This is a genomic window from Pseudomonas sp. H11T01 (genome assembly GCF_048515765.1).
In the GTDB taxonomy this organism is placed as follows: domain Bacteria; phylum Pseudomonadota; class Gammaproteobacteria; order Pseudomonadales; family Pseudomonadaceae; genus Aquipseudomonas.
Genome location: NZ_JBLYED010000009.1, coordinates 57,672 through 113,302, shown reverse-complemented (window position 1 = coordinate 113,302; position 55,631 = coordinate 57,672). Strand labels below are relative to the sequence as shown.

Annotated in this window: 57 protein-coding genes and 3 pseudogenes (2 of these 60 cut by a window edge); 34 read left to right on the top strand and 26 right to left on the bottom strand. The window is 54.9% G+C overall.

Translation table 11 applies throughout. The features are described 5' to 3' along the window. Positions 1–745, top strand: the 3' portion of a protein-coding gene (locus ACN1C3_RS14130) for an alpha/beta fold hydrolase (protein WP_419116429.1). The gene continues 497 nt to the left of window position 1, outside the view; only the last 745 of its 1,242 coding nucleotides appear in the window; its start codon lies beyond the left edge, outside the window; the stop codon is at positions 743–745. A 119-nt stretch (positions 746–864) separates the two neighbouring features. Here the strand turns inward: ACN1C3_RS14130 and ACN1C3_RS14125 are convergent, their stop codons facing one another. Further along, positions 865–1,626 carry an SDR family oxidoreductase gene (locus ACN1C3_RS14125; protein WP_419116428.1) on the bottom strand — a complete coding sequence of 254 codons (762 nt, stop codon included), beginning with the start codon at positions 1,624–1,626 and terminating at the stop codon, positions 865–867. 16 nt (positions 1,627–1,642) lie between these two features. Continuing rightward, complete coding sequence (locus ACN1C3_RS14120; RefSeq protein ID WP_419116427.1) at positions 1,643–2,269, bottom strand: glutathione S-transferase family protein; 627 nt, start codon at positions 2,267–2,269, stop codon at positions 1,643–1,645. 148 nt (positions 2,270–2,417) lie between these two features. Here ACN1C3_RS14120 and ACN1C3_RS14115 point away from each other — a divergent pair, with 148 nt between their 5' ends. From ACN1C3_RS14115 to ACN1C3_RS14080, 8 genes are all read left to right on the top strand, one after another. After that, complete coding sequence (locus tag ACN1C3_RS14115) at positions 2,418–2,927, top strand: flavin reductase family protein (RefSeq protein WP_419116426.1); 510 nt, start codon at positions 2,418–2,420, stop codon at positions 2,925–2,927. 67 nt (positions 2,928–2,994) lie between these two features. Further along, entirely contained in the window at positions 2,995–3,642 is a 648-nt protein-coding gene (ribB, locus tag ACN1C3_RS14110) for a 3,4-dihydroxy-2-butanone-4-phosphate synthase (protein ID WP_419116425.1), read from the top strand. A 97-nt stretch (positions 3,643–3,739) separates the two neighbouring features. Further along, the gene (locus ACN1C3_RS14105) at positions 3,740–4,156 is read left to right on the top strand and encodes a carboxymuconolactone decarboxylase family protein (RefSeq protein ID WP_154863223.1); all 417 of its coding nucleotides are present in this window, start codon (positions 3,740–3,742) and stop codon (positions 4,154–4,156) included. A gap of 46 nt (positions 4,157–4,202) precedes the next feature. Then, positions 4,203–5,324 carry an LLM class flavin-dependent oxidoreductase gene (locus tag ACN1C3_RS14100; RefSeq protein ID WP_007988518.1) on the top strand — a complete coding sequence of 374 codons (1,122 nt, stop codon included), beginning with the start codon at positions 4,203–4,205 and terminating at the stop codon, positions 5,322–5,324. 207 nt (positions 5,325–5,531) lie between these two features. Next, the gene (locus ACN1C3_RS14095) at positions 5,532–6,692 is read left to right on the top strand and encodes an ABC transporter substrate-binding protein (protein ID WP_419116424.1); all 1,161 of its coding nucleotides are present in this window, start codon (positions 5,532–5,534) and stop codon (positions 6,690–6,692) included. A gap of 57 nt (positions 6,693–6,749) precedes the next feature. After that, the gene (locus ACN1C3_RS14090) at positions 6,750–8,321 is read left to right on the top strand and encodes a sugar ABC transporter ATP-binding protein (protein ID WP_419116423.1); all 1,572 of its coding nucleotides are present in this window, start codon (positions 6,750–6,752) and stop codon (positions 8,319–8,321) included. Beyond that, complete coding sequence (locus tag ACN1C3_RS14085; RefSeq protein ID WP_419116422.1) at positions 8,318–9,286, top strand: ABC transporter permease; 969 nt, start codon at positions 8,318–8,320, stop codon at positions 9,284–9,286. Before ACN1C3_RS14090 ends, ACN1C3_RS14085 begins: the two co-directional genes overlap by 4 nt. 9 nt (positions 9,287–9,295) lie before the next feature. Beyond that, entirely contained in the window at positions 9,296–10,324 is a 1,029-nt protein-coding gene (locus tag ACN1C3_RS14080; protein WP_419116421.1) for an ABC transporter permease, read from the top strand. Positions 10,325–10,511: 187 nt separating this feature from the next. Here ACN1C3_RS14080 and ACN1C3_RS14075 read toward each other — a convergent pair whose 3' ends face one another. Next, positions 10,512–11,297 (bottom strand): hypothetical protein, encoded by a 786-nt coding sequence (locus tag ACN1C3_RS14075; RefSeq protein ID WP_419116420.1) that lies wholly within the window; start codon positions 11,295–11,297, stop codon positions 10,512–10,514. A gap of 556 nt (positions 11,298–11,853) precedes the next feature. Here ACN1C3_RS14075 and ACN1C3_RS14070 point away from each other — a divergent pair. After that, positions 11,854–12,723 (top strand): isocitrate lyase/PEP mutase family protein, encoded by an 870-nt coding sequence (locus ACN1C3_RS14070; protein ID WP_419116419.1) that lies wholly within the window; start codon positions 11,854–11,856, stop codon positions 12,721–12,723. A 63-nt stretch (positions 12,724–12,786) separates the two neighbouring features. Here the strand turns inward: ACN1C3_RS14070 and ACN1C3_RS14065 are convergent, their stop codons facing one another. After that, positions 12,787–13,662: a LysR family transcriptional regulator gene (locus ACN1C3_RS14065; protein ID WP_419116418.1), complete on the bottom strand. Its 876-nt coding sequence runs from the start codon at positions 13,660–13,662 to the stop codon at positions 12,787–12,789. A 62-nt stretch (positions 13,663–13,724) separates the two neighbouring features. Continuing rightward, a complete protein-coding gene (locus ACN1C3_RS14060; RefSeq protein ID WP_419116417.1) occupies positions 13,725–14,738 on the bottom strand; it encodes a helix-turn-helix domain-containing protein in 1,014 nt (337 codons plus the stop codon). Between the two features lie 435 nt (positions 14,739–15,173). Between ACN1C3_RS14060 and ACN1C3_RS14055 the strand changes: the two genes are divergently transcribed. From ACN1C3_RS14055 to ACN1C3_RS14045, 3 genes are all read left to right on the top strand, one after another. After that, positions 15,174–16,619 carry an APC family permease gene (locus tag ACN1C3_RS14055; protein ID WP_419116416.1) on the top strand — a complete coding sequence of 482 codons (1,446 nt, stop codon included), beginning with the start codon at positions 15,174–15,176 and terminating at the stop codon, positions 16,617–16,619. Between the two features lie 44 nt (positions 16,620–16,663). Then, entirely contained in the window at positions 16,664–17,050 is a 387-nt protein-coding gene (locus ACN1C3_RS14050) for a nuclear transport factor 2 family protein (protein WP_154863244.1), read from the top strand. A gap of 147 nt (positions 17,051–17,197) precedes the next feature. Continuing rightward, on the top strand, positions 17,198–17,779 hold the full coding sequence (locus ACN1C3_RS14045) for a TetR/AcrR family transcriptional regulator (RefSeq protein WP_419116415.1): 582 nt from the start codon (positions 17,198–17,200) through the stop codon (positions 17,777–17,779). Positions 17,780–17,828: 49 nt separating this feature from the next. Here ACN1C3_RS14045 and ACN1C3_RS14040 read toward each other — a convergent pair whose 3' ends face one another. From ACN1C3_RS14040 to ACN1C3_RS14015, 6 genes are all read right to left on the bottom strand, one after another. Beyond that, positions 17,829–18,272, bottom strand: a complete 444-nt coding sequence (locus ACN1C3_RS14040) for an SRPBCC family protein (protein ID WP_419116414.1) — start codon at positions 18,270–18,272, stop codon at positions 17,829–17,831. Between the two features lie 44 nt (positions 18,273–18,316). Next, positions 18,317–18,961 carry an NAD(P)H-binding protein gene (locus tag ACN1C3_RS14035; protein WP_419116413.1) on the bottom strand — a complete coding sequence of 215 codons (645 nt, stop codon included), beginning with the start codon at positions 18,959–18,961 and terminating at the stop codon, positions 18,317–18,319. Beyond that, positions 18,958–19,629 (bottom strand): NAD(P)-binding oxidoreductase, encoded by a 672-nt coding sequence (locus tag ACN1C3_RS14030; protein WP_419116412.1) that lies wholly within the window; start codon positions 19,627–19,629, stop codon positions 18,958–18,960. The genes ACN1C3_RS14035 and ACN1C3_RS14030 overlap by 4 nt, the downstream gene beginning before the upstream one ends. A 63-nt stretch (positions 19,630–19,692) precedes the next feature. After that, a complete protein-coding gene (locus ACN1C3_RS14025; RefSeq protein WP_419116411.1) occupies positions 19,693–20,079 on the bottom strand; it encodes a nuclear transport factor 2 family protein in 387 nt (128 codons plus the stop codon). A gap of 57 nt (positions 20,080–20,136) precedes the next feature. After that, the gene (locus tag ACN1C3_RS14020; RefSeq protein WP_419116410.1) at positions 20,137–20,520 is read right to left on the bottom strand and encodes a nuclear transport factor 2 family protein; all 384 of its coding nucleotides are present in this window, start codon (positions 20,518–20,520) and stop codon (positions 20,137–20,139) included. 81 nt (positions 20,521–20,601) lie between these two features. Beyond that, entirely contained in the window at positions 20,602–21,294 is a 693-nt protein-coding gene (locus ACN1C3_RS14015) for a TVP38/TMEM64 family protein (protein ID WP_419116409.1), read from the bottom strand. Between the two features lie 296 nt (positions 21,295–21,590). Between ACN1C3_RS14015 and ACN1C3_RS14010 the strand changes: the two genes are divergently transcribed. Further along, entirely contained in the window at positions 21,591–22,793 is a 1,203-nt protein-coding gene (locus tag ACN1C3_RS14010) for a pyridoxal phosphate-dependent aminotransferase (RefSeq protein ID WP_419116408.1), read from the top strand. 86 nt (positions 22,794–22,879) lie between these two features. Here ACN1C3_RS14010 and ACN1C3_RS14005 read toward each other — a convergent pair whose 3' ends face one another. Then, positions 22,880–23,515 carry a TetR/AcrR family transcriptional regulator gene (locus tag ACN1C3_RS14005; protein WP_419116407.1) on the bottom strand — a complete coding sequence of 212 codons (636 nt, stop codon included), beginning with the start codon at positions 23,513–23,515 and terminating at the stop codon, positions 22,880–22,882. Between the two features lie 168 nt (positions 23,516–23,683). Between ACN1C3_RS14005 and ACN1C3_RS14000 the strand changes: the two are divergent. Then, positions 23,684–23,794 (top strand): annotated as a pseudogene (locus ACN1C3_RS14000) (LysR family transcriptional regulator); the annotation flags it as partial. Between the two features lie 71 nt (positions 23,795–23,865). Here ACN1C3_RS14000 and ACN1C3_RS13995 read toward each other — a convergent pair. From ACN1C3_RS13995 to ACN1C3_RS13985, 3 genes are all read right to left on the bottom strand, one after another. Beyond that, the gene (locus ACN1C3_RS13995) at positions 23,866–24,243 is read right to left on the bottom strand and encodes a helix-turn-helix domain-containing protein (RefSeq protein ID WP_419116406.1); all 378 of its coding nucleotides are present in this window, start codon (positions 24,241–24,243) and stop codon (positions 23,866–23,868) included. Between the two features lie 68 nt (positions 24,244–24,311). Beyond that, complete coding sequence (locus tag ACN1C3_RS13990) at positions 24,312–25,364, bottom strand: NAD(P)-dependent alcohol dehydrogenase (protein ID WP_419116405.1); 1,053 nt, start codon at positions 25,362–25,364, stop codon at positions 24,312–24,314. A 97-nt stretch (positions 25,365–25,461) separates the two neighbouring features. Further along, positions 25,462–26,151, bottom strand: a complete 690-nt coding sequence (locus ACN1C3_RS13985) for an SDR family NAD(P)-dependent oxidoreductase (protein WP_419116404.1) — start codon at positions 26,149–26,151, stop codon at positions 25,462–25,464. Positions 26,152–26,345: 194 nt separating this feature from the next. On the opposite strand from ACN1C3_RS13985, the gene ACN1C3_RS13980 reads away from it, so the two are divergent. From ACN1C3_RS13980 to ACN1C3_RS13965, 4 genes and pseudogenes are all read left to right on the top strand, one after another. Further along, positions 26,346–26,927 carry a TetR/AcrR family transcriptional regulator gene (locus ACN1C3_RS13980; protein ID WP_419116403.1) on the top strand — a complete coding sequence of 194 codons (582 nt, stop codon included), beginning with the start codon at positions 26,346–26,348 and terminating at the stop codon, positions 26,925–26,927. Between the two features lie 53 nt (positions 26,928–26,980). Then, positions 26,981–28,084 (top strand): alkene reductase, encoded by a 1,104-nt coding sequence (locus ACN1C3_RS13975; protein WP_419116402.1) that lies wholly within the window; start codon positions 26,981–26,983, stop codon positions 28,082–28,084. A gap of 74 nt (positions 28,085–28,158) precedes the next feature. Next, positions 28,159–28,902, top strand: a complete 744-nt coding sequence (locus ACN1C3_RS13970) for an SDR family oxidoreductase (RefSeq protein WP_419116401.1) — start codon at positions 28,159–28,161, stop codon at positions 28,900–28,902. Between the two features lie 118 nt (positions 28,903–29,020). Then, a pseudogene (locus ACN1C3_RS13965) lies at positions 29,021–29,829 on the top strand (NAD(P)/FAD-dependent oxidoreductase); the annotation flags it as partial. A 96-nt stretch (positions 29,830–29,925) separates the two neighbouring features. Here the strand turns inward: ACN1C3_RS13965 and ACN1C3_RS13960 are convergent. Continuing rightward, positions 29,926–30,504, bottom strand: a complete 579-nt coding sequence (locus ACN1C3_RS13960) for a flavin reductase family protein (protein WP_419116400.1) — start codon at positions 30,502–30,504, stop codon at positions 29,926–29,928. 446 nt (positions 30,505–30,950) lie between these two features. Between ACN1C3_RS13960 and ACN1C3_RS13955 the strand changes: the two genes are divergently transcribed. The 3 genes and pseudogenes from ACN1C3_RS13955 (at position 30,951) to ACN1C3_RS13945 (ending at position 33,415) form a co-directional block, all read left to right on the top strand. Then, positions 30,951–31,241: a hypothetical protein gene (locus tag ACN1C3_RS13955; protein ID WP_419116399.1), complete on the top strand. Its 291-nt coding sequence runs from the start codon at positions 30,951–30,953 to the stop codon at positions 31,239–31,241. A gap of 227 nt (positions 31,242–31,468) precedes the next feature. Next, positions 31,469–32,557, top strand: a pseudogene (locus ACN1C3_RS13950) (cache domain-containing protein); the annotation flags it as partial. Between the two features lie 90 nt (positions 32,558–32,647). Next, on the top strand, positions 32,648–33,415 hold the full coding sequence (locus ACN1C3_RS13945; RefSeq protein ID WP_419116556.1) for a methyl-accepting chemotaxis protein: 768 nt from the start codon (positions 32,648–32,650) through the stop codon (positions 33,413–33,415). Positions 33,416–33,450: 35 nt separating this feature from the next. Here ACN1C3_RS13945 and ACN1C3_RS13940 read toward each other — a convergent pair whose 3' ends face one another. Next, complete coding sequence (locus tag ACN1C3_RS13940; protein ID WP_419116398.1) at positions 33,451–33,672, bottom strand: hypothetical protein; 222 nt, start codon at positions 33,670–33,672, stop codon at positions 33,451–33,453. Positions 33,673–34,073: 401 nt separating this feature from the next. Here ACN1C3_RS13940 and ACN1C3_RS13935 point away from each other — a divergent pair, with 401 nt between their 5' ends. Then, positions 34,074–34,409, top strand: coding sequence for a nitroreductase (locus ACN1C3_RS13935; protein WP_419116397.1), 336 nt, complete (start codon positions 34,074–34,076; stop codon positions 34,407–34,409). 233 nt (positions 34,410–34,642) lie between these two features. Here the strand turns inward: ACN1C3_RS13935 and ACN1C3_RS13930 are convergent, their stop codons facing one another. Next, positions 34,643–35,032, bottom strand: a complete 390-nt coding sequence (locus tag ACN1C3_RS13930; protein ID WP_419116396.1) for a winged helix-turn-helix transcriptional regulator — start codon at positions 35,030–35,032, stop codon at positions 34,643–34,645. A 112-nt stretch (positions 35,033–35,144) separates the two neighbouring features. Between ACN1C3_RS13930 and namA the strand changes: the two genes are divergently transcribed. The 4 genes from namA (at position 35,145) to ACN1C3_RS13910 (ending at position 38,531) form a co-directional block, all read left to right on the top strand. Then, complete coding sequence (gene namA, locus ACN1C3_RS13925) at positions 35,145–36,185, top strand: NADPH dehydrogenase NamA (protein ID WP_419116395.1); 1,041 nt, start codon at positions 35,145–35,147, stop codon at positions 36,183–36,185. Positions 36,186–36,246: 61 nt separating this feature from the next. Next, a complete protein-coding gene (locus ACN1C3_RS13920) occupies positions 36,247–36,630 on the top strand; it encodes a nuclear transport factor 2 family protein (protein WP_419116394.1) in 384 nt (127 codons plus the stop codon). Positions 36,631–36,838: 208 nt separating this feature from the next. Further along, the gene (locus tag ACN1C3_RS13915; protein ID WP_419116393.1) at positions 36,839–37,858 is read left to right on the top strand and encodes an alpha/beta hydrolase; all 1,020 of its coding nucleotides are present in this window, start codon (positions 36,839–36,841) and stop codon (positions 37,856–37,858) included. 289 nt (positions 37,859–38,147) lie between these two features. Continuing rightward, a complete protein-coding gene (locus ACN1C3_RS13910; RefSeq protein ID WP_140678742.1) occupies positions 38,148–38,531 on the top strand; it encodes a nuclear transport factor 2 family protein in 384 nt (127 codons plus the stop codon). Between the two features lie 131 nt (positions 38,532–38,662). Here ACN1C3_RS13910 and ACN1C3_RS13905 read toward each other — a convergent pair whose 3' ends face one another. Further along, positions 38,663–39,673 (bottom strand): zinc-dependent alcohol dehydrogenase family protein, encoded by a 1,011-nt coding sequence (locus ACN1C3_RS13905; RefSeq protein ID WP_419116392.1) that lies wholly within the window; start codon positions 39,671–39,673, stop codon positions 38,663–38,665. 184 nt (positions 39,674–39,857) lie between these two features. Between ACN1C3_RS13905 and ACN1C3_RS13900 the strand changes: the two genes are divergently transcribed. Continuing rightward, entirely contained in the window at positions 39,858–40,757 is a 900-nt protein-coding gene (locus ACN1C3_RS13900; protein WP_419116391.1) for a LysR substrate-binding domain-containing protein, read from the top strand. Positions 40,758–41,843: 1,086 nt separating this feature from the next. Beyond that, positions 41,844–42,767, top strand: a complete 924-nt coding sequence (locus ACN1C3_RS13895) for a LysR family transcriptional regulator (RefSeq protein ID WP_419116390.1) — start codon at positions 41,844–41,846, stop codon at positions 42,765–42,767. 147 nt (positions 42,768–42,914) lie between these two features. Here ACN1C3_RS13895 and ACN1C3_RS13890 read toward each other — a convergent pair whose 3' ends face one another. From ACN1C3_RS13890 to ACN1C3_RS13880, 3 genes are all read right to left on the bottom strand, one after another. Beyond that, a complete protein-coding gene (locus tag ACN1C3_RS13890) occupies positions 42,915–43,643 on the bottom strand; it encodes an aspartate/glutamate racemase family protein (RefSeq protein WP_419116389.1) in 729 nt (242 codons plus the stop codon). Positions 43,644–43,699: 56 nt separating this feature from the next. After that, the gene (locus ACN1C3_RS13885; protein ID WP_419116388.1) at positions 43,700–45,250 is read right to left on the bottom strand and encodes an NCS1 family nucleobase:cation symporter-1; all 1,551 of its coding nucleotides are present in this window, start codon (positions 45,248–45,250) and stop codon (positions 43,700–43,702) included. A gap of 476 nt (positions 45,251–45,726) precedes the next feature. Continuing rightward, positions 45,727–46,461 carry a phosphoadenylyl-sulfate reductase gene (locus tag ACN1C3_RS13880; RefSeq protein ID WP_419116387.1) on the bottom strand — a complete coding sequence of 245 codons (735 nt, stop codon included), beginning with the start codon at positions 46,459–46,461 and terminating at the stop codon, positions 45,727–45,729. A 175-nt stretch (positions 46,462–46,636) separates the two neighbouring features. Here ACN1C3_RS13880 and thrH point away from each other — a divergent pair, with 175 nt between their 5' ends. After that, positions 46,637–47,254 (top strand): bifunctional phosphoserine phosphatase/homoserine phosphotransferase ThrH, encoded by a 618-nt coding sequence (gene thrH / locus ACN1C3_RS13875; protein WP_419116386.1) that lies wholly within the window; start codon positions 46,637–46,639, stop codon positions 47,252–47,254. A 148-nt stretch (positions 47,255–47,402) separates the two neighbouring features. Here thrH and pabB read toward each other — a convergent pair whose 3' ends face one another. The 4 genes from pabB to ACN1C3_RS13855 all read right to left on the bottom strand — a co-directional run bounded on the left by pabB (position 47,403) and on the right by ACN1C3_RS13855 (position 51,951). Further along, positions 47,403–48,746 carry an aminodeoxychorismate synthase component I gene (gene pabB, locus ACN1C3_RS13870; RefSeq protein ID WP_419116555.1) on the bottom strand — a complete coding sequence of 448 codons (1,344 nt, stop codon included), beginning with the start codon at positions 48,744–48,746 and terminating at the stop codon, positions 47,403–47,405. A 102-nt stretch (positions 48,747–48,848) separates the two neighbouring features. Further along, on the bottom strand, positions 48,849–49,877 hold the full coding sequence (locus ACN1C3_RS13865) for an alpha-L-glutamate ligase-like protein (RefSeq protein ID WP_419116385.1): 1,029 nt from the start codon (positions 49,875–49,877) through the stop codon (positions 48,849–48,851). Continuing rightward, on the bottom strand, positions 49,877–51,409 hold the full coding sequence (locus tag ACN1C3_RS13860) for an inactive transglutaminase family protein (RefSeq protein WP_419116384.1): 1,533 nt from the start codon (positions 51,407–51,409) through the stop codon (positions 49,877–49,879). Before ACN1C3_RS13860 ends, ACN1C3_RS13865 begins: the two co-directional genes overlap by 1 nt. Positions 51,410–51,414: 5 nt before the next feature. Next, on the bottom strand, positions 51,415–51,951 hold the full coding sequence (locus tag ACN1C3_RS13855) for an ATP-dependent zinc protease (protein WP_419116383.1): 537 nt from the start codon (positions 51,949–51,951) through the stop codon (positions 51,415–51,417). 282 nt (positions 51,952–52,233) lie between these two features. Here ACN1C3_RS13855 and ACN1C3_RS13850 point away from each other — a divergent pair, with 282 nt between their 5' ends. The 4 genes from ACN1C3_RS13850 to acnD form a co-directional block, all read left to right on the top strand. After that, on the top strand, positions 52,234–52,956 hold the full coding sequence (locus ACN1C3_RS13850) for a GntR family transcriptional regulator (protein ID WP_419116382.1): 723 nt from the start codon (positions 52,234–52,236) through the stop codon (positions 52,954–52,956). Beyond that, on the top strand, positions 52,953–53,843 hold the full coding sequence (gene prpB / locus ACN1C3_RS13845; protein ID WP_419116381.1) for a methylisocitrate lyase: 891 nt from the start codon (positions 52,953–52,955) through the stop codon (positions 53,841–53,843). The genes ACN1C3_RS13850 and prpB overlap by 4 nt, the downstream gene beginning before the upstream one ends. 177 nt (positions 53,844–54,020) lie before the next feature. After that, a complete protein-coding gene (gene prpC, locus ACN1C3_RS13840; protein ID WP_419116380.1) occupies positions 54,021–55,148 on the top strand; it encodes a bifunctional 2-methylcitrate synthase/citrate synthase in 1,128 nt (375 codons plus the stop codon). Positions 55,149–55,333: 185 nt separating this feature from the next. Further along, on the top strand, positions 55,334–55,631 hold the start of the coding sequence (acnD, locus tag ACN1C3_RS13835; RefSeq protein WP_419116379.1) for a Fe/S-dependent 2-methylisocitrate dehydratase AcnD. Its footprint extends 2,297 nt past the window's final position; only the first 298 of its 2,595 coding nucleotides appear in the window; the start codon lies at positions 55,334–55,336; its stop codon lies beyond the right edge, outside the window.

The window sequence follows — 55,631 nt, the reverse complement described above, 5'->3', positions numbered from 1 at the left end:
TGCCGGTGCAGACGGCCGACAGTATTTCGGACAAATGGCCGATGTCGAAATGGCGCGGCAATTTCGCATGTATGCGATCGACCTTCCATTTCACGGTAAATCGATGCCACCCCGCGACTGGGACGGTGCCCCTTATTTGCTGACAAGCGAATGCTACCAGCAATGGTGTACGGCGTTTATTGAGCAGGTGATAGGCGCCCCCGCCATCGTCGTCGGGGGCTCAATGGGCGCCGCAATGTCCTTGGTGCTGGCGGCCGAGCACCCTGAACACCTGATCGGTGTTGTAGCGTTGGAGCCTCCTTTCCAGTCCCGCGGTCGCCGTAATCCTTATCAGAACCACGTGCAAGTACATGGGGGCCTGCACAACGGCGCCTATGTTCGAGGCCTGATGAGTCCGACCAGTCCCATTGAGGATCGCCGTCGCGCCAGTTGGATTTATTCGCAGGGAGGACCTGGTGTCTACCCAGGTGATCTGGCGTTTTACAGTGACGAGTTCGATGGTGCCGTGACCGCGCCGCGTATTGATGCCGCGCGCACACCGGTCGCGCTCCTCTCAGGCAATTATGACTATTCCGCAACACCGGCGGATGGCGCCAAACTGGCTCAGTTGATTCCGGGCGCATTGCACCTGGTCATGGATGGGTTGGGGCACTTCCCCATGACGGAGCATCCGGATAACTTCCGGCCCTACCTGATTCGGGGGCTCGAACATGTAGTAAGCGAGGCCGAGCTGAAGGGGGCCTGAATATCAGGAGGAAAGCTGACCTTAAGCCCTCGGGCGGGTCAGTTTTCTGTTGTGGCAGATAACTTAGTAGACGAAAAAAAGCCCGGTTACTCACCGGGCCAAAGGTCACAGGTAAAGGGTCAGTCGACCAAGTGGTTGCCAATTGAAGAACCGCCGTCCACGGTCAGGATGCTGCCGGTGGCAAAGCGAGAACGGTCAGAGGCGAGGAACAGGAAGGCTTCTGCAATTTCCTCTGGTTTGCCCATTCGATTCATTACCGCCCGTGCCTCCAAAGCGGCCCGCAACGCTTGCGGTGTTTCAGATTGGGCGAAGATCCTGTCGAAATAAGGGCTATCGATGGTGCCAGGCGCTACCGCGTTTACGCGGATGCCATCAGCCGCATGATCCAGTGCCATCGCTCGCGTCAGCGCCGAAACGCCGCCTTTGGAGGCAACATAGGCCGTGCGGTTAGCAATGGCACTCGTGGCCGTATACGACGTGGTATTGATGATCGAGCCGGATTTCTGTCGGGCCATGACCGGTATGACATGCTTGGCGCACAGGAACATGCCTTTGAGGTTGACCGACATCAGTCGGTCCCAATCCTGCTCTTCAATGGTGACAACGTTCCCGGTCAGACCGAAGCCGGCGTTGTTGACCAGCACATCGATGCGGCCGAAGCGGGCAACCGTCGTTTCGACTAACGCTTGCACCTCTGCATTGATCGCCACATTGCAGCCAATAGCGGTGGCCCCAATCTCATCCGCGGTCGCCTTTGCGGCCTCGACGTTCACATCGGCCACGATGACCGAAGCGCCATTCTTCGCAAATATTGTCGCAATGGCTTTGCCAATGCCACTGGCTGCGCCAGTCACGATGCATACCTTGTTTTCTAATTCCATTGTCGTCATCCCCTGATCAAGTCACCGGTCCGGCCCATTTCTGGCGGAAGGAATCGTGCGTCAGCATTCGCACATACCATGCCTTCACGTTGGGCAGGTCAGCCCGCGCAAAGTCCATGTTCAGCCAGCGGTGCCCATGCACGGCCCAGGCAATATCAGCGATGGTCATCTCGCTGCCACAGATGTAATCGTGCTCGCCGAGTCGGGTTTCTATCCAGTTCCACACTCTGCCAGCTTCCCGAATGGCTGTTTCCAACGCTTGCGTGTCGCGCTTCTCCAGTGGTGTGCGAATCAACTGAAAAAACACCACCGTTTGCGGTCGGGTCAACTGAGTTTGCTGGCAGTCCAACCATTGGTCGACCACACCGCGTCTTTTCGGGTCAGCGGGGTAGAGCGAGCTGTCGGGGGCATAGGCATTGCACAAATAGCGCAGCACAGCATTGCTTTCCCAGAGCGTGAAATCACCATCGACCAGTGTAGGAACGAGGCTGGTCGGGTTTTTGCTCCGATAGTCGTCTTCTTCAAGCCCGCCGAAGACGTTCCCGATATCGACCCGCTCGTAGTCGAGGCCCAGCTCGTCCATAAGCCAGACGACTTTCATGACATTGCTGGATTTCATGTGGCCAAACAGCGTGCGTGGCATGTCTGTGTCCTTTGTTGAATGAAATTCGAGATTCTTTATAAGTATTGTCAGACAATCTGTCAATCAGCCAAAATAGCTTTGACAGATTGTCTGACGATCTGTACGTTTGGTTTCACATGACCCATGCGACTCCTTGGACGAGGCAGACATGAAAAAACAAGAACAAGAACAAGAAATAGAGTTGGTTAACGACTTCAAACAAGCGATGCGTCGATTGACCTCGACGATTTCGCTGATTACCACCCGCCACCTCGGGCAGCCTTTCGGAATGGCTGCCACAGCTGTGCAATCAGTGACTACTGATCCTGCAACAATTCTGGTCTGTGTTAACCGCTCGGCGTCCATCAGCGCTGCGTTGGAGGAGAGCGGGCGGTTCGCGGTCAATATGCTCCATCACTCCCATGTCGATCTCGTTCCGATTTTCAGCGGCCAGTTGAAGGGCGAGGAGCGTTTCGAGCACGGTCAATGGATCGAAGAACACGGCGTACCTGTGCTGGTGGATGCCCAAGCCTCACTGGTGTGCGAGGTCAGTTCGGTCACAACCATCGGCTCGCACGACGTTATTTTTGGCAGAGTGCTGTGGGTCGATACGCGGCTGGATATCTCCCCACTGCTTTACGAAGACGGTCGCTTCGCAAGATCCGCGGCTATCAAATGATGCTGTTGTCTAGCGCTTTGGTGTCATCTCTTGAGCGGCATGCCGTTAGCGTTCAGTAGAGGTTGTTATGGTCTTTGCAACGATTGAAAACGCATTAAAAGTGATTGTCTCTGGCGGGATGGTCATCGTGGTGGATGATGAGGGGCGTGAGAATGAAGGTGATGTCGTCATGGCCGCAGAGTTCGCGACGACAGAAGCGCTGACATTCATGGTGAGTCGGTGCCGAGGCATTGTGTGTGCGCCTATGCCAGAACCTGTCGCACGCCGCCTCGAATTACCTTTGATGGTGGAACGAAATACCGACTCCATGAAAACGGCATTTACCGTGTCGGTTGATCTCATAGCGGGGATTACCACCGGCGTTTCGGCTGCCGAGCGTGCGTTGACACTCCGAGCACTCGCCGCACCTGAAACCAAGGCTGAGTCGCTTGCCCGGCCTGGGCATATTTTTCCGCTCATTGCTCGCCAAGGTGGCGTTGAGGTACGAGCCGGTCACACCGAGGCTGCTGTAGATCTGGCTGAACTGGCAGGTCTATCGCCGGTGGGCATCATCTGCGAGATCCTGAAGGACGACGGTAGCATGGCGCGTCGTGCGGACCTGGAGATCTTCGCGCGTGATAACGGACTCATCATTATTTCGATTGCCGACTTAATTGTATGGAAAGCGAGGAATTCTCTTCAGTTTCAATATGTAAGACCTAGTCTGGTTGCATAAACCTACATGATTTTTTAAACCGTAAAACCTCTAGCACGATGGCTGCTTAGTTGGCCGGAGGGTTGCGAAGGTTATAATTCACCTCGAGGAAAATAGAATGAACAGTCAAGCCAAGATCACTTCCCCCGACGGAAATCAACTTTCCGAGCGATTCCACGAAGGCCTTAAAACCCGTCGTGAAGTTTTGGGTGAGGCCTATGTAGATAGCTCTATCGCCAAGGCGACCGATTTTAACTGGCCGGTTCAGGAGCTGGTAACCGAATACTGCTGGGATGCTATCTGGAATCGTCCGGGCCTGGATCGCCGTACGCGTTCATTCTTGAACCTGGGGATGATTTCCGCACTGAATCGTCCGCATGAACTGAAGTTGCATGTGCGCGGCGCTATCAATAACGGTTTAAGCAAAGAGGAAATCCGCGAGGTGCTCCTTCAAGTGGCTATTTACTGTGGCGTGCCCGCATCCATTGATGGCTTCCGTTTGGCACAGGAAGTTTTCGACGATATGGGCGTTTAATCCAACGGCACTACAGCGTTTAAAAAAATAAAAAGAGGAATGCAACATGGACATGCAGGAACGTTTTCACGAAACGGGTAACCCGATGTTCAACGATAACGCGCTTAAATTGGGCGTTTTCGGAACAAACTGTTCAAATGCCTGTGCTATTACGACTGCCGAGTCAACGTTTGAGCCCACATTTGAACACAACGTCAAAATCGCCAAGCAGCTTGAGGCGGCAGGCTGGGAGTGTATGGTGCCCATCGCTCGCTGGCGTGGATTTGGTGGGGAGACAAACTTTAACGGCAGTAACATGGAAACATTCACATGGGCAGCCGCCATGGCCGCAGTGACCACCAAACTACAATTTTTCTCCACCACTCACGTACCGACCATTCACCCGATCGTTGCCGCAAAAATGGCGACCACGATTGACCATATTTCCAAGGGGCGTTTCGGCCTCAACCTAGTTACCGGGTGGTTTACTCCGGAAATGGAAATGTTTGGCCGTGAAATGATGGAGCACGATCAGCGTTATGAATACGCTGACGAGTGGATGGATATCGTGGCGGCTCTCTGGGAACGCAATGGTGTCGACTACAATGGCGACTTCCATAAGACCAAAGACGCCGTGATGGAACCGAAGCCTTACAACAAGGCCGGTCGCCCGGTAATGATTTGCGCGGGATCGTCTGGCAAGGGACTGGATTTCACAGCGAAACACTGTGACTTCAACTTTGGTTTCATGCAAGACATGGAAAAGGGCGCTGCTTGGGTCAAGCATGTTAAAGAACTGGCTCGCTCAAAGTTTGGCCGAGAGTTGGGGACGTTTACCTCGTGCCCGGTCATTGTTCGCGAAACAGAAAAGGAAGCACGCGAATATTATGATTATTACGTGAAAGAGAAGGGCGACACGGTGGCGTGCGATAACCTCGCTGAGGTTTTGCAAGTGCAGTCGCAAAATCACTCTCCGGAAATGTATCAGAAGTTCAAGGAGCGTTTTATCGCGGGTTGGGGGGGCTTCCCAATTGTAGGTTCGCCTGAGCAAGTCGCTCAAGGATTGATCGATCTGAAGAAGACGGGTGTCGACGGAACGCTGTTGACGATGGTCGATTATAATGAAGAACTTCCTTTCTTTAATGAACGGGTCATGCCTTTGCTTAAGCAGGCGGGTCTGCGACAGTAAAGTTATCGAAGGGTGTTTGCAGATTGCAAACACCCTTTATGGGTAACACGTCAAGAATTTTAGCGTTGTCGGTGTGGTAATTGTGGCTCACATTTGCCCGTGTGCATTCGAGTCCTTTTTAAAAAAGGAGACGATGCAGTAGTTTACTGATTTTGTATTAAAGTCAAGCGTCAATAATAAATACAATAATATTAGGCGGACAATGAAATGAAGCGATTTGCTTATGCGGCAATTCCCGTAATTTTTTTGCTGGCGAGTGCTGTTAGTGCTAAGGGGGTCGATGAACTACCCGCAGACCAACAGGCGCTTTATCAACGAGTTGATCCTCAACTTCCTTTGGGGCCCAGTGCATTTCGCGAGTTTGTCGCGAAAAAGCAGCCACCTTGGAAGATCGGCTATGCTTCGACATATGCGGGTAACACTTGGCGAGCCTCCATTCAGGATGAGATGACCAATGTTATTCTGCCTGCCTATCAAAAAGCAGGACTTATATCGGAACTGGTCGTCACTCAGTCCGACTTGAAAGACGCAGTCCAAATCCAACAAATGCGCCAAATGGTTGATAGCGGTGTTGATGCAATCATCATCTGCTGCTCAAATGTTACGGCCATCAATCAGACGATCGAATATGCCCATTCGAAAGGCGTCCCGGTATTTTCTTTTTCGGGTTATGTCACATCGCCTTATGCCATCAACGTTACCGAAAATAACACCCAAGGCGGTTACGCTGCGGGCAAATGGTTGGCCGAGAAAATCGGCGGTAAGGGTAATGTACTGTTGGTGTCGGGTATCCCGGGTTTTGCATCCTCAGACAGCTTTGATGCAGGCGCGAAGGGCGTATTGGCTGAATTCCCCGATATCAAACTTGTAGGCAATGTCGCGGGTAATTGGACCGATCAGGTGGCTCAGGTCGAGGTACAAAAATTCCTGGCCACAAACCCCGGCAAGGTTGATGGCATTATCGTGCAGTCAGCCTCGGAAAATGGTGTTTTGAATGCCGTGCGGCAGTCGGGTCGCGAACTGATGCCGGTCGTGCTTGGCGGCGAGGCATCAGCGGCCTGTTTTTGGCGCAACAATCCAGGATTCATTGATCAAAGCTTTCATTTCTGGCCCCCTCGCGCCGAAGCTCGCATGGTCTGGGACGTAATGATGCGCACCTTGGAGGGGCAGGGTCCCAAGGTTCAATCTATTCCGCGCCCGGTTATCACTTACGGCAATGATGAAGTGAACGCCGCCCTTGGGCAAAACTGTGATCCCAACTCTACGGCATGGTTAGAGCCGGCGAATGATGGTTGGTGGCCAAAGGAAGTGGCGGCAGGTTACTTCCTGCGCCCTGAAGATCCGCTCACTTGGCGTCCCAAGCCTTAATTCAAAAGCCAATTCGCTTAACGCTCAACTAGCCAGCCTGGAAGAAGGGACCTTGCTATGAGTTCTGAACAGATTGTCGGTATTACCACTGTGCGCCTAAAAGGTATTGCCAAGTCCTTCGGAGAAACACGAGCACTCAAAGGAGTGGATCTGGAGGCTCGTGCCGGTGAGGTACATGCAATAGTGGGTGAGAATGGATCAGGAAAAAGCACGCTGGCAAAAATCATGTCCGGCGTACTTTTGCCGGACATGGGGGAGGTCACCATTCTGGGTCGAAGCCCTCGTTCACCGATTGAGGCACGTGACGCGGGCCTGGCGACGATTTTTCAGGAGGTTCTCGTCGCTCAGGAGGCAAGCGTTCTTGACAACCTTTATGTCGGTCACGACAAGCTTTTTCGAACAGTCTCTACTCGAGCAGAACGTGAGGACGCAGCGGCTGAATTGATGGCGCGTTTAGTCGGTCAGCCAGTGGACATAAATACACTGGTTGGCACGTTGCCGCTAAGTGTGAAGCAGTGGATTGTTATTGCCCGAGCTATTTTGCGTTGTCCCAAAGTTCTGATTCTTGATGAATCTTCCGCGGCGTTGGATCTTGATGCAACTTCTCGGTTGCACACAGAAATAGATCGTTTGCGGTCTGACGGCGCAACAATTTTGATCGTGACGCATCGAATCGCTGAACTTGTACGCATTGCTGATCGTGCAACGATTTTGCGTGACGGCGAAAGCATCGGCGTTCTTGAGAAGTCGCAAATCACTGAAGAGAATCTGCTGGCGATGATGACGCCGCACGAGCGCAAAGTGATTTCGGCATGCCACGTGGCGGGTACCGCGCGGAGGATCGAGGGGCCGCGAACTCTGTCGGTCAATGATCTGAAGTTATCGGCGGGTGCCGAACCTTTCAACTTTTCACTCCTGCAAGGACAGATTATCGGTGTGAGCGGTTTGGACGGGCAGGGGCAAGATGCGTTCTTGCGTGCAGTCGCAGGAATCGAGGTGGCTAACAGCGGTGTACTTGAGGTTCACGCTGAGGACGGTACCTCCCGACTGTCTAGCCTCGCGGACGCCGAGCGGTTGGGTGTGGCCTATGTATCAGGCGATCGAAAACGCGAAGGAATTTTCCCCGATCAAAGCATCTTCGAGAACTTGGCGATCGGAATATACCGCAGCTGCCTTGGCCCGTTTGGCGTCATTCGACGGTCTGGTATCAACGAGATCTACCAGGCCGAGGTGAGTCGTCTGCACATCAAGATCGGCCTGGCGTCGAATAAAATCACGTCGCTGTCAGGGGGCAATCAACAGAAAGTGTTGATTGGTCGTGCGTTTGCGCGCAACCCGAGGGTGATCGTTTTGAACGATCCCGCCCGCGGCGTTGATTTAGGTACGAAACGTGACCTCTATGCAGAGTTACGACGCTTTGCCGATGCCGGGGGCGCGGTTATTTACATGTCTTCTGAAATGGAGGAGTTCCTGGGGTTCGTAGACCGGGTTGAAGTGTTTGTAAAAAACACGGTCTTCCGATCCCTAAGTGGCAACTCTATTAATGAGGATGAAATGTTGGCAGCGATGTTTGGGCAGGAATCCTGCGAGCATCAGCTATCTGGCCGTCGGGAGGGCGTAAGCGCATGAGTCATTCACAACGATTGCTGGTGCAGTATCGCTACCTTGCGGTGCCTTGCGCACTGTTTTTTGCCTTGGCGGTGTTGGCGTTGTTTCGAACGCCCAACTTATTTTCGTTCAGTGGTCTGGCGGGGGCGGTACTGGTGGCGACCCCTCTGATCCTTTGCACACTGGCGCTTACTCCAACAGTGATGGCAGGACGAGGAACCGTAGACCTATCAGTGGGCCCGTTAATGGGATTTATCAACGTGACGTTGATAGCCTGGCTTACCAAGAACGGAGTCACTCATCCCATTGCAATTTTTGGCTGGGCCATGATGGTTGGGGTCTTATGGCAAATAGGACAAGCCTTAATCATTATTCATGTCCGCGTCGCACCAATCATCGTTACGTTGTCCAGCTACCTCATATTGACAGGCGTCAATCTACTGATCATGCAACGGGCGGGCGGTTTGGCGCCTGATTGGATGATGAGTTGGGGGGCCGGTATCAGTCTTCTATCCCCGGTGAGTTTTGTGCTGTTAGGGGCTATTGCTCTGTGGTTCCTTTTCTGGAGATCGGCCTTTCACACCCATCTGCGCTTGACTGGGGCCGATGAAAGAATGGCCTATACCGCGGGAGTCAAGATTGAGACCGTACGTATTGGTGCTCATATCTTGAGTGGCGTTTTTGTAGGGTTGGCGGCAGTGAGTTACACCGCGTTAATTTCTTCTGGAGATCCGACCCAGGGCAGCACCTACACGCTTCAGGCGGTGACGGCTTTGGTTCTTGGGGGCGCAAGTTTGGCGGGAGGACGTGGTGGGGCGATAGGATCGATCCTTGGCGCTTTGAATATGTTCCTGATTGCCAACCTACTGGCGACATTCAACTTTGGGACTATTTCGGGGTCAGCGACCAAGCTCGCATTCGGGCTGATTCTGATTATTTCCCTCTTGGTAAATGTACTGGCGGTCAGCCGGGTGCCAGCCCGATAGGAGTCTCATATGACTGTGTTCCGACTTTTTCCGCAGTTGAAGCAAGCCCCTGCGAGCCGATTGCACGATAGCCTGCGCGAGAATCGAGCCATCGCCATCGGTACTGCGCTGTTGATTATGCTTGTAGTGTGCGGTGCATTGACGGTAAGTGGATTTCTTTCATTGCAAAATGCTAGATCAATTCTATTGCTCGCTGCGTTCTTGGGCTTGGCGTCGATCGGGCAGACAATGGTTTCGCTGTTGGGTGGATTGGATCTTTCTATTCCATTTGTGATCGGCGCCGCCAATATTCTTTTGCCTAGAATGCTTAATAACGGATTGCCGCCTGCCGCAGCGATCATCATCATTCTGGCGCTAGGGATGGTGGTTGGTTGCATCAATGGCTTGCTTAGCTATCGATTGCAAGGCCAAGCACTGATCATGTCATTGGGTCTGGGCTTCGCGGTAGTTGGAGCTACTGAGATCTATACAGCGCTTGGCTCTGCATTCGGAGGGAATAGTTTCGCACCGGTTCCGGCATGGCTCACGAACGTCTCGGCTTTTAATGGAAAGTTTTTTGGCCTGCCAATTCCACCTGTCGTGATTATTTGGTTAGTTATTAGCCTTACCATAATCTGGGTTATGAAAAACACGTGGTTTGGCCGGGGTATCTATGCCCTGGGTGGAAGTCGGACTGCAGCATCACGCCTGCAGATATCGGAAATACGCACTTGGACAGCGGTGCACGGTATCGCCGGTGTGATGTCAGCACTCACGGGCGTGCTGCTGCTGGGGTTTTCCGGGGGCGGTTATGTCGGTGTAGGAGATCCTTACCTGTTCAGCACCGTTGCTGCGGTGGTCATCGGCGGTACGTCACTTCTGGGAGGGGCGGGCGGATACGGTGCGACGGTTTTGGGTGTGCTGGTACTCACTGTGCTGAGTTCATTGCTGGTTGGCATGGGGATGACTTATGCAGGCCAGCAGGCGGTGATTGGATTGCTAATCGTACCCATGGTTGCGGTATATGCACGCCTTCCTCATATCCGTAATCAAATCTGATACGTAGCAGTGATAGGGGCGGCGCCTCCTAACATAATGGAATGCACTGCAAGCCGACCAGCTAATGTGCAACTCATACGGCAGGGTGCCTAATGAGTTGCCATTTAAAGCATGTTATTTCGCAGGAGTGCAGGAGTGACTAGTTTATTGGCATGCAGGGTATGTCGTTTTAGGTGATTGTAGACCGCTAACCGCCTGCCAAAATCAGTTCGCGCCTTGCACCTCTCGCCTCGAGTTCCACTTCACCACCAGAAATCGGTGGACGTGCTCGGTATACGACCAGCCCCCGACTCAGTGTCTCGCCCAATTCTCCAAGCAACGTGCGCCCCCAGAGTTTGGGAATCTCATGCACATGAAAAATCGCGATCTGGTTGGCATCTCGCCACGACAGGCCCAGTCGGGAGAGGCTCGCGCTGATCACGTCAATTGTGTACCTGGCACGTTGATGCATGGCCGTCGGGCTAGTGTCGCCTTCGGCGATGACGGTGCCATCCGGCGCAATATCCGCTGTGCCGGACAGACAAAAGCCCCCCTCCTTTGACGTCGTAGGTGCTGTGTAACTGAAGGCGCACAAAGATGCTGTTTGCGGTGGGTGGTCCGCGAGCGCGATGTTCGAACGGCACACTCCACTGAGGTCTCCATACATCAATCCCCAGCGACGCAATTGCGCCAAGTATGGAGTATTGAAGTTCGTCCAGTCTTGCGAGGTCAATTGCGCTGGCACGCGCATCTCGATGCCACAGAAGGCTTGCACAGGTCGCCCGACGTTGTTCAGAAAAGCTTCGATGAATGGATAAGCCTGATCCAGCGGCAGCCATGTCTGTAACTGTACCCGGACCACCTCGAAACCTTCATGGGGCACGATGCCGGTGCAATACGCCACACCGCCAGGCAGGATTTTGTAGTTACCCGCTGCGTTGTCGAGCAGGAACACCGCGTCTGGGCCTTGGGAAGAACAAAAGTCTTGGGTCATTGCTCGATTCCTGCAAAGTGAGAACAGTTAAATCGCGGGAGTTGCGCGAGAGCGCACTTTTTAATATTGGATTTCAGTCGCCAGGAGCTGGCTGGAAGATGGGCTGTCAGGCACGCCATCCAATGCTGAAAAAGCTTTCATGCCTGTACCTTCCCGACTGGTGGGTGAAGTGTAAGTGCTGCATAAACAGAAAGTAACGGACCTCTGGTGCATAACTGTTGTGCAAAAAATGCAAGATTTACTGAGTAGAGTTAGCCCGGATGGACTGGTGACCTTCGTGGCTATGGCGGAGGTTCGCAGCTTCAACTACGTCTACCAGGGCTGAGGCTGGATTCTGCCCTGTGTCGATACGGTTTTGAACTAGCTGATCACAGACGTGATTCATCGATAAAATTTATGATTGGATAAAAAAATATCAGCTTTTTAATCATTTTTTCAGTACGTAAAATGAGTAGTAGAAAGCGCAAAAATGATTAATTACGTGAGTCTGTCTCCATGCTAGGTCGCTACTCCAGTTTTAAGGCCACAGTCAGTTTCACTCGCGAGAGGAGCGATTATGTCTAGAGTTTCCCATCAAGAGTTGAGGTGCGAATTTCGTAAGTTGCTTGCATCATGTGCCTGTTATCACACTGCATCTGTGTTCGACCCTATGTCCGCAAGAATTGCTGCTGACCTGGGATTTGAAGTCGGCATTCTCGGCGGATCAGTCGCTTCACTGCAGGTATTGGCTGCGCCCGACTTCGCCCTTATTACGCTGAGTGAATTTGCAGAGCAGGCGACGCGGATTGGACGAGTCGCACAACTACCGATCATTGCCGATGCCGATCACGGTTATGGCAATGCACTGAATGTCATGCGTACAGTCGCTGAGCTGGAGCGTTCTGGAGTCGCCGCACTGACTATCGAAGATACGCTCTTGCCGGCACAGTTTGGCCGTAAATCAACGGATCTCATATCCATTGAGGAGGGCAGTGGAAAAATCAAAGCGGCCGTTGAATCTCGAGTTGATTCGCAGCTCGCTATCATTGCCCGTACCAATGCAAGCTCGTTATCCGTCGCACAAGTGACGAGCCGTATTCAGGCCTACACAGATGCCGGTGCAGATGCCATTTGCCTCGTAGGTGTGAAGGATTTTGAGCATTTGGAGCAGATTGCCGAAGGCATGACGCTCCCTCTGATGCTGGTGACTTACGGAAATCCTGAACTTTGCGACAGCGAACGTCTAGGTTCGCTGGGTGTACGGATTGTTGTTGCCGGCCATGCCGCCTATTTTGCTTCGATCAAAGCGACATATGACTGTTTGCGCGAACAGCGTAAAGTCACTCGCAGCACATCTGACCTGAGCGCTACAGAATTGACCCACACCTATACGCGACCTGAGCGTTTCCAGGTGTGGGCCAAAGAGTTCATGAACGTTGATGAGTAGTGAATTACTTTTGTAATAGTCACGCCTGCCAGTACAAAAAACGCAAGTTAGCCGTGGCGATGTTTACTGATTTTTCTGGACCTGTTCGGTAATCAATTGAACAAGCACTTTCACCGGTTCCGTCAGGCTTCTGCGTGCGCGGTGTACGAGGCCTATATCTCGGTGGAAGGTGCGTTGTTTCAAGTCTACAGCGCGTATCTCTGCTGGCCATCCTTGATGTGTCGCTGTTTCCGGGACCAGTGCTACGCCGACCCCATTGGCGACCAGTTTGATGATCGCATCCAGCTCATCGAGCTCGCATACTTCACGTAAAGACACATGCGTTTGTCGCAAGAATCGGTCGACCTGCCGACCACCAAAAGAAGATCGGTCATAGCGAATGAAAGGCTGGCTGGAAACCAGTTCGGACCAGTCATCTCCCGGCATGTCGACCGGGACAATCAGGCGGTAGGGTTCGCGCGCCAGTGTGGTCCAGCGCAAATCGCTTTGAAGTGAGAACGGAGGGCGGATGATTGCAGCCATATCGATCTCGCCAGCATCGACCTGGTTGACCAATTCCATGGACAGGCCAGGAATGACGCGAGTTCGGCATTCGGGACATTGCTGATGAAAATGAGCGAGGGCGTCGGGCAAAAAAGAGCGCTGCACGGAGGCAATGGCTCCGACAGTTACCAAAACGCTGGCAGGGAGACCTACCGTCGTAGTGCCGAGATTACTGAACTGACGGACCAGTTCCTGCCCCTGCAGCAAAACCTGATGCCCCATTCGGTTCAGATGAGCCGAGCGTCCTTTGCGATCAAACAGCTCGATCCCCAGCTCGGCCTCAAGGCGCTGCATTTGTGCGCTTACTGCCGCTTGTGTAAGCCCTATTTTGCTACCGGCAGCAGCAAAAGTACCTTCTCTCGCCACGGCGATGAATGTTTTCAGTTCTTTAATCATCGGCAAATATTAATTGTGTTTTTGGATGAAATACATTTATTTTTTTGTGGCTTGGTGAGGTGTCAGGACAATGAGGGCCAAGTTCCCATTGCAACGCCTGGAGGGTTGCGATGCGTTTCGGAAGGTAACTCTCCAAATTGGGTTTTGTAGTACTGAGAGAACATTCCGAAGTGCCAAAACCCCCATCGCATGGCCGCTTCGGATACCGAGGGCGCGCCATTGATGATGTCTTTTCTGGCTTCGTGGAGGCGGATCTGGCGGATGTAGGTGCAAGGATTTACCCCGACCACTTGAATGAATGCGCTGTGCAGTCCGCGCCTGCTCATTTGTAAGTGTTCACACAGATCCTCTACCGTCGGGCTGCCTGTCTGATGACTCAAAATAAACAACCGCGCCCTGTCCACCATCGCTCGATGAACTCGATGGTCCCTGGGTGAGTGTGTGGTGTTTATCGACAGACTCCCCATCGCTTGAAGCGCTGCTACGGCGACATCCTCGGAAAGCTGTAGTCGTGCGGACTCACTGTCTATCGATTCCGGGTGCTGGACTGCTGAGCCAAGTGCCGACAGCAGAAGGGATTTATATCGAGATATCCCTTGAGCATCCCCCTTGAGCATGCATGCGCCGTTGATCAGGCGGCTTGTGCCAACCCCGTAGAGGCCTTGAGCAAGCGTTTCGAGAAACGAGGCGTCGATGGTCGCAGCGAGGATGTCCGATTTAGCGGTCGCACGAAAGCGCGCTTCCTCACCCTGGCGCATGATGAATAACGAATCAGCTTCCATCTCTCGATTCTGCCAGGAGCACGTCCCTTGATGCAGGGTGACTCCAATCATCAGAATGTCGGTGTCGGCAACCGACCGTTGGTCAACGGCTTGATTGATCCATTCGCGGAATACCTGGACTCGTCCGAGAGAAGCACGTGCTACACCTCCCTCGAAGTTGCCACATGAGAGTTGGGTGTAATCCTGCACCCAGTCAGGAAGAATTCTCGATTGTAGAAACGGATCGTTTGACCTTACGCACGCCACTCTCGCGGGGATCGAAGACGAATAGGTCGTATTTTGACTTTGCTGCATTGTGCAATCTCCGAGGTCCGCTTGTAGTGCAGCAATATTCGTTCCAACCTGGAGTCATTCAACGCATTTAAAAGATAGACACCGCTCCTGGTTGCGTCATTTTAGTGCGCTTTGAAAAAAGAGCGGCACGATACTTCAAAACGCGCCGATATTTGATAGCGAACCCTTCGCCCCAGGCGTAAGAATGAACGCGATGCAATTAGTCTAAGTGGATGACAGGCAAAAAACTAAAGTTTCAGGTGGTCAACAGTGCCTGACTCTAATGCCTCATCGCTATAGAGATATATGCAGACTTACTGAAGTGGCGATTTGATAAGTTTAAAGAGCGTCGAACCCGTTTGCTCGCTCCACGAAATCCAACTCGCCGCCAGGGCAGGGAGGTCTGGAATATTCAGTGATCTATTTGTATGGAAAATGATATCCATAGGGGCGAATATGCACACTACAGAACCTGAAATTGTTAATAATAAACCGGGGCTGTCCGGATCCTTGGGTGTGACTTCGATAGTGCTGATGGTCGTCGCGACGGCCGCACCTCTGACGGTCATGGTGGCAAATACGCCGTTAATTATTTCGATGGGTAACGGGGCGGCGGCGCCGTTTGATGCAATGGTTGCAACGGTGATCATGTTTCTCTTCAGTGTGGGATTTATCTACATGTCGAGGTATATCACCAATGCAGGGGCGTTCTACTCATATATTCAAAAAGGGCTGGGTCGATCCATAGGGTTGGGTTCGGCGACGATGGCAGTGATTTCATACTTTATGATACTGGTCGCGCTGGAGGCTTATATAGGCTATGCACTGTCTCAGCTTCTACTGACTACCTTGGGTATTAATATCTCGTGGTGGCTGCTTGCGTTAGTTATTACGGCCGTTGTGGGTGTTCTTGGCTACCAGAAGATTGAGTTGAGCAGCAAGTTTTTGGGCGTGGCGCTGGTGCTCGAGATAGTGATTGTGCTGGTGGTAGATGCGGCGATTATAGGCAGTGGGAATATTGGTTCGGATGCCCTGGAACCTTTTTCATCGGCGACCATTCTTTCAGGTTCGCCGGGCCTGGGGATCATGTTTGCGATTTATTGTTTCACCGGTTTTGAATCGACGGTGGTCTACAGGGAAGAAGCGAAAAACCCCAATGTGACGATCCCCAAGGCGACCTATATTGCGGTGTTCCTGATTGGCGTGTTCTATGCGGTATCAATGTGGTGTCAGGTGAATGGCGTTGGTTTGTCACAGGTCGTGCAACAGGCAACTGAACACCCAGGTGATATGTATTTGACTATGGTGGAAAGATATACCAATAAAGCTTTTGTTGATGTCATGCAGGTTTTGTTGGTGACCAGCCTGTTTGCCTGTGTGCTGTCTTTGCATAACATTGTAGTTCGTTATCAATACGTGTTGGGACGCTTTGGGGTGCTGCATTCGAAGCTTGGCAGTGTTCATGAGAAACATGGCTCACCTTTTGTCTCCTCTGTATTGCAAACGACAATGTCCTTAATGGCTGTCGCCGTCTGCGCAATCATTGGAATGGATCCAGTCACACAGATTTACGCCTGGGGTGCAACAGCGGGGACACTCGGATATATGGTGATTCTCTCCCTGACTTGCGTTTCTGTACTGGTATTTTTTAGAAGGAGTACTGAATTTCACCCTGTCTTGAATACTGTCGTAGCACCCATAGGTGGTCTTATCGGATTGGTCGCTTGTTTAATCGTTGCGGTTCAGAATTTGCCCGCTTTAATCGGGGGCGACAATGCAGCCGTTGCGGCATCAATCATGGAAATGATTGTCATGGTTTCCTTTGTGGTCGGGTGTATCGCTGCGTTACTGATGAAAGTCATGAGTCCTGCACGGTTCGCTTTATTAAAACAAGTAGGCTGAAAATTTTTATGCCTGTCGTCAACATTTAAAGAGGGGAAATGATCATGAGCAAGAATATTAAAGCGGTCGCAACAAGTGAATACAACGCGGTCATTGCTGTTGCCGAGAAATATGTCGATGGCTTGCGTATTGGCAGTCCTGAACGCTTGGAAGAGGCGTTTCATCAACAAGCGGTGATGTATGGCTTCACCAATGGCAAGCTTTTGGGCGGTTCGATCAGCAACTTGTACGAATTCGTTCGCGATAACGGTAAGGCGCCGGACATCACCACTCGACTGGATGTTCTCGCCATCACGCCAACCACCGCAGTAGTGCGCGTGGACATGGAACAGGACGCCATTGGCGCTGACTATAACGATTACCTGACGTTGATCCGCATTGATGGCGCCTGGAAGGTGATCGCCAAGGTTTATCACCAGTTTCAGGATTGATTGACAGCCTGCTTGCACGCTGCCCGCTTTTCGAAGTGGCGGGCAGCCTTCGCCGCACTAACATGCACCCATGTAAAAGTTCGAGCAAACGACTGCGTCCCTAGGCACCAGACGATTGATCGATTTTTTGATAGCATGCGGCGCATTATGAAGAAACCCCTCCACGACATGCGTCAGCACATCATTGATGTTGCCAGAACGCTCATGACCCATAAGGGCTACACGGCTGTCGGCCTGACCGAAATCCTCGCTGCGGCTGGGGTGCCAAAAGGTTCCTTCTATCACTACTTCCGCTCCAAGGACGAGTTTGGCCAGGCCCTGCTTGATGAGTACTTTCAGGAGTACATCGCGCGGGTCGATTTGCTGTTGGCCGGGGAGGGTACAGGGGCTGAGCGGCTGCTGAGCTATCTGCGATATTGGGCTGAGACACAGGCATTCGATCACACCGACCAGAAATGCCTGGTGGTCAAATTAGGTGCAGAGGTTTGTGATCTGTCCGAAAACATGCGCGTAGTTCTCGAAAAAGGTACCGCGCTGATCATTCAGCGGATTGCACGTTGCGTTGAGCAGGGGAAGGCGGACGGGTCCATCGTGGCAACCGCTGACGCACCGACGTTGGCAGAAGGACTTTACCAGATGTGGTTAGGCGCCTCGTTGCTTGTCAAGGTTGGCAGAACCCCGCAACCCTTTGAAGGCGCGCTTGAGATGAGTCGACGTCTTCTGTTGTAGACTTGAGTTAAATGCCCCGGCAACCGCAGGGTTGGCCGGGGCATTTTGCTTACGCAGTCTTGTTCAGATAGCGCTGAAGGCATTCATGTCCACCGACAATGAGCGACTGAATAACAGCAGTCTGCTCGCCCTTTGGATCGGGATCGCGGGTATCAAAACTTGCCGACCACAGGACAACAGTCTTGTTTTGTCCTGTCAGTGGCAGCAGCTTCACGATGGCCAGATGGTTGTCCACTGGCAGCGGCGCCTCTTCGAAGCGGTAGGAGAACATCAGGTTGGTTTCGTCAACGGCCAGCAACTTCTCGCGCAGAACTGCTCCGTCTTGCAAGGTCAGTCGGCGAATGCAGCCAACCAACCCGTCAGGTTGGCCATCCTCGATAATGCTTTCAGGAATTGCAGGGTGCCACTTGCTGATCTGGCCGAAGTGCTTCAGCACATCCCAGACACGAGTGGCTTCGCCGTCAATGAGGGCGCAATACTCAACTTTTGCCATGGTTCAAAACCTCAGTCTGTCGTTATGTTGCAAATGTGAATTCGTTATTGCTTGCCGATCCGGACCAGACGGTCGGACGGCACCACATGAACGCCAGAGGCGGAATCAATGGCCGCCTCCAGCAATGCATGAGCGATGGCTGAAGGCGGATTGATCCGCCAACGTTCAGGTAGGACTGCAGCGGCAAACTTGAGGAAGCACACCAGCGCGCGTTCTCCATTACGAACTTCCTCACGCTTTCCACCAATGACCCCTGGCCGCACATATGTCAGCGATTCAAAACCCAAGTCAGCCAGATCCTTTTCCAGATGGCCTTTGACCTGGTTGTAAAAGAAAGGGGATTGGGTATTTGCGCCGATGGCCGAATTGAGCACATAAGTGGGAGTGCCATGCGCTCGTGCAAGTTGGGCAACGGCCAGCGGATAATCATGATCGACTTGCTTGAATGCCGCTTTGGACCCAGCCGTTTTGAAGGTTGTGCCCAGCGTGCAGATCACCGCATCGACATGCAACCAAGGGGCTTGCTGGTCGAGGCGGTCGAAATCTATGTCAGGAGCGATGAGCTTCGGGGCTTCAGGTAACGCACGACGTGTCGGAGCGTATACGACGCTGACGCGTGGATCCGACAATGCCAGTTCCAGAACATGGCGTCCGACGAATCCGCTCGCACCGATGAGCAGCAATTTCACTGTTGGCTCCAATCGCGAGTGAGTAGCTGAATCGCCTCACCGACCGGTGTGTCGCCCTGGGTCAGCTCGATGATGATTCGGTTCACGGTGGGCCTTTCGATAATCTGTAGCAAGATCGCCGCTACATCGTCGCGGGGCACATCGCCGTAGGGGATTGCGAGGCCTGCACGGACTCTGCCGGTGCCGGGTGCATCCCGTAGCGTGCCAGGACGCACGATGACCCAGTCAAGATCAGTATCGGCCAGATGGATATCCGCAAGCTTCTTGACCTTCATGTAGTTTTCGAAGGTCTCGGAGACAGTTTCGCCACGTGAGGCTTCCGGAAAGGCAGATACCAGAATGAAGCGCTTGATGTTCGCACGCCGGGCAGCCGCCACGGCCACTTCAAGTCCGCGGCCATCAATGGCGTTGGTCATTTGCGATCCGCCCTTGCCGCCAGCACCAGCCGCGAATACCACGATGTCGCTGCCGGTCATGAGTCCAGCCAGACCCTTCGCATCGAGTTCAAGCAAACTGCCGGCGATTGGTGTGGCGCCCAGTGCTTTGAGCTCCTCAGCTTGTTCCGAATGTCGGTAAAGCGAGCGAGGTTCGTGACCGCGTGCCACCAATTGCTGAGCAAGGCGTCGAGCGACTTTGCCCGCACCACCGACGATAAAAGCTGTGTTCATGGTTCCTCCTGATCGAGCGACGCGGCACAGACCGGCCCGCTGCGGCGGGCCAATACAGACTGATCAGTCTTCGAACTGGTGGTAAACCTTGGCGATGACCTTCCAGCTACCGTCGATTTTGATCAGCGTCAGGTAGTCGTTGTAGTCGGCGCCGATGGCATCATTTTCCATGTCCACACGCACCACCGCAGTCGTAGGCGTGATGGCCGGGACGTCGAGGCGAGTGGTGATGTCCGGTGCCTTGCCGTTGCTACGGACGAAGTCGAACAGGTTGGTGATCGAGCCGCCCAAAAGCTTGCCGTTAGTGAAACCGTACATGACCGCATCCTTGTGAAAGGCTTCAGCCAAACCGTCTGCATTGCCTACTTTGAGGCTGTCGGCATACTGCTGGGCGACGGCGATAACGGCGTTGTATTCCTGGGTAGGTACCGCTTTGATGTTCTTGCTCATCGTCAATATCCTTTTTGGACTGGGCGCCCACGGCACCCGGTTGGCTTGCGCTCAGGGTTAAGGGGCAACGTGGGTGTGGTAGATCTTGCTCACCACGGTCCACTTGCCTTCAACTTTCAGCAGGTTGAAAAAATCGGTGAAGCAGAAGCCGGAGATATCGTTGGTGTCGATGCGAGCACTGGCGGCGGTGCCGACGATATCGATATTGACAATCACGCCCTGGGCTTCAGGCGACGGACGAAACGCGCTGTCGATGATGTCGAACAAACCCTGGATGGGGCCGCCCGCCAATTTGTTATCGGCATCGACTCCAAAGATGGTCGCCTGCTCGCTAAAGGCCGGTTTCATGATGCTGCTTTTGGCCTGTTTACCACCTTCGTTGTACTGGTTCAGTACCTCAACGATGGCGGTGTATTCCTGCACATAAGTAGGCTTGGTCATGGTGTTTCTCCTGATTTAAGGGGGGAATGACAAGGCTCGATCCACGCCGAAACCTGAATTGAGGGAGGCGGTTTCAACCGTTCATTCATGCTTCAACTCTTTCTCGATGGATTGGTTGGCGGCCTTGCGTGCGCAATGAGCAATGCTCAGCAATGCCAGCACTGCTGCCGCCAAACCCATGCCAGTCAGCACGCGGGTTGCATTGCCGGCAGTGGCTTCGCCACTGAGGATTTCACTGACACTGGAAACCAGTGACCCCAGATAAACGTACAAAAAAGTGCCTGGCAGCAGCCCGAGCCAGGACGCCAGTAGAAAGTCCCGAGCACTGATACGGCTTGCGCCGAGGGCGTAACTCAGAGGGGCGAAGGGCACGATGGAAGCCAGACGCAGAAGCAAGACAATTCGAAAGCCATCTCGGGCGAGCGCTCTGTCAATCGCGGCTCGCCGAGGGCGAGTTGCCAGTCGTCTCAGTACAAATGGGCGCAAAAAAGTGCGCCCCATGACGAATGCGATCGTTGCCGACGCCATACCGACAGGCGACACAAGCAGAGTTCCCCCTACCGGCCCGTATAAAAAACCGGCAATAGCCGTAAGGAGCGAGGCGGGCACGAAGGCCATTGTTGCCAGCAGGAAGACCAGCGCATACAGGGCGCTGCCTGTTCCGCCCATCGAGCGCAAAGCCTCAACCCATTGGGTGGCTGACTGCATGATCACTTCGATCACACCATCGACTCCGCGCACACCCATCGGTCTACGGTGAATGACATGGCACATTGCAGCATTGGGTGCTCCTACCGCATCCGAACGGCGTTGATCAAAAAACTATTTGTAGCGAGCGCTATATATTAGATTGCATTCTATAGTGAGCACTACAGATGGTGTCAAGGCGTTTGATCGCTTCGCTGCTTTGTTCTTTGACAAAACGCCTGGATGGACGGGGGAGAGGGGCAGTACGCAGAGGGCAATAAGCAAATAAATATGATGTATCACACAGAAATATATTGTTTTTATTGCTGTTTTAAGTCCGTTAGGATCCCTTCAGCAATCAACAACAACTGAAGGGTGGCTTCATGCAATTGCTGGGACATCTGCTGCACGCGGTCAAACCATCGCCAACGCTGGCGATCACACGTCAGGCGGCTGAATTGCGCCGCCGAGGTGTTGATGTGATTAGTCTGTCGGCCGGAGAGCCCGACTTTCCGACACCCGATCACATCAATGCAGCGGCAAAGGCTGCGATTGATGCAGGACAAACCCGTTACACCGATGTCGATGGCACCCCCGAGCTCAAGGCTGCGATCGTGCGAAAGTTTCAACGCGAAAATGGCGTTACCTATGAAACCAGTGAAATCAGCGTAGGAACCGGTGGCAAGCAAGTCCTGATCAACGCTTTGCTGGCCACTCTCAATCCGGGAGATGAGGTCATCATTCCCGCACCTTATTGGGTGTCATACCCGGACATGGTCCGCTTGGCGGGGGGGACCCCAGTGGAGGTGAGTTGCCCGGCGGATCAACATTTCAAAATCACGGCAGCTCAGCTCCGGAAGGCCATTACTGCGCGAACCAAGTGGGTGATCCTGAACTCCCCGAGCAATCCAACCGGGGCCGGCTACAGCGCGACTGAACTGAAGGAATTGGGCGCCGTGCTTCTCGGCCATCCGCAGGTCTATGTGCTGACGGATGACATGTATGAGCACCTCAGTTACGACGGCTGGGTGTTTTCCACCATGGCTTCGCAGGTGCCGGCGTTACGCGATCGTGTTCTGACAGTAAATGGGGTGTCCAAAGCCTACTCGATGACCGGCTGGCGCATCGGTTACGCCGGCGGGCCAAAGGATCTGATAGCGGCCATGGCAACTATCCAATCCCAAACCACCAGCAATCCTTGCGCGATATCCCAAGCCGCCGCGGTTGCCGCTCTGGATGGCCCGATTGACTTCCTGGCCGAACGCAACGAAGTGTTCCGTCAGCGCAGAGATCTATGCCTGGATGCTTTCAACGATACTCCCGGCTTGATGTGTCGCCGTCCCGAGGGGGCGTTCTATCTGTTTCCTTCTTGTGCCGGCCTTATCGGGCGCAAGACGCCTGCGGGTGTCGAGCTCACTAATGATGTTGAGGTCAGTCGCTATTTGCTGGAGGCGGCCAGGGTGGCGGTCGTGCCGGGTAGTGCATTTGGTTTGGAGGGGTACTTCCGAATTTCCTTTGCTACTTCCACAGCAGTGCTTGAACACGCTTGTTCGCGGATACGCCAGGCTTGTGACCAGCTCGTCTGATCCGCTTTCCGGATGATACCGAGGCGTGCGCTGAGGCCGAGAGGTTGCCGCTGTCGAAGGAGCAAGCGCTACGAGTATTCCTTGGGTTAGCGATTTGCAGGTAATGGCAGCATGCCGACGGCCGTTGCCGCGATACCTTCTAGGGTTTGCCGTGAAAGTCCATCGTGCGCCTGCAACGACATGCCTTCCAACAGTGTATTCAACGCGGCGGCAAGGATGAGGGTGTCAACATCAGCCGCCAGTTGCCCATCTTCCACGGCGCGGTCGAGGCGCTGCTGCAGATAATCCCGACCTTCCTGGCGAAGTGCCTTGAGGGCGTTGGTGATTTCTTGAGCGCTCTCTGACACATTGACACCTGCCAATACGACCATACAGCCGCATGGTGCCTCGGGCTCCGTGACGATCGCAGCAGCAGAATGGAAAAAATCGGTGATGGCACGGTACAGGTCTGGCTCGCTATCCATGCGTTCCCAGGTAGCATCCCAGAATCTGGCTTCGTAATAATTGACCGCTTCTAGGAAGAGCTTTGATTTATTGCCAAACGCGGCATACAGGCTTGGCGGGTTGATGCCCATGGCCGTGCATAATTCCGCCACGGAGGCCGGTTCGTATCCGCGTTTCCAGAACACTTCGAGCGCATTAAACAGGGCTTGCTCGCGATCAAAGGCGCGTGGACGTCCTTTTTTAGGGCGCACGGCCAGCGTGGGTATGGGGTCGATCATTCGTGCGTTGCCTCGATGATGCAGGGCCAATCAGCTGAAGAAACTGCTCAGTTATGGTCTGTAAAATCGAATGATACACAAAAGGCATGGATACGGGTCTTGCTAGCCCCTTCATAGCAGGCAGTCGATTGGTTTCATCACTCTGTGCTACCGAATTACCACGTCATGGGTGACGGCTTGCATGTGATTTACCCCACTCGGCAACATTTGCCGCTGGCGGTATCAGCGTTCATTGCAATGGTGATGGAGAAGCTGAACGAGCAAGCGTTCCCGGCGAGGGTTTGCCTGATCGAAGTGGACTGCGTATTGGGGCTTGTGACCGCCTCGGGCTCAGCTTTGGCAGCACGCTTTTAATCACACCGTTTCATCACAGCAGGCTCACGCCCCCGATCGTTATCCGCATGTTGTTCCAGCACGCACTGAATACCGCTCAAAAGCGGTATCAGAAGCTTCGCCATATTATCGGCGACCTGAGTGGGGGCCATTGCACCCTCTTTTCGATGGAACAGTTGATCTTGAAACGCCAGCCTTAGCTTGGACAGGCTGTTGCTGACAGCGGGTTGCCCTATGTTCAAAAGCTCCGACGTTCGGGTAACGCTTTTTTCTCGGTAAAGAGTGGCAAATATCACCAGACAATTGAGGTTGAATCGTGAGAGATATCCGGCGTTGAACGAAGAGGTTGCTGTCTCGCTGGAGACTTTGTCGACCATCCTGATTCCTTTGTACATGGCGTGAGTCCTGGCTGTCCCGGGGCGGTTTGCATCGGATCAAGGGATTCCGATCCGCCCCGGGCGAATCAAATGGTTGCCATGTCGATGACAAAGCGGTACTTCACATCGCTCTTTTGCATGCGCTGGAACGCCAATTCGATGTCCTTCATTTCGATCATTTCGACATGTGAAGTGATGCCGTGCTCTGCGCAGAAATCGAGCATTTCCTGAGTTTCAGGAATGCCCCCAATCAGCGACCCGGCAAGCTGACGGCGCTGGAAAATCAGATTGGCTACACCAGGTGATGGGTGAGGGTTGTCGGGCACCCCGACCATGGTCATGGTTGCGTCGCGTTTGAGCAGACTCATGAATGCGTCGAGATCGTGAGGTGCGGCGACGGTGTTTAGGATGAAGTCGAAGCTTTTGGTATGGGCTGCCATTTCTTCAGGATTGCGTGAGACAACGACCTCATCGGCGCCAAGGTCGCGCGCGTCCTGGATTTTGGAGAGGGAGGTTGTAAACGCTACGACATGGGCGCCCATCGCATGAGCCAGTTTTATGCCCATGTGGCCGAGACCACCGATACCGACGATGCCGATTTTCTTTCCGGGCCCCGCCTTCCAGTGGCGAAGTGGAGACCAGGTTGTGATGCCTGCGCAAAGAAGTGGCGCTACCGCCGCCAAGTTCGATTCAGGGTGCGTAATCTTCAGCACGAAGTGTTCGTCAACGGTGATGCCATTGGCGTAACCGCCGTAAGTATTTTCGCCACTGCCGTCGAGCCAGCCGTTGTATGTCTGCTGCCAACCATGGGGACCTTCGCAATACTGCTCCAGGCCGTCGTCGCAAGATTGGCAATGGCGGCAACTGCCCACCATGCATCCGACGCCGACGATGTCTCCCACTTGGTGGTTCGAGACTGAAGCGCCGATGGCAGACACTCGACCGATGATCTCGTGTCCCGGGACTAGCGGGTAGCGCATCCCAGGCCACTCACCGCGCGCGGTGTGCAGATCGGAATGGCAAACGCCGCAGTAGAGGATCTTGATTACCACATCCCTTTCGCCCGTTTGGCGTCGAGGGATGTTGGTCGGGGCCAAGGGCGTAGTTGACGATTGCGCTGCATAAGCTTTGTATTGCATAGCAAATTCCTGATGCGTCAAAAACGGGGCGCCGCCGCGTTGGGCGGCACCGAACGTGAATTCATGGGATGCGTTGGTACGCCATCCTTGGGGGCAATCAGCGAGAGCAGGTGACTTCCGCGGTCCAATTTTCTTTTGGCTGGCTGTGCAATGTCCAGAATGCTTCGGCGACGCCAAGAGCTTCCTCGGACTCCGGTTTGACGAATGCGGCGACAGTCACGGTTGCCACATGGACGCCTTGGGTTTTCGCCGGTTCAAACAGGCCGAGCGCCAGCGATCGGATGCAGGCTTTACCCAGGCTCAGAGAAAGAAAGTCAGGATTTGGAGTGACCCCGAAAAAACCACCGGTCAGCAGCAGGGTCCCGGCATTGCGACTGTACATCGAGCGCAGGGCAGTCTGAGTAGCTACTAGTGCTCCACCAATGTTCACAGCCAGATCGCTGTTGAAGGTGTCGACCGGTTGTTCAGCGACAGTTGCCTGCCGAATTATCGCGGCGTTGTAGTGCATCACATCCAATGCGCCAAATTGCGATTCGACCTGGGTCACCAGCGCCATTACATCCTGTGCATTGCCAGCGTCAACTTGGCGGGTGTGGGCCTCATAGCCCTGGGATATCAAGCGTTCGGCGAGTGCGAGCGTCTTATCCATATTTCGAGCACTGAGCACCACGCGATAGCCTTCACGGGCGAAACGTTCGGCTGTCGCAAATCCGATACCTGGGCCAGTACCGATGCTTAGAAATGTTTTCATGTAAGTCCTTGATAACAGGGTGGAGCGTGTAATCAAGGCTAACAGGTGCAGGAATAGAGATAATTTGTTGAATTAACATTTATGTAATGCAAAAAATGCAGGAGTTTTTTGCATATCAGTTCACGCAATCTAAGGCTTCCCGTCAAATGGGCTCCGTTGGAAGGGTGTGGATGCGGTCGCTGAAAAAATTACTAGACGACTGGTCTGTTTGTAATTAGAGTGGCGACATTATGAAAAAACGTCATTCCGAAACCCGCCAACATATCCTGGATATAGCCAGGACGTTGATGACCCATAAAGGCTATACCGGTGTCGGCCTTGCAGAAGTGGTGGCTACAGCACAAGTGCCGAAAGGTTCGTTCTACCACTACTTCAAATCCAAGGATGAATTCGGCCAAGCGATGCTTGAACAGTATTTTTCCGACTACCTCGCCATAGTCGATTCGCTGTTGGCCGGCACTACCCCGGCAGCTGATCGTCTGCTTGGTTATTTCCATTACTGGGCGAAAACCCAATGTTCAGATTTACCGACTGACAAATGCCTGGTGGTCAAATTGGGCGCAGAGGTGTGTGACCTTTCCGAAGGTATGCGCCTGGTGCTCGACAAAGGGACACAAGCGGTCCATGTGCGGCTGGAGCGCTGCATCGAGCAGGGTCATGCTGATGGCTCGATCACATCCGCCATTCCTAACTCGACGCTTGCGCAGTCGCTCTATCAGATTTGGCTCGGTGCCTCTTTGATGATGAAGATTGGCAGGCGCAGCAGTGCTTTTGAAGACTCTCTGACGATGGCAAAGCGACTCTTGTTGTAGTCATTTTATTTATCATTTTTATAGACGACTGGTCTATTTATTTAAGGTTCACCATGACAGATAACAGTAACCGTACAGATTTGTTCACTCCCGTCACCCTGGGGGCGATGGAACTTGCCAACCGCATCGTAATGGCGCCCGTCACTCGCAGCCGCTATGCAGAAGATGGTATTCCTAATGAATTGCACGCCGAGTACTACGCCCAGCGGGCCAGTGCAGGCTTGATCGTGGCTGAAGCAACCAATATTTCCGCTCAGGGACGCGGGTACGCTGCGACACCAGGTATCTGGAGCGATGAACAGGTTGCTGGTTGGAAAAAAGTGACCGACGCAGTGCACGCCGCTGGCGGCAAGATTGTCAGCCAGCTTTGGCATGTGGGCCGGTTTTCCAGCGTGGAGTTGCAGCCAGATGGCGCCGCGCCGGTCGCTCCCTCCGCCATCAAGGCCGAAGGCGATACCTATACCGTGAATGGTTTTGTTCCTGTGTCGATGCCTCGGGCTCTCGAAACCGATGAAATCCCAGGAATCATCGAGCAGTACAAGCGTGCTGCCGAAAATGCCAAACGCGCTGGTTTTGATGGCGTAGAAGTTCACTCGGCCAACAGTTATTTGCTGGATCAATTCCTGCGCGATTCGACTAATAACCGCACCGATCAATATGGCGGGTCGATTGAGAACCGCGCGCGCCTCACCCTGGAAGTGACCGAAGAGATCGTCAAAATCTGGGGCAATGAACGCGTAGGCATTCGCTTGTCGCCCGTCACGCCCGATGCCGGCAACACGCCGCCAGACAGCAACGTGATGGCGATGTACGGCTACCTCATTCAGCAATTGAACAAATTCGATCTCGCTTATCTGCACTTCGTCGAGGGTGCTACCGCGACTTCGCGTGAGGTGCCGGCGGGCGTGGATATGGACGCTCTTAGCGCACAGTTCGCGGGTCCATTCATTGGCAACAACAACTACGACCTGGAAATGGCTATCGAGCGTCGAGCGCAGGGCACGATCGACGCGGTTGCCTTCGGCCGTCTGTTCATTTCCAACCCTGACCTGGTCGAACGTCTGCGTCGTGGCGCCGAGCTCACCATTGCACCGCGTGAGTCGTTCTACGGCGGTGGAGCCAAGGGCTACACCGACTGGCCTGTCGGCAACTACTGATTAATAACCAAAACCCGCGATACCCCAACCCACTGCCCGATACGTGCGGGCAGTCACTATCGAGAGGAACTCCCATGAACTATTTGCAAAACAAGACAGCGATTATCACTGGCGCATCTTCAGGTCTGGGTGCTGCATCGGCTCGCGCCCTGTCCGCGAAAGGCGTTCGAGTTGTCGCTGCTGCGTTGGATCAAGAAGGTCTGGATGCCATTGTGAGCGAGCTGAAAGCGAACGGTGGTGAGGCGGTGGGTCGTGTCAGCGACGTCACCAATCTGGAAGATATGAAGGCGTTGGCTCAGTTCGCTCAAGACTCCTTCGGTTCGGTAGATATCCTGATCAACAATGCTGGCCTGATGCTGTTTTCCACTTGGGTGGACCTGGCCGTCGATGATTGGGAAAAGATGATCAACGTGAACATCAAGGGCTACCTCAATGGCGTCGCGGCTGTGCTGCCGTTCATGCTGAATCAGAAGTCTGGTCAGATCCTGAACATGGATTCCGTAGCGGGCCACCAAGTGGGACCTTCGGCTGGTGTATACAGCGCGACCAAATTCTTCGTTCAGGCAATGACTGAGTCGATGCGCAAGGAACTGGGTGTCCACCACGGAATTCGGGTTAACACTGTTAGCCCGGGTGTGACCAATACCGGTTGGGCAGACAAAGTTACCGATCCAGCAGGGCGCAAGGCTGCCCAAGAGCTGAACAAGATTGCCATCGCACCTGACGATATTGGTAAAGCGGTGGTTTATGCCCTGGATCAGCCTGCAAACGTCACCGTCAACGAGGTGATCATTTCGCCTACCCGCCAGGATTGGTAAACAGAACCCAGCAGCACCTATCAAGCCCGGACACTGTCGCGATGCACGGTGCCCGGGCGCTACAGGATCTTTCCTGTATCCCCCGTAAAAACAATGAGACCTTTCAATGACGCACCGTATTTTGATTGTTGGCGGTGGCGGTGGCGGTCTGGAGCTTGCGACGCGCCTGGGCAAGACCCTGGGCAACTGCGCAACGCTGCTCACGAGCTGGCCGCTTATGGTTTGGATCGCATCCAGCCGCAGGACATGCACATCACCCTGATCGAGGCCGGACCGCGAGTGCTACCGGCGCTGCCGAACCGCATCAGTACGCCGGTGCATCAAACCCTTGAAAAACTCGGCGTGAAGGTAATGACCAACGCCTCCGTCAGTGAAGTCACCGCCGACCATCTTAAGACCCGTAACGGCGATCTGATCGAGGCCAGCCTGAAGGTCTGGGCTGCCGGCATTCGTGCGCCGTCCTTCCTCAAGAATATCGACGGCCTGGAAACCAATCGCATCAACCAACTGCTCGTACGCCCGACATTACAGACCACGCTGGACGACAATATCTTCGCTTTCGGTGACTGTGCTGCGTGCCCGCAGCCTGGCAGCGAGCAAAACGTACCACCCCGGGCTCAAGCCGCTCATCAACAGGCGTCGATGCTCACCAAGAGTCTGAAAGCTCGGCTACAAGGCAAGCCAATGCCGACCTACGAGTACAAGGACTACGGCTCACTGGTTTCGCTATCTCGCTTCTCGGCGGTTGGTAACCTGATGGGTAATTTGACCGGCAGCGTAATGCTCGAAGGATGGTTGGCGCGGGTGTTTTATGCGTCGTTGTACCGCATGCACCAGGTCGCTCTGTATGGCCTGTTCCTGACCCTGTTGCTGATGTTGGGCAATCGGATTGGTCGAGGGACTGAGCCGCGGTTGAAGCTGCACTAGGCTGTAACGATGTTTAAGCGCAGCGCCATTCGGGCATTGCGCTCATTCACCCTATTAGTGCCGTGATCCGATAGGGGCGGGCGCTTGCTCGGGAATTTACTTCGCGTCGATATTCACCGCTTCACCGATTGCGTAAAAGTGCCCTCCTGCAATGTAGTGCAGGCTACGAAAATCCGGACTGGCGGTTTCATAGTGCCAGTGCCCGTCCTTGAAGACACGTGTGTCTGCCCAAGCGCCAACGACCTCGCCGATAAACAAATCATAAGTCGTCTGGTTGTGTGGCTCGGGTAACAGCTTGCATGCAAGCCAAGCGGAGCAGTCTGCAACGAATGGCACGTCAAAACCATTGATGTCGAACAGCTCTGCACCGCAATGAGCAAGCTTGTCGGGGTCATTGAACAGGCTTGAGCTGCCGACGTCGCTTGTCAGTTTGAGCTGTGCCACGGTCGGGACCTGAACAACGAATACGCCACTGCGCTCTACCAGCTCACGGGTTTTGGTCATCTTGTCCAAAACCACGGTCACTTTTGGCGGTGAAAAGTCGAGTGCGCAGGCCCACGCGGCGGCCATGACGTTCTTCACACCCTCATTTTGAGCGGACACCAGTACGGTCGGGCCGTGATTGATGAGCCTGTATGCCTTTTCCAGAGGCACGGCGGCAATGTGTTCGTCCATTTCAATTCCTAAATCAATGCCCCGATTCCATCGCTAGACCGGAGCAGGGTGGATTCATGCGGAGGTCGATTCTGCGCAACCTGGAGTAAATACGTTTCTCATAACGCCCCATCCTGATGGGTTGCGTGTCATAACCTTCACATCGTCCAGGCGCGCTGTGATGGATGAAAGGGGCATGGTAGGACTCTCCCTGTAGTTAACGAGTTATGAATCACGTTTGGCGCCTGGTGATGGGCAGGCGCCTGTGAAAGCGTGGTGATCTCCGGAGCTTTACAGCTTTTCTGACGACTACTAACTAAGGGGGCGGGTCTACCAACCGTGAAGCGGATGCTCAAGGCCGAACCATATGTGAAGCGATAAATACCTATAACGCCAAGATTATATAGCGATCACTACACATGGTGTCGAAAATTCTGATTGCGTCGAGACCACTCAAGAGATAGTGAGTGTTAGCTTACGTGGCGCTACGATCCCTTGGCTCAAGGCAAAAAATCCTGTCCACAGGACAAAGGCTGAGCGCTGATGAGGCGCAAAAGATTGGATTTGTGGATGAAGTGTATGGGGACGGGTTAAGCCTGGCGCAACGGATGGGGCAGATTGTCTCGGACAACGCACTTCTATCTATCGGTGTAGCCAAGATGGTGCTCAATAGTCTGTGTGCTAATGCTGCCCCACTAACTTCTGATGAAATGGCAGCCATCCTGGATCAAGCCGTAAATAGAAAAAATGGAGCGTGACAGATATCGGGTTGCCTGACGAAGGTTCATAGTCGCCAATGAGCAATTTCAGCAGGCAATTATTGATAACTTATATTTGTGTAAATCATAAATTATTATTGTTTTTTTTATTGATTAGTGCTCGGTAAGGTTCCACCCTCGCGTAAATAAGCTGCTACCACTGCCAGCACCGCATCCATCTACGCAATGCTCTTACAAAAAAGACTCAACAAAATTCTGGAGTGTAGATGAACGTCAAACAGAAATTGACCTGGGCGTTTGTTGTCATCGCCTGCCTTCCCATCTGCGTGGTCGCGACGCTCGTTGTCATGAATCTGCGCACTGAAGCAATCGACAGTTTTATAGACGGCAGTAACCGTGAAATCCGTCAGGTCGACAATGCCATGCAGTTGTACTTTGAAGGTATCGGCCAGAACGTCGAGTATCTCGCCTCCCAACCGCTACTGAAAGACACTGACGGCAGCCTTAAAAACTATACCGGCGCGAACGCCGCTGATATCCCGCAAGGCGCGCTGGATAAGCAAGTCTTTGCGTTCTATGCGCACTTGGCCAGTAGCCATCCGGCGTACTCCAATATTATTTTCGGCAACAGTGCCGGAGGCTTCGTTTCCTGGCCGGACAATCCGAAACGTGCCAGTTACGATCCTCGTGAGCGCCCTTGGTACAAGTCCGCCCAGAGTAATCCTGGCAAGACCGTGCGCACCGACGCGTACTACTTCGCCCCTAAAGATGCCGTCTATGTCAGTGTCGTTCGCAGTATTGATACCCAACTGGGTAGCAACAGCGGCGTGATCAGTATCGACGTGTCGCTCCAGCAGCTCACTGAAATAATCAAACAAATCAAACTCGGTGAAAGCGGCTATCTGATGCTCGTCGAGCGCGATGGCAAGGTATTGGTCGACCCCCAACAGCCAGGGAACAACTTCAAGAACCTAGCGGAAATCGGCGAGGGGTACGAACAGTTGGCTAAGGCCGGCAAAGGCGTGGTTGAAGTCGAACTGAATGGCGAGCATTACATGGCCAATGTTTGGCCTTCCGAGCGATTGGGCTGGAGCTTCGTCGGCCTGATCAAGCACGAGGAGGTCATGAGTTCCGCGACCCAACTTGCCTGGTTGATCGCTCTGATTGCTGGGGTGCTGGCGCTCGTGTTTGCCCTAGTCGGGGCCAGCTTTGCTGGCTTGATTGTGCGACCGATTCGCAGCGTCGCCAGCGGTCTGCAGGGCATCGCCCAAGGTGAGGGGGATCTAACGCAGAACCTGCAAGTGCGCGGGAACGACGAAACCGCGCAGTTGGCTAGCTGGTTTAACCAGTTCCTGGCCGCCATCCGCGGCCTGATCCACAGCATCGGCCAGGCTGCGAAAAATATCCTCGCTACTTCACGTAGTTCGACCCAGGTCTCCAGCGACATGGCTGAAGCCGCCGGGCGTCAACGCGAGGCAGTGGACATGGTCTCGACTGCGTTCCATGAAATGGTCGCCACCGCGAATGAAATTGCGCGTTCCTGTAGCCAAGCCGCCGACTCAGCCGACAGCGGTTGGCTAAAGGCCCGCGAGGGGCAGCAACAGATTGATGCAGCGGTCAGCAGCGTCGATCAACTGAGCCAGGAAATCGGAAAGTCCGCTCAGTCGATGCAGCAACTGGAGCTTGACAGCAATGACATCCAGTCGATCCTCGGGACGATTCGTTCGATCGCCGAGCAGACCAACCTGCTGGCGCTCAACGCCGCCATCGAGGCGGCCCGTGCTGGCGAGCAGGGGCGTGGGTTTGCCGTGGTCGCTGATGAAGTCCGTGCGCTGGCCAAGCGCACCGCCGACTCTACTGCAGAGATCGACGGTCTGCTAGGTAACTTGGCCAAACGCACCGGTGCTGTCACCCACCAAATGCGCGCCAGTCTGGAGGTTTCGCAGCAGTCAGTCAGCCGTATCGGCGTGGCGCGGACCAGTTTCGGACAGATCCGGGATTCTGTGGACGTGATTCGAGACATGAACACTCAAATCGCCACGGCTGCCGAAGAGCAGCATCAGGTTGTCGAAGGCATCAACCTACATATCAGTCAGATTCATGGGGATGCACAGCGGGTGGCCGAACTGGCGGAATCTGCACGACTTAACTCTGAGGGCTTGGCCGGACTGTCCAGTGAGTTGGACAGCTTGGTGCGACGTTTTCGGACCTGATAAACCTCACCAAAGCCCGGTTACAGATTTTGACTTCATGAATAAATTAAATCCCTCGTTTCTGCATCTGCACGCATTTGCTCGAGTTCTCTGAGAAATGCTTTGTCCTGAATCGTGGGTTTGCTGATGTATGGCATTCGTTCAGGTACAGGTTTGGTGGCATAGGTGGTCACTACGTCTAGGTCGTGCTGCAGTTTCTCTTCGACTTGCGATTCCAGCATCGCACGTAGCGCATCTTTGTCGGGACGGTTAAGCAATTTGGTACTCCTAGTTGGCAGTCAGGAGCTGAGTGTTCGATTCGAGCATTGCCAGGATGGTGAGCGAGGGATCGTCGATATAGATTGTTGAATCGCAATATTGGGTTTAAAGGCAAACAAGCATGGTGAGCCTACCAAGCATTAGCAGCAACCGCCTGTGGCGAATGACGTTATCAAGTGTGAAAAAGTAAGACTCTCAAATCTCAAGGCATTTTTTAACGCGCTTAGGTTGATTGGCAGTACGCCGAGGCGGAGTAGGGCGTTGTTTACGAAAAGCACATTGATCCCGGCGGTTGAGCCCATGTGCGGTCTTTGTTTAGGTGTAGGCTGTAGGCGATTTACCGTGCAGAAAAAATCGTCGGACGCCATCAGGCTCCGGGCGGCTGGACCGTGCACTGCGTGTGCGAGGAGAAGAACATGACGATAACTTTAAGTTTTTTGACGCGCCGGTGGGCATTGTATTTACCACCGATCGATCCATGGAGCAGGGCTGTTGGCTCGACTTCGGCATGTTTCTACAAAATGTGATGTTGATGGCCCGAACGTTCGATCTAGATACTTGCCCGCAAGCCGCATTCAACAAATACCATCGACTGATCGTCGAGCATATGAATTTGCCGAGCGATCAAAAGATGGTGTGCGTCATGAGCTTGGGATATGCAGATAACACCAAGGTGGAGAACACGCTCGCAAGCAAGCGGGTGCCGGTCGAAGGCTTCGTCCGGCTTTACTTCTGAAGTTTGTCAAACTCTTGGAGAGGCATATTCGTCCGGCCTAGTCATCTACCCAGCTCTGCAAAGTCAAGACATGGTGGGCACATAAATTTAAGTGGGCACCCGTTCTAGCCTTTTAAGCGGGTGTTTCATGCAGCCATAACGCCGTTTCTGCTCCAAATTCTTCACGGCCCAGGTCGTTCAAGAGTGTGCCCAGCTCGGCGCTTCGATTGCCAGCGTCGCACTGCGACACAGAATCAAGCCAGAGATTCAAACTGATCGTCATCGACCGCAGAGCGCCTGAGTTCCAAGATCGTGTGCTCATGCACAGCTCCCCACTCTCGCATGGCACTCACCAAAGGCGCGAGAGAGTTACCTAATTCTGTGAGCGAATACTCCACCTTGGGCGGCACCTCGCGATAGATTTCGCGATGAATAACCCCATCAGTCTCCAGCTCTCTCAGCTGGAGTGTCAGCATCCTCTGAGTGATATCTGGTATTAGGCGTCGCAGCTCGTTGAAGCGCTTCGTACCGGACATCAGGTGGAACAATATAAGCGATTTCCATTTTCCACCGATGACATCGACGGTGAACGCGACGGGACAAGCGAACGCCTCAATTTCACCCTGAGGAATACATTTTTTCACTGTTATCTCCGCGGTATAAAAAGTGTGCCTACAGCACAAAATTGTGCGTACTTACGAATATGTGCTGTGTACGTTAGCATGATTCCATATCGATCACTATGGAATGTTCCAGATGAGCTTGCTGCTATCCCCCTACGAAATTAAAGGCCTCAAACTGAAAAACCGGGTTGTCATGTCGCCCATGTGTATGCACATGGCTGCCGATGACGGCTTTATTACTGATTGGCACCGAGTTCATTATGGTGCTCGCGCTTTAGGTCAGGCAGGGCTGATTTTTCCCGAAACGATGGCTGTCCACGCTGATGGTCGCATCGGGCCCGGTGACCTCGGCATCTGGAGTGATGAACACGTTCGCGGCCTGAAGGCTTTCACCGAACTGCTCCACAGCTTTGGTACAAAAGCGGGCGCTCAGATCGGCCACGCGGGGCGCAACGCGGATCTGCCCAATCTGATTCACATCGCGCCCTCGGCGATCCCTTTCACGGATTCCAGTCCTGTCCCCCGCGAACTCGCGGCTAATGAAATTCCGGGTTTGGTGAAGCTATATGGGGATGCCGCACGGCGCGCGAGCGACGCTGGATTCGATGTGCTTGAGATCCATGCCGCGCACGGTTACTTGCTGAGTGAGTTTCTTTCGCCACTGGCCAATGCGCGCGACGACGAGTATGGGGGTGATGCCAAACGTCGCTATCGCTTCCTGCGCGAAGTCTTGGAGGAAGTCAAAAAGCATTGGGGAGATCGTCCTCTGTTCGTTCGGATATCTAGCTCTGATTACGCCGAAGGTGGAAACACGCCTGAATCGTTCCTTGAATATGGGCGCTGGATGAAAGAGCAGGGTGTCGACCTGATCGACTGCAGTTCCGGTGGAATCAAGATGGTAAAGGTGCAGACCTATCCAGGTTACCAAGTACCTGCGGCTGAATTGCTGCGTAAGGAGCTGCACATTGCCACGGGGGCTGTGGGTGTGATCCAGAGTGGGCGCCAGGCCGAAGAAATTTTGCAAAACGGCCGAGCTGATCTGGTGTTTATAGGGCGACAAATGCTTCGCGATCCATTCTGGGTGCGCACCGCAGCAGATGATCTGAGGGAAGTCATAGAGACTCCTGAGGCCTACACACGTTATGGATCTGTCTGGCTTGATACCAAAGCCTGAAGCTTTTCTGCATCAATTAAATCAGTGATCAATAGCAATCCAATGAAGCAGGGGTAAACACATGAGCAAGCCGACTTACGTACAAGAATACCAAGCCATCACCGAGGTGCTGAACAAGTACATTGACGGCTGCAAGCAGGCCAAAAGCAGCATCATGAAGCCAGCTTTCAGTGAGCAAGCAACGATGTTTAGCGTCGATGGCGACGGTAAGCTGGCCGGCGGCGCGATACCAATCCTGTTCGATGGGATCGACAAGGGTTTCCGCCCATCTCCTGACGCACCGGCAGCTATAGTCCGCATCGAGGTCGTCGGTACGGCGGCTAGCGCTCGCATCGACGCCAACGACATGTCAGGCATCTCCTTCACCGACTTTTTCCATCTGTTGAAAGTCGATGGCAAGTGGAAGGTGGTCAGCAAGATCTTCCATACCCACGTCGCGCCTTGAACCTCTGTCCTCCTTGGGTACGCGGGGGATGAGGCTTCCCAGCGTGCCTGCTGTGTTTTTGTTTGCAGACGAGTGGCGCTGGAGCTGTGCGTCCGGCACACGACTGGAAGTCGTTGTCTTCCACTGCCTGAGTGAAGACGCAACAAAAATATGAAGTAGCTCGCTATTTAAAACGATGCACACACTCAGGTTATACAGAGGAAAGATCATGAAAACCCTCACCTCCGCTCTGGCCCTTACCGCTGCGACCCTGTCCCTTGGTAGTGCTTTTGCAGCCAGCCAGCCCGGCGTTGAACACAACACCGCAAAATTCTTGCAATCCCTTGAAGGCGGCAAGACGCTCGACTCCATGACGCCGGCCGATGCCCGCGCCGCTCTGTTGGCTGCCCAGGCTGCCCCCCAAGTGGCCTTGCCGGCGGCTGATGTCAGCGAGATGACGATCCGCGTCAACGGTAGCGACCTGAAGCTGACCATCGTGCGCCCTGTCGGCAGCAAACAGAAAACCCTACCCGCGTTTATGTACTTCCACGGTGGCGGCTGGGTGTTGGGCGACTTCCCGACCCACGAACGGCTGGTGCGTGACCTGGTGGTAGGCTCGGGTGCGGTGGCGGTCTTCGTCAACTACACCCTCTCGCCTGAGGCGGGATACGGCGTCGCCATCGAGCAAGCCTATGCTGCGACAAAATGGGTGGCCGAACATGGCAAGGAGATCAACGTAGACGGCAAACGCCTCGCCGTAGCTGGCAACAGCGCAGGCGGGAACATTGCAGCTGTGGTTGCCTTGATGGCGAACGAGAGGGGCGCACCAGCACTGCGTTCGCAAGTGTTGCTGTGTCCGGTGACGGATGCAAACTTTGACACGCCGTCCTACAAGGAGTTTGCCAACGGCTACTTCCTGACGAAGGATTTGATGGTGTGGTTCTGGGACAATTACACACTCGATGCCGAAGCACGCAAGCAGATTTACGCTTCGCCACTGCAGGCGACAACCGAGCAGTTGAAGGGCTTGCCGCCGACGCTAATCCAAACTGCCGAATTCGATGTCCTGCGCGATGAAGCTGAAGCTTACGGCCGCAAGCTCGACGCTGCGGGTGTACCTGTGAAGTCGGTACGCTACAACGGCATGATTCACGATTTTGGGCTGTCGAACGCATTCAGCCATCTGCCGGCGCCCCGCACCGCGATCGAACAGGCATCTCAAGAACTCAAGACCAGCCTGAGCAAGTAGTTTCAAAAACAAAGAGTCCGCAGGTCACGGTGAAACTGCGGAATTCTTTATTGAAAACACATCGTTAATTTCATTGCGAAGCTACAGTAGCACCAAAGTTTTTCGGAACACCTGCTGTGCTTTTTGCAATTGAGCATAAATCAATAATCGCAATCCTTATTAAATTAAGAGTGAATAAATGAAAATTACCTCTATCAAGAGTTTGTTTTTTGTGGCCCTAATTTCGAGCTTGGGCGCGATTGCTCAAGCAGATAACCTACCGAGTGACCAACAAGTCAGTAGTAAAACAGTGAGCAAACCTACGTACGTAGAAGAATACCAAGCTATCACTGAGGTGCTTAACAAGTATATTGAGGGTTGCAAGCAGGCCAAGAGCAGTATCATGAAGCCCGCTTTCAACGAACATGCGACGATGTACAGCGTCGGCGCCGATGGCAAGCTGGCAGGCGGCGCGATTCCAATCCTGTTCGATGGGATCGACAAGGGTTTCCGTCCATCTCCTGACGCACAGGCCGCTATAGTCCGCATCGAGATCGTCGGTACCGCGGCTAGCGCTCGCATCGACGCTAACGACATGTCAGGCATCTCTTTCACTGACTTCTTCCATCTGCTGAAAGTCGAAGGTAAGTGGACTGTGGTTAGCAAGATTTTCCAAACGCATGTAGCGCCTTAATTACTTGAGCCGTCCGGCGGCTTTGTGCTCGACTATCTAGGGCTTCTGCGCTGGAACCTTCGATCACAGCCATCGACTTTAGTTAGTGGAGTCGGTATTCAACCGCCGGATGACCCAGTCCTTTCTTGATCTTACGAAATTTTGATTACTACTTTACCAAAGGCGCCTCTGGCCAAGTGCTCGTACGCTTGGCGTGCTTGATCAAATGGATACACGTGGTCGATTACCGGGCGAATCTTGTGCTCATTCAAGAATTCGTTCATGCGATCGAATGAGGAGCGGGGAGCAACGGCGATGCCACGAATCGTTGTTTGCCGGAAGATCAAAGGCATCAGGTTCAGTGCAGAGGTTTGGCCGGTCAGGAAGCCTATCTGTGCGATACGTCCTCCTGCCTTTGTCGCTGCAACCGATTGATTGATGCCATCCCCGCCTGCCACATCCAGCAGGAGATCGACCCCCTTGCCGTCAGTGAGCTTTAGTACTTCCTCTGCCCACTCAGGGCTAGTGCGATAATTTACACCCGCAACAGCACCCAGTTTTTTCACTGCTTGCAGATTGTCATCTCGACTGGAAGTGACGATAACTTTGGCGCCAAGTGCCGTTGCAATTTGTGCTGCGAAAACAGAAACACCCCCTGAGCCCTGAACCAAAACGGTTTGGCCTGCCTCGATCTGGCCGAAATCAACGAGCGCAAACCATGCCGTCAGAGCAGCAATTGGAAGGGTCGCAGCTTCCTCATCTGACATGTTGTCGGGAGCACGTACCGCGCTGTCTTCATGGATAATCATGTACTCCGCCAGACCACCCGGCAATGGCGAGCCGAAGCAGTAGTTGGGCTCATCTGGCCCTGGCATGCCATCCAACCACCGTGAGTAAAGGTGTGAGTTAACTCGATCTCCGATAGCGAAGCGACTGACGCCATCACCCACTGCTACGACAGTACCTGCCGCGTCGCTTACAGGGATTAGCGGCTTGGGCACCATATGAGGCTCGTAGATGCCGTCAACGATAGCCTTATCTCGGAAGTTGAGCGATACAGCCCCCACTTTTACCAGCAGTTCTCCAGCTTTGGGCACGGGTGTCTCAGCTTCCCCCTGCACAAGATTGTCCAATCCGAAATCTTTCAGAAGCCACGCTTTCATTTTCAGTCTCCAGCAGTTTTGAATGTGCAGGGGAGGAAAGCTCCTCCCTTACGCTGAGGACATTGTTGAGATTTCGCGGCACTAGATAAATGTGCAGAAACCAACAGGATTGTTATCCTGATCAGCAACAATCATCCAGTTATCATGTTTCCCGAGAAAGAGACTTATGGAGCTTCTACAGTCGATGCAGGTATTCGCCAAGCTGGCTGAGTTGGGAAGCTTCACCAAAGTCGCGGAGGCAATGCTGGCAGGACGCCCGTACGTCACACGCACCATTCAGGATCTGGAAGCTTCGTTGGGTGTCCGCCTGTTCCAACGCACTACCCGTAAAGTGAAACTGACTGCTGAGGGCGAGCGGTTTTATGAGCGTGTCAAAGAGATTTTGGCAACAATCGCAGAAGCTACTTCCATGTTCGACCGTAGTGGATCGACGTTGCGGGGACGGCTTCGCATTGACATCCCGACTGCATTTTCCCAGCACAGCTTCATGGAAAACCTGAGAAAATTTACGGAGGCATTTCCCGAAATCGAGCTTTCGCTGGGCGTGACCGACCGTGCGGTAGATCTCGTAGCCGAGGGCATCGACTGTGCATTGCGAATCGGTGACCTCCCGGACTCAAGCATGGTAGCTAGAGAAATTGGTACCGCCACCATGGTGACCTGTGCGTCTCCAGGTTATCTCCAAGCTTGCGGGCCACTCAGAACCCTAAACGATCTATCAAGCCACCGATGTGTCAGCTTCCTTTCTGGTCAGAATAACAGACCGCTGCCTTGGCATTTTTCGGTAGACGGTGAAGATCGTCCACATACGCCTCATGGTGGTATAACTGTGAATGAGTCGAATGCCTACGTTCAATGCGGTGTTGCAGGTTTCGGCATTGTTCAAGCGCCGGGAATTACCGTTGAGACTTTCCTCGCAAGCGGAGAACTGGTTGAAGTGCTCAGGGCATTTCGTCCAAAGCCTCGACTGGTTTCCGTGCTGTACCCAAGCAGAACGCATCTTGCACCTCATGTGGATGCATTTGTGGATTGGCTAAAGGAGCATTTTCCTGTGCTGTACCCCAGCTGGTTCAAATCTCACTAAACTGCATTTGTATGTTGACTCGGCAATAGAGGTAGTTTCTTGCCGTAAAATGTATTGGGCGGACGATCATCAACTCCTGTGTATCGGGCAGCAATCGACCCAATCGTTTCCTCACGGTCTTGAGAAATAAATTGGCAATACAAATGCGGAAGTAATGAAAAGCAGAGCACGGCTCCGCGACCGTCGAGTCTTGGCTGACCAAGTAATTTTGGTTTGAGTACAAAAGGGCCCTTCGAGGGCCTCCTTGTATCTCATTCGAGAGAGGCGGTTGTTCTTCTCGGCGCAGAGATCAAGCATCTCCTGGGTCTCTTGAGTAACGCCTAGCTGGCGCTACGATCCGTGCGCTTCTGGCCATAAGAGGGGTACAGGAGCCTTAACGCTGGCCAACGGCTCCAGGTGAAGACCCATCCTGACCGCCCCTGCGCAGTATCAATACCGTCATCTCATAAACAAGGACGGTTTCCCCCCCGTCGAAGTGACGTCGACTTTAAACACAACCCACCCTCGTTCATGGTTTCTTGCATGGATGAGTGATCGAACGACTTGAGCTGAGAGCTTGAGAATGTCTCCAGGCACTACTGGAGCAACCATCCTAAAACCATCGATCTTCCCAGCCGCCACGACATTTGTTTGAAGCAGTAAGGCATCACACTGTCGACGCCGGCGCCGCGTTGGCTCACGAGCTGAAGCAAGACTGACCCACCTCTAAATCTGAACAAATCCCGCATAGGCAATGGTTCGAGGGGAACAGACTGGGTCAGTGACATCTCGGCAACTGGGTCAATTCGGCATCGGTGCCAACAGTCGCCTTTCTGCCAGTGATCCCACATCAGTTTTTTCTGGCTTTCGGTGTAATAGATCCGAGGTCTCTGCTTCATCTGCAACACTCCTTCTGCTTACACAGAATTTAGTTGTATTGCATCGACCGGTTGAATCCACAGCTAATTGTTGCCGGTCGTAAATGGGGCGGACATACTTACCCGTTTTAAAAACTAACGACTTCATTTTATTTTCTAATGATCACTGAAGGCTGAGTAGAGGGTAATTGCTATAGTCTGTGTAAACTAAAAGTTTATAGTTGCGACCATGGAAACCTTCAGCAGTATCGAATGCTTCGTCCGTAGCGCTGAGGTCGGCAGCTTTGCCGAAGCCGCGCGGCGCTTGAGTCTGACTCCCGCGGCAGTGGGCAAGAGTGTCGCCAAGCTGGAAGCTCGGCTCGGTGTGCGGTTGTTTCAGCGCAGTACCCGCAGCTTGACGCTGACCGAGGCCGGCCAGCTGTTTCTCGGTGAGGTCAGCGCCAGCCTTCATACGATTCAAAACGCCGTGGCCAATCTGGCCAGCGCCGAAGGGCGTCCGGCAGGGACATTGAAAGTCAGCATGGGCACGGTGTTCGGACGGTTGTATATCGTGCCGCTGCTGGGAGAGTTTCTGCAGCGCTTTCCGGCGATCAACCCGGATTGGCATTTCGATAACCGTCAGGTCGACCTGATCGGCCAAGGCTTCGATGCCGCGATTGGCGGTGGTTTTGAGCTGCCGCAAGGGGTAGTGGCGCGAAAACTGACGCCCGCTCATCGGGTGTTGGTGGCTTCAAAGGATTATCTGGCGCAGCGCGAGACGATTGCCGAGCAGGATGACTTGCGCCATTGCGACGGAATTTTGATCCGCTCACCGCAAACCGGGCGGGTTCGCTCCTGGCAACTCACCAGTCGTAGTCAGCAACACAGCCCGCTGACACTCAAGGCACGGATGACCATGAGCGACTCGGAAGCTGCGTGCGCCACTGCCGCGCAGGGTTTGGGCATTGCCTTGGTGAGCATGCCGTTCGCCGTGAACTACTTGAATGCCGGAACCCTGCTGCGGGTGTTGCCGGATTGGTATGTCGACGACGGCAATATCTCGATCTACTACGCCGAGCATAAATTGCTACCGGGCAAGACCCGGGCGTTTGTCGACTTCATCATCGAACAGTTTGCCGAGCAGCAGTTGGGGCAGCGGTTTAGTGCCATCTAGGTTCGACTATGGACCGAGTCATCGTTCATCGCGAGCAAGCCCGCTCCCACACTAGATCAGCGTCGGGCACAAATTTTGTGCAAACAGAAAATCCAATGTGGGAGCGGGCTTGCTCGCGATGGCTGCGACTCGGTCTCAGAGCATGACTCAGCGCCCAAACCGTCCCGGCCAGCCAATAATGGTCTTCGGCCGAGGGGTGGCATAGGTCCGCACCTTGGACGTGGAAAGCCCCAGCCGCACCAGCGATTCAGCAATAGTCACCGCCGCTGTCACCCCATCCACCACCGGCACGCCGGTACGCCGACGAATCTGTTCATCCAGCCCGGCCATCCCCCCGCAACCCAGACAGATCACCTCAGCCTTGTCCTCACTCACCGCCAGTTCCGCCTGACGAACGATGGCTTCGAGGGCACGCTCTGGATCTTCTTCCAGTTCCAGCACCGCCAGACCGCTGGCCCGAACCGAGGCGCAGCGGTCATAGAGGCCGGAAAGCTTGAGGCGGTCTTCAATCAGCGGCACGGTGCGGTCCAGTGTGGTGACCACCGAATAGGCGTGGCCCAGAAACATCGCGGTACTCGCGCCCGCATCGGTGATGTCCACCACCGGCACATTGAGCAATTCCTGCAATCCTTCACGGCCATGCTCGCCATAGCCGGCCTGGATGACCGCGTCGTAGGGCTGGTCGTAGGACAGCACGCGATCCATGACCGCGATGGCCGCCAGGTAGCTTTCGAAATTGCCTTCGATCGACTCTGCGCCGAAGTAGGGCGTCAGGCCGACGATCTCGGTGCCGGGCGAGGCCACCGCTTGCGCCTGCCTGGCGATGGCTTGGGTAATCGACTTGGTGGTGTTGACGTTGACCACAAGAATTCGCATGGGATGTCCTTATAGCGGGGCATTCGACGGCCCGTGTTGATCGGGCCGCTCGGAGGTTAATGGCTGACGTTATCAACCGCGATGGCTTCGCCGCTGACGTCCGCGTAGTGCGGTTGCCGTTTGGCGATGATCAGATAAAGAAGGCCTGCGATACCTGCACCAAATAGCCAGGAGAACGGCGATACGCTGGCGAAGCCCGGAGCCAGCGCCAGGGTGATGGCAATCAGCGCCGCAGGAATAAAGGCTGCAACGGCCCGCAGATTCACGCCGCGGCTGTAGTAATAGGCGCCTTTGGGATCTTCACTGTAGAGCTCGGGCACATTGACCTGGCCTTTACGCACCAGCCAATAGTCGACCATGATCACGCCGTACAGCGGCCCCAACAGGGCGCCGAGCCCGGACAGGAAATAGACAATCACCAATGGGCTGTTATAGAGATTCCACGGCAGGATCAGCACCGCAATGGTCGCGCTGATCAGCCCGGCGCGGCGAAAGTTCAGGTACTTGGGCGCCAGATTGCTGAGGACGAAGGCCGGGGCGACGAAGTTGGCCATGATGTTCACCGCCACGGTGACGATCAGGAACGCCAGGCAGCCCAGTACCAGAAAGAACGTATTGGGAATCGAGGCGATGATTTCCGTCGGGCTTTCGATGATCCGTCCGTTGATCTGGAACTGCGCACCGCAGAGCAATACGGTGATGCTGGCGAACACCAGGATATTCACCGGCAGGCCCCAGAAATTGCCGACTTTGATGGTCTTGCGGCACGGCGAAGAGCGAGCGAAATCGCAGAAGTTGAGGATCAGCGTGCCATAGATCGACAGCCACAGTGCGCCGCCGGCGAAGATGTTGCGCCACATTTCGGCGCCGCTCAGCGGTTCGCGGATCGACCAGGCGATGGTCGCGTTGGCCTGGGTGTACATCCATGCCGCAAGGGCGGCGACTGTCAGCAGAATCACTGGCCCGGCAAACGCCTCATACCGCCGGACCATCTCCATGCCGTAGGCGAGAATCGCCAATTGCACGAACCAAATGGCCACGAAGCATACCCAGCCCAGGCTCGACAGCCCGAGGATCGAGTTGTGATCGTACTCGGCGAAGCCTGGGTGGACTGCGGTCAGCAGCACGCGAAACACCACCGAAGCCAGGTACGTCTGAATACCGAACCAGGCAATGGCGATGACGGCACGGATAAGCGCCGGAATTTGCGCACCATGGATGCCGAAACTGATGCGGCTGATCACCGGAAATGGCACGCCGGTTTTCTGGCCCATGTAGCCGGACAGGTTCATGAAGAAGTACACCAGCGCCGCACCGATCCCCAGCGACAACAGGATCTGCCAACCGCCCAGGCCCAGGGCGTATAAGCCGATGGCGAAGGAGTAATTGGCGATGTTGTGTACGTCGTTGGTCCAGAGCGCAAAGATGCTGTAACGCCCCCAGCGCCGACCTTCGATTTTGGTCGGCGCCAGGTCCTTGTTGTGCAGGCGCGGGCTGAGGGTCAGCGGTGGCGTCGTCCCAGGCATCTGACCGGTATTGGATTGAAGGCGGTTATGGGTGGAGGAGGGCAAATCCAGTGCGATGTTATTAGAGAGGCTTGTGCGCATTCCGGCTGGCTCCTGATTCCGGTTTGACGGTGACTGTGCATGAGCGCGAGGCTCGGCAATCTTCGTCGACAGTTCCGGGAATCACTGGGTTCTGGGCATCTGCAGCCTGGCGGAGGATTAACCGTGACAGGCTTGCGGATATAAAGTGTATGTATGTTTTGTATTTATTGTATACAAAGCATGGATTCACTTAAGCCACTTCTGTGCCAGATTTCAGTCTATGAATTCTATGTTTAATTTCGTTTTTGTAGGTCTTATCGCTAAGTGCATGAAATACAGGCGATATAAATTGACCAATTGAACAGGTATTTATTTTATAACGGGATTGAGGCTGGTAAAGGGCGAGTAACAGGGCAGAAGGGGAGGTGTAACTTTTTGGGGCGTTGATAGTAAAAGTGAACACAAAAATGGCACCTACGGTGACATTAATGTGTACACATTTTTCATGAGCCCGGTATTGACTGGCTGGACGATCTTTACGCTTTGCTGATGATGTTCCCGGCGTGCAGCCCGCATTCTTTCTGCGTGGCTTCTTCCCACCACCAGCGGCCTTCGCGCTCGTGCTGGTTAGGCAGAACAGGGCGGGTGCAGGGTTCGCAGCCGATGCTGATAAAGCCGCGTTCGTGCAGGCTGTTGTAAGGCAGCTCAAGCATGCGGATGTAGCCCCAGATCTCTTCGCTGGTCATTTGCGCCAGCGGATTGAATTTGTAGAGAGTGCGCTCCGGGGTGGAGAACGCGCTGTCGATCTCAAGCACGGCGACCTGGCTGCGGGTGCCGGGGCTCTGGTCGCGGCGCTGGCCGGTCGCCCAGGCGCTGACGGTGGAGAGTTTGCGGCGCAGCGGCTCGATCTTGCGGATACCGCAGCATTCGCCATGGCCGTCTTTATAGAAGCTGAACAGACCTTTTTCTTTCACGAAGGGTTCTAGCTTGCTTTGATCCGGCGAGACCAGCTCAATCTCGATCTTGTAGTGCTCGCGGACCTGCTCGATGAACCGGTAGGTTTCCGGATGCAGTCGGCCAGTGTCGAGGCTGAAGACTTTGACGTTTTTGTTCAGTTTCCAGGCCATGTCCACCAGCACCACGTCTTCCGCGCCGCTGAAGGAAATCCACAGGTCGTCACCGAACTGGGCGAAGGCGAGTTTGAGAATGTCCTGCGCGGACTTGTTGGCATAGGTTGCGGCGAGTTCAGCGACGTCGAACGATTGGCTCATCAGGGCGGTTTCCTACAGGTCGGTGGCGCTATGCGCTCTATATGCTGACGATGGTAACAAAAACCTGTGGTGGCTGGCGCGCTCCTCTGCGTTGCGCCGACCAGAGCGAGTCGCTAGAGTTCAGCTGTTCTTTTACGTGCTCAACTCAATAATCAATACAAAATGGGAGTGTCTTGTGGAAATTGCCTGTCTCGACCTGGAAGGTGTGCTGGTCCCGGAAATCTGGATCGCCTTTGCCGAAAAAACCGGTATTGAATCCCTCAAGGCAACCACTCGGGACATTCCCGATTACGACGTGTTGATGAAGCAGCGTCTGCGGATTCTTGATGAGCACGGCTTGAAGCTGTCCGACATCCAGGAAGTGATCGCCACGCTAAAGCCGCTGGACGGCGCCATTGAGTTCGTCAATTGGCTGCGCGAGCGGTTTCAGGTGGTGATTCTCTCGGACACGTTCTATGATTTTTCCCAGCCGCTGATGCGTCAGCTGGGTTTCCCGACCTTGCTTTGCCATCGACTGATCACCGATGAAACAGATCGGGTGAGCGGTTATCAACTGCGCCAGAAAGATCCCAAGCGCCAATCGGTGCTGGCGTTCAAGAGCCTGTACTACCGAGTGATCGCGGCGGGTGATTCGTACAACGACACTACGATGCTGGGCGAAGCCGATGCGGGGATTCTGTTCCATGCGCCGGAGAACGTGATTCGCGAGTTCCCGCAATTTCCAGCGGTGCACACCTTTGCCGAGCTCAAGCAGGAATTTCTCAAGGCCTCGAATCGCGAACTCAGCCTGTAAATACTGTGGCGAGGGAGCTTGCTCCCGCTGGGGTGCGAAGCAGCCCAAAAACCTGACACCGCGTATCTTCAGGTAGAACGCATGCATCGGTTTACGACTGCTGACACAGCCGAGCGGGAGCAAGCTCCCTCGCCACAAAAGCCCTGCATTAAAGGTTTTGCAAGGTTTCCAGCAACACCTTCACTTTGGTGATGGACTCCTGATACTCGGCCTGCCAGTCCGAGTCCGCGACGATTCCACCACCGCCCCAGCAGCAGACCTGCCCATCCTTGACCAGCAAGCTGCGGATGGCGATGGAGCTGTCCATTTCCCCGCGCACATCCAGATACAGCAACGAGCCGCAATACAGCCCGCGCCGCGTTGGTTCAAGTTCATCAATGATTTGCATGGCGCGGATTTTCGGTGCGCCGGTGATCGAGCCACCGGGAAAGCTGCCGGCGATCAGGTCGAGGGCATCTTTATCGTCCGCCAGTTCGCCGGTGACGCTGCTGACCAGATGATGAACGTTCGGGTAGCTTTCCAGGCTGAACAACTCCGGTACTCGCACCGAGCCAATGCGGCAGGTACGGCCCAGATCGTTGCGCAGCAGGTCGACGATCATCAGGTTTTCCGCGCGATCCTTGGCACTGGCCAGCAGTTCGGCGGCGTTGGCTGCATCATCAAAGGCGTCTTTGCCGCGTGGCCGGGTGCCTTTGATCGGACGGGTTTCCACGTGGCGATCACTGACTTTGACGAAGCGCTCTGGCGACAGGCTCAGTACGGCGCCGCCGTCGGGCAGGCTTTGATAGCCGGAGAAGGGTGTCGGGCAAGCCGCTCGCAGCGCGCAATACGCGGTCCACGGGTCGCCCTGGCATTGCGCGCGAAAGCGTTGGGCAAAGTTGACCTGGTAACAGTCACCGGCCTGGATGTACTGCTGGATGCGCACAAAAGCGTGCTGATAGTCGCTGGCGCTGAGGTCAGGGCGCATTTCGCCATTCAGGTTGAACGGGCCGGGTATCGAGTGCGCAGGCTGGCTGAACAGCTCGATCAGTCGCTGACGTTCCGCTGTAGCCAGGTTTGGGTGAAACACCAGTTGGCTGGTGCTCTTCAGGTGATCGCTGATCAGCGCCCAGTTGTACAGACCCAGCCGCGCATCGGGTAACTGCAGATCATCGCGGGCCTGGTGTGGCAGGGTTTCCAGATGGCGGCCGAAGTCATAGCTGAGGTAGCCGATCAGGCCGCCGGCGAACGGTAGTTCATAAGGTTCTGGCAGGTTTGCGTGACCCAGCTGGCCAAGACTGCTGCGCAGGCGCTGAAGAAACCCACTGCCGCTTTCATTCGGCAACACCGCAAGCTGCTCCAGCGGCCAGGCGCTGAGCAGGTCATAGCGCCCGCGTTCAGCACTCGGGCGGCCGCTGTCGAGCAGCACGGCACCGGGGGCATGGCGAATCGCCGCGAAATACTCGGCAGGGTTGGCGCGATAAGGAAGCGGGTGTACGGAGCAGGTCAACATGCGGGGCAGATCAGTCATCGGTGCGCGGCTGGCGATTGTAGTCCCCTGCAGGATTTGCTCCTAGAGGGGATGTCGGGGATTGATCGCCTGTGACGTAGAGCGTCACAGAGTGTATTCCCTGGCCTTGCGTGAGGAGTGCTTGCTGAAGCCTTCAACCGCTGGAATATGCCCGAACAACTCTTGAGCGAATTTCACCCGCTCTTCAGCGGTTTCGGTGATGCCTTTGGCCTTCAGTTCTTCCAGGCGGGCTTCCACTGCATGGGTGCGCAGGGTCAGGCCGCAATCGTTGGCGATCTGGATGTTCAGGCCGGGGCGGGCGTTGAGTTCGAGAATCAACGGGCCTTTTTCCTGGTCCAGCACCATGTCGACGCCGATATAGCCTAGCCCGCAGAGTTCATAACAGCCGGCTGCCAGCTTCATGAAGCCGTCCCAGTTGGGCAACTGCACGCCGTCCACCGCGTTGGTGGTGTCCGGGTGTTTGGTGATGATGCTGTTCAGCCAGGTACCGCGTAGGGTCAGGCCGGTGGCCATGTCGACGCCGACGCCGATGGCGCCCTGGTGCAGATTGGCCTTGCCGTTCGATTGACGGGTTGGCAGGCGCAGCATGGCCATCACCGGATAGCCCATCAGCACGATGACACGGATATCCGGTACACCTTCGTAGCTGATGCTTTTGAAGATCTGGTCCGGTGTCACGCGGTATTCGATCAGCGCCCGGTCACGGTGACCGCCCAAGGAATACAGGCCGGTCAGGATGCTGGAAATCTGATGTTCGATTTCTTCATGGCTGATGATCCTCCCCGACACCGTGCGATAACGGCCTTCGAAGCGGTCGACGATGACCAGGATGCCGTCACCACCGGCGCCCTGGGCCGGCTTGATCACGAAATCGCTGCGCCCGCCGATGATCTCGTCGAGCTTGTCGATTTCCTTTTCGGTCGAGATCACCCCGTACATTTCGGGTACGTGAATGCCGGCCTTGATCGCACGTTCCTTGGTGATGATCTTGTCATCGACAATCGGGTACAGGCTGCGCTTGTTGTACTTGAGCACGTAGTCGGCGTTACGCCGATTGATTCCCATGACGCCCCGGGCTTCCAGGGCCTTCCAGGTCTTCCAGAGCCCGAACATTATGAATCAGCCTTGAGGAAGGCTTTGAACCGCACCAGTTCGGTAAGGCGGTAGCCGCGATAGCGCCCCATGGCCAGCATGAAGCCCACCATAATCAACAGAATCGCCGGGAAGGTGAACACGAAGTAGATCAATTCCGGCACGCTCATGATCAAGTGCGCCAGGGAAGCGGCGAACAGTGTGCCGATCGCGACTTTCAGCGCATTCCCGGCACCGCGTTCTTCCCAGGTGATCGACAGACGTTCGATGGTCATGGTCAGAATCACCATCGGGAACAGCGCGACCGACAGTCCTCGCTCCAGGCCAAGCTTATGGCTGAAGAGGCTGATGGCGGCGATCAGCACCACCACGAAGGTCAATACCACCGACAACCTTGGCAGCATTTGCAGCTTCAAGTGTTCAAGGTAGGAGCGCAGCGACAAGCCCAGCGCGGTAATGATGGTGAACAATACGATGCCGAAGCCCAGTTGCGTCTCGCGAAAGGCCAGGGCGATCAGTACCGGGGTGAACGTGCCGAGGGTCTGCAGGCCGATCAGGTTGCGCAGGATCAGGATCACCAGCACGCCGATCGGAATCATCACCATGATCATGAACGTTTGCTGGGTTTGCAGCGGCAGCCCGTACAACGAGTAATCGAGGACGTTGGCGTTAGAGTTCTCGTCGGTCAGCTTGGCCAGGCGAATGGCGTTCATTTCGCTGTTGTTCATGCTGAAGGTCACGGTGGCTTTCTTGCCGCCATCGACGGTGATCAGGTTCTCATCTCCGGTCCACCACAGCAGGCGGTCGGTGGGCAGGCCCTGTTCGCCGGTATCCGGGTTGAAGTACAACCAGTCGTTACCGTTGAAGCTGCGCAGCCACAGCTCCGGGGTTTGCGGCTGATCCGCCACCAGACGAATGGTGTGGACCTTTTCCACCGGCACATGGGCGATGGACAGCAGCAGTTCGACGATCTTCGCCTTGTGCGGTGTCGACGGATCGCCGGCCAGCAGCAGTTTGACGTTGTCGTCGTTGAGGTTGTTGACGCGTTTGATGGCTTCGCCGATGAAGGTTTCGACATCCGCCGAGTGCTGGCGAATCGGCGCGAGCAGGGCCTCGGCGGCGAGCTTCTCCGGGCCTTCGACGGCAATGCTGTCGCGGAAGGTCGGGCCTTTGACCTTGGATTTTTCGCTGCTGTAACGCTTGGTCAGCACCAGGCGGTAATAAAGCGTCTGATTGCCCTTGGCACGGCGTGCGGACCAGGTGACCTTGCGGTTGCCGTCGACGCGGTTGACGGCCACACCGTAGTTATTGGAGATAAAACTCTCGTTGAGGCTGACATAGTCGCGGCTCAGTGGCGGCACGAACATCTGGATCTTGATCGGGTCTTTGGCATTGGCGACGAACTCGACCTTGGCGTCGATGTTCCACAAGTCGTCGGTGGCGTCTTCGGTCACCGGAATACCTAGCACGAAAATCTGATAGGCCGTGACTGAAATACCCAGCGCCACCAGGATGGCGATCAGGATTTTCAGATGGAGGGTAAGCGAACGCATTGGCATTACTCTGCGGTATGAGCGTCAGTAGCGCAGGCAGGTTTGCCAGCAGCGTATTTAAGACTGGGGTCGACCAGCGCATCAAAGCGCTTGAGCGCTTCGGAACCGATCAACAGCGGATATTGGAATGCACTTCGGTCGGTCAAGTTCACTTCAATACTGCGTAAAGCACTGCCCATGCAGATATCCAGGGCAATCACCGGGCGGGCGGTGTAGGTCTTGTCTTCATCGGGGTCGTAGTCGCCAGCTCGGCGCTTGATCTTGCTGACCCGCGCCAGTGGACGTTCAATCGGGTGTGAATGTGCGGTGTCGATGGCCAGGTAGAAGCGCACCCAGGATTCGCCATTGCGTTTGAAGCGCTTGATATCGCGGGCGCTGAGAGACGCGGTTTTGGCGCCGGTGTCGAGTTTGGCCGCGACTTCCAGATCGATCCCCGCCAGCTTCGCGTATTCATTCAGGCCGTAAACGGTCTTTTCGGCGGCAGCGCTCACACCGGGCAGGCAGAGTAGGCAAAGCAATGTGGGGAAGGGCTTGAGTCTCATAAATCCTGGGGCGTCGCAGTGCGATCTTCAATTCAAGGCGACTGGCATTGCTGCGCAAGCTCCCTCGTATGCCTGCCACAAAAAGATGACAAACAAATGCGGGCGGCATTCTAGCATGCTGGTTTTGTGGCGCCAGCGCTTGAGGGTGGCTATAAACAGAGGTGCTGTGTCGTTATGGTGCAGAAGGTTATTAGACGATTGTCGACAATACTTATTTTTCCTTTGACTGAATGCGCTTAATTAGCTAGTTTTTGTCGCATTGGTATTCAAGGTGTCGACAATATGCTGGATCAACTCGATCCCCCGGTGGTAGTGCAGGACGATTCGGAGACGCTTTCCGAGAATGTCTTTCGGCGTATCCAGGCGGCCATCGTCAAGGGTGATATCGCCCCGGGCAGCAAGATCTCCGAACCGGAACTGGCGCGCACTTACGGCATCAGCCGTGGGCCACTGCGCGAGGCCATCCACCGCCTGGAAGGTCAGCGCCTGCTGGTGCGCATCCCCCATGTCGGTGCACGGGTGGTCTCTCTGAGCCATGCCGAACTGATCGAACTCTATGAAATCCGCGAATCCCTGGAAGGCATGGCCTGTCGCCTGGCCGCCGAGCGGATGACCGTCGAAGAAATCGACGAGCTGCGCCGGGTCCTCGAGACCCATGAGCGCGATGAGGCGTTTCAGGCAGGCAGAGGCTATTACCAGCAGGAAGGCGATTTCGACTTTCACTACCGAATCATTCAGGGCGCGGGCAACGGCACCCTGACCCAGATGCTCTGCGGTGAGCTGTACCAATTGGTGCGCATGTACCGCATCCAGTTTTCCGCCACGCCCAATCGCCCACGTCAGGCGTTCGCCGAACACCACCGGATTCTCGACGCGATTGCTGATCGCGACGGTGAACTGGCCGAGTTATTGATGCGCCGTCACATCGGCGCTTCCAAACGCAATATCGCGCGTCATTACCAGGACAGCGCCAACCAGACAGCCACTCCACGAGGTGAGTCATGAGTTCCAACAAGAGCACTCCAGGTCAGCGTTTCCGCGATGCGGTCGCCAGTGAACAACCGTTGCAAGTGGTCGGCGCGATCAACGCCAACCACGCCCTGCTGGCCAAGCGCGCCGGCTTCAAGGCGATCTACCTGTCGGGTGGCGGGGTGGCTGCCGGCTCCCTCGGCGTGCCGGATCTGGGTATTACCGGTCTGGATGACGTGCTGACCGACGTGCGGCGGATCACCGATGTGTGCGACCTGCCATTGCTGGTGGACGTGGACACTGGTTTCGGTTCCTCGGCGTTCAACGTGGCACGCACCGTCAAGTCGATGATCAAGTTCGGCGCAGCGGCGATCCACATCGAAGACCAGGTCGGCGCCAAGCGCTGCGGTCACCGTCCGAACAAGGAGATTGTTTCCCAGCAGGAAATGGTCGACCGCATCAAGGCCGCCGTCGATGCCCGCACCGATGACAGCTTCGTGATCATGGCGCGCACCGATGCGCTGGCGGTGGAAGGCCTGGAGTCTGCACTGGATCGCGCGGCTGCCTGCATCGAAGCCGGTGCCGACATGGTGTTCCCGGAAGCCATCACTGAGCTTGAGATGTACAAACTGTTCGCCAGCCGCGTGAAGGCGCCGATCCTGGCCAACATCACCGAATTCGGCGCGACGCCGCTGTACACCGTCGAGCAGCTTGGGTCTGTTGGTGTTTCGCTGGTGCTCTACCCGCTGTCGGCGTTCCGCGCCATGAACAAGGCCGCGGAAAACGTCTACACCGCGATCCGCCGCGACGGCACGCAGCAGAACGTTATCGACACCATGCAAACCCGCATGGAACTGTACGACGCCATCGATTACCACGTGTTCGAGCAGAAGCTCGATGCGTTGTTTGCGTCGAAGAAATAAAGATCAAGAGATCGCAGCCTCGTTTCACTCGGCAGCTCCTACAGGAATGTTGCAGGGCTCTGTCACCGCGTAGGAGCTGTCGAGCAACGCGAGGCTGCGATCTTTCGGCATCACCCAAAGAACCTGATGAAACACAACGTGCCGATTTCCCTAACAAATTCAAGATTGGAGACTGCAATGGCCGAAGCAAAAGTACTAAGTGGCGCCGGGCTACGTGGCCAGGTTGCCGGGCAAACCGCACTGTCCACTGTGGGACTAGAGGGCGCAGGGCTGACCTATCGCGGTTATGACGTTCGCGAGCTGGCCGCCGATGCGCGTTTTGAAGAAGTGGCTTACCTGCTGCTGTACGGCGATCTGCCCGACAAAGCGCAACTGGCCGCCTACATGGGCAAACTGAGCACGCTGCGTGACCTGCCGCAAGCCTTGAAGGAAGTACTCGAGCGCATTCCTGCTGACGCTCACCCGATGGACGTAATGCGCACTGGCGCCTCGTTCCTGGGCAATATCGAGCCGGAGAAAGACTTCTCTGCGCAGCACGACGTTACCGACCGCATGCTGGGCGCGTTCCCGGCGATCATGTGCTACTGGTATCGCTTCAGCCATGAAGGCCTGCGGATCGACTGTGTCACCGATGAAGAATCCATCGGCGGGCACTTCCTGCACCTGCTGCACGGCAAGAAACCGAGCGAACTGCACTGCAAAGTGATGGACGTTTCGCTGATCCTCTACGCGGAACATGAGTTCAACGCCTCGACCTTCGCCGCCCGGGTCTGTGCTTCGACCTTGTCGGACATGTTCTCGTGCGTGACGGCCGCCATCGGCACCCTGCGCGGTCCGCTGCACGGCGGCGCCAACGAAGCGGCGATGGAAATGATTCAGAAATTCAAGTCCCCCGAGGAGGCCATCAAAGGCACCCTCGACATGCTCGCGCGCAAAGACAAGATCATGGGCTTCGGTCACGCGATCTATAAAGACAACGATCCGCGTAATGAAGTGATCAAGGCCTGGTCGAAAAAGCTCGCCGACGAAGTGGGCGACACGGTGTTGTTCCCGGTCTCCGAGGCCATCGACAAGACCATGTGGGAGCAGAAGAAGTTGTTTCCCAACGCCGACTTCTACCATGCCTCGACGTACCACTTCATGGGTATCCCGACCAAGTTGTTCACGCCGATTTTCGTCTGCTCACGCCTGACCGGCTGGGCGGCGCATGTGTTCGAACAGCGCGCCAACAACCGCATCATCCGCCCGAGTGCCGAGTACGTCGGCGTCGAACAGCGCAAGTTCGTGCCAATCGAACAACGCTGAGTGGGGAAGCTGATGGCGATCCATAGGTGGAAACCCGATTAAATGTGGGAGCGGGCTTGCTCGCGATTGCAGTGTGTCATTCAACAAAAATATCGACTGACAGTCCGCTATCGCGAGCAAGCCCGCTCCCACATTAGTCCATCGCCAGCTTTTCCTTTTGTAACTACCGTGACCGAGTCCTGACGATGAATACTGAATTCCGCAAACCGCTGCCCGGCAGCCCTCTGGATTACTTCGACGTCCGCGCAGCGGTCGACGGCATCCAGCCCGGCGCCTATGACACCCTGCCCTACACCTCCCGTGTGCTCGCGGAAAACCTGGTGCGCCGCTGCGACCCGGCCACGCTGACCGATTCCCTGAAGCAGTTCATCGAGCGCAAACGCGACCTCGACTTCCCGTGGTTCCCGGCCCGCGTGGTGTGTCACGACATTCTCGGTCAGACCGCGCTGGTCGACCTCGCTGGCCTGCGCGACGCCATCGCGC

Excerpts from the sequence above, each read along its gene's own strand:
- ACN1C3_RS14125 (WP_419116428.1), bottom strand. The coding sequence starts at position 1,626 with ATGGAATTAGAAAACAAGGTATGCATCGTGACTGGCGCAGCCAGTGGC.
- ACN1C3_RS14120 (WP_419116427.1), bottom strand. The coding sequence starts at position 2,269 with ATGCCACGCACGCTGTTTGGCCACATGAAATCCAGCAATGTCATGAAA.
- ACN1C3_RS14115 (WP_419116426.1), top strand. The coding sequence starts at position 2,418 with ATGAAAAAACAAGAACAAGAACAAGAAATAGAGTTGGTTAACGACTTC.
- ribB (WP_419116425.1), top strand. The coding sequence starts at position 2,995 with ATGGTCTTTGCAACGATTGAAAACGCATTAAAAGTGATTGTCTCTGGC.
- ACN1C3_RS14105 (WP_154863223.1), top strand. The coding sequence starts at position 3,740 with ATGAACAGTCAAGCCAAGATCACTTCCCCCGACGGAAATCAACTTTCC.
- ACN1C3_RS14100 (WP_007988518.1), top strand. The coding sequence starts at position 4,203 with ATGGACATGCAGGAACGTTTTCACGAAACGGGTAACCCGATGTTCAAC.
- ACN1C3_RS14095 (WP_419116424.1), top strand. The coding sequence starts at position 5,532 with ATGAAGCGATTTGCTTATGCGGCAATTCCCGTAATTTTTTTGCTGGCG.
- ACN1C3_RS14090 (WP_419116423.1), top strand. The coding sequence starts at position 6,750 with ATGAGTTCTGAACAGATTGTCGGTATTACCACTGTGCGCCTAAAAGGT.
- ACN1C3_RS14085 (WP_419116422.1), top strand. The coding sequence starts at position 8,318 with ATGAGTCATTCACAACGATTGCTGGTGCAGTATCGCTACCTTGCGGTG.
- ACN1C3_RS14080 (WP_419116421.1), top strand. The coding sequence starts at position 9,296 with ATGACTGTGTTCCGACTTTTTCCGCAGTTGAAGCAAGCCCCTGCGAGC.
- ACN1C3_RS14075 (WP_419116420.1), bottom strand. The coding sequence starts at position 11,297 with ATGACCCAAGACTTTTGTTCTTCCCAAGGCCCAGACGCGGTGTTCCTG.
- ACN1C3_RS14070 (WP_419116419.1), top strand. The coding sequence starts at position 11,854 with ATGTCTAGAGTTTCCCATCAAGAGTTGAGGTGCGAATTTCGTAAGTTG.
- ACN1C3_RS14065 (WP_419116418.1), bottom strand. The coding sequence starts at position 13,662 with ATGATTAAAGAACTGAAAACATTCATCGCCGTGGCGAGAGAAGGTACT.
- ACN1C3_RS14060 (WP_419116417.1), bottom strand. The coding sequence starts at position 14,738 with ATGCAGCAAAGTCAAAATACGACCTATTCGTCTTCGATCCCCGCGAGA.
- ACN1C3_RS14055 (WP_419116416.1), top strand. The coding sequence starts at position 15,174 with ATGCACACTACAGAACCTGAAATTGTTAATAATAAACCGGGGCTGTCC.
- ACN1C3_RS14050 (WP_154863244.1), top strand. The coding sequence starts at position 16,664 with ATGAGCAAGAATATTAAAGCGGTCGCAACAAGTGAATACAACGCGGTC.
- ACN1C3_RS14045 (WP_419116415.1), top strand. The coding sequence starts at position 17,198 with ATGAAGAAACCCCTCCACGACATGCGTCAGCACATCATTGATGTTGCC.
- ACN1C3_RS14040 (WP_419116414.1), bottom strand. The coding sequence starts at position 18,272 with ATGGCAAAAGTTGAGTATTGCGCCCTCATTGACGGCGAAGCCACTCGT.
- ACN1C3_RS14030 (WP_419116412.1), bottom strand. The coding sequence starts at position 19,629 with ATGAACACAGCTTTTATCGTCGGTGGTGCGGGCAAAGTCGCTCGACGC.
- ACN1C3_RS14025 (WP_419116411.1), bottom strand. The coding sequence starts at position 20,079 with ATGAGCAAGAACATCAAAGCGGTACCTACCCAGGAATACAACGCCGTT.
- ACN1C3_RS14020 (WP_419116410.1), bottom strand. The coding sequence starts at position 20,520 with ATGACCAAGCCTACTTATGTGCAGGAATACACCGCCATCGTTGAGGTA.
- ACN1C3_RS14015 (WP_419116409.1), bottom strand. The coding sequence starts at position 21,294 with ATGTGCCATGTCATTCACCGTAGACCGATGGGTGTGCGCGGAGTCGAT.
- ACN1C3_RS14010 (WP_419116408.1), top strand. The coding sequence starts at position 21,591 with ATGCAATTGCTGGGACATCTGCTGCACGCGGTCAAACCATCGCCAACG.
- ACN1C3_RS14005 (WP_419116407.1), bottom strand. The coding sequence starts at position 23,515 with ATGATCGACCCCATACCCACGCTGGCCGTGCGCCCTAAAAAAGGACGT.
- ACN1C3_RS13995 (WP_419116406.1), bottom strand. The coding sequence starts at position 24,243 with ATGTACAAAGGAATCAGGATGGTCGACAAAGTCTCCAGCGAGACAGCA.
- ACN1C3_RS13990 (WP_419116405.1), bottom strand. The coding sequence starts at position 25,364 with ATGCAATACAAAGCTTATGCAGCGCAATCGTCAACTACGCCCTTGGCC.
- ACN1C3_RS13980 (WP_419116403.1), top strand. The coding sequence starts at position 26,346 with ATGAAAAAACGTCATTCCGAAACCCGCCAACATATCCTGGATATAGCC.
- ACN1C3_RS13975 (WP_419116402.1), top strand. The coding sequence starts at position 26,981 with ATGACAGATAACAGTAACCGTACAGATTTGTTCACTCCCGTCACCCTG.
- ACN1C3_RS13970 (WP_419116401.1), top strand. The coding sequence starts at position 28,159 with ATGAACTATTTGCAAAACAAGACAGCGATTATCACTGGCGCATCTTCA.
- ACN1C3_RS13960 (WP_419116400.1), bottom strand. The coding sequence starts at position 30,504 with ATGGACGAACACATTGCCGCCGTGCCTCTGGAAAAGGCATACAGGCTC.
- ACN1C3_RS13945 (WP_419116556.1), top strand. The coding sequence starts at position 32,648 with ATGGCTGAAGCCGCCGGGCGTCAACGCGAGGCAGTGGACATGGTCTCG.
- namA (WP_419116395.1), top strand. The coding sequence starts at position 35,145 with ATGAGCTTGCTGCTATCCCCCTACGAAATTAAAGGCCTCAAACTGAAA.
- ACN1C3_RS13920 (WP_419116394.1), top strand. The coding sequence starts at position 36,247 with ATGAGCAAGCCGACTTACGTACAAGAATACCAAGCCATCACCGAGGTG.
- ACN1C3_RS13915 (WP_419116393.1), top strand. The coding sequence starts at position 36,839 with ATGAAAACCCTCACCTCCGCTCTGGCCCTTACCGCTGCGACCCTGTCC.
- ACN1C3_RS13905 (WP_419116392.1), bottom strand. The coding sequence starts at position 39,673 with ATGAAAGCGTGGCTTCTGAAAGATTTCGGATTGGACAATCTTGTGCAG.
- ACN1C3_RS13900 (WP_419116391.1), top strand. The coding sequence starts at position 39,858 with ATGCAGGTATTCGCCAAGCTGGCTGAGTTGGGAAGCTTCACCAAAGTC.
- ACN1C3_RS13895 (WP_419116390.1), top strand. The coding sequence starts at position 41,844 with ATGGAAACCTTCAGCAGTATCGAATGCTTCGTCCGTAGCGCTGAGGTC.
- ACN1C3_RS13890 (WP_419116389.1), bottom strand. The coding sequence starts at position 43,643 with ATGCGAATTCTTGTGGTCAACGTCAACACCACCAAGTCGATTACCCAA.
- ACN1C3_RS13885 (WP_419116388.1), bottom strand. The coding sequence starts at position 45,250 with ATGCGCACAAGCCTCTCTAATAACATCGCACTGGATTTGCCCTCCTCC.
- ACN1C3_RS13880 (WP_419116387.1), bottom strand. The coding sequence starts at position 46,461 with ATGAGCCAATCGTTCGACGTCGCTGAACTCGCCGCAACCTATGCCAAC.
- pabB (WP_419116555.1), bottom strand. The coding sequence starts at position 48,746 with ATGTTGACCTGCTCCGTACACCCGCTTCCTTATCGCGCCAACCCTGCC.
- ACN1C3_RS13865 (WP_419116385.1), bottom strand. The coding sequence starts at position 49,877 with ATGTTCGGGCTCTGGAAGACCTGGAAGGCCCTGGAAGCCCGGGGCGTC.
- ACN1C3_RS13860 (WP_419116384.1), bottom strand. The coding sequence starts at position 51,409 with ATGCGTTCGCTTACCCTCCATCTGAAAATCCTGATCGCCATCCTGGTG.
- ACN1C3_RS13855 (WP_419116383.1), bottom strand. The coding sequence starts at position 51,951 with ATGAGACTCAAGCCCTTCCCCACATTGCTTTGCCTACTCTGCCTGCCC.
- ACN1C3_RS13850 (WP_419116382.1), top strand. The coding sequence starts at position 52,234 with ATGCTGGATCAACTCGATCCCCCGGTGGTAGTGCAGGACGATTCGGAG.
- prpB (WP_419116381.1), top strand. The coding sequence starts at position 52,953 with ATGAGTTCCAACAAGAGCACTCCAGGTCAGCGTTTCCGCGATGCGGTC.
- prpC (WP_419116380.1), top strand. The coding sequence starts at position 54,021 with ATGGCCGAAGCAAAAGTACTAAGTGGCGCCGGGCTACGTGGCCAGGTT.